This window comes from Gottfriedia sp. NPDC056225 (assembly GCF_042267765.1).
Taxonomy (GTDB): Bacteria; Bacillota; Bacilli; order Bacillales; family Bacillaceae_G; genus Gottfriedia.
On sequence record NZ_JBHJTJ010000013.1, the window covers coordinates 1 to 57671 of the forward strand.

Sequence of the window (57671 nt, forward strand, 5' to 3'; positions counted from 1 at the left end):
ATTGAATATTTATATTTCATATTAAAAGACACATTTAGTCAGTGTGATTTAAGCAAAATTTTTGTCTACGATTATGTTTTTGCAAAATTAATATTACAAAAAGAGTTTAAAGAAGCAGTTACATTTTCTGAGTTAATAAATAGTTTAGACCAATATACTACTGAACTAGATTATTCTATTTTTAAGATTAAGAAAATAAATACAAAAGTATTGTTTACTTTTTCTTATGATAATGAACTAGTAGAAGTTGATATATCAGACTGGTTGGAAAAAGCCCATTTTGAAAATCAGATTATTGATATTGAAAAATTGGAGAATAAGCTGGTAATTAGAGGAAATGCTTTTTTTCAAGGTATTAATTTAATAAATGATGAAGATATTGATCATCAATTAATCATTAAGGATTCAAATAATAAGACAAAAACTATTCAGATAAAAAGGGCACGCACAAATCATTTCAATAGTTCTAGATATAATTATTGCGCAGGTGGTTATGAATTCCATATTAATTTGGATGATTTTTCTAAAGTAGGCAATTACGATGTAACACTTGAAACGGTTTGCTATGGAAGAACTATTAAAAGTAAATTAAAATATGCAATCAATGTGAGAAAAAATTATCAATTTAACAATAATTTAACGATTGTTAATAAAAAATTAAAACTTAATCTATTACATAAATCATATTTTTCTTTTAAAATAGAACCTGTGACTTTTGTTAATAGCGTTATAAAAAATGTAATTACACGTAGTAAAGAAAAAAAGATATTGATTTCAAGATTTTTTCATAATCCAAACAACTCCACAAGGGAAAAGATAAATTTTGCTATCATTATCATATTTATTGAGTTATTTGGTTATACAATAGGTAACCGAAAGTTTACAATTATCAGTGAAAAATTAGCTGATAGTACAAATGATAACGGCTTTGCATTTTTTCAATATTGTCGTGAACGTTCTGATGCTAGTAATATTTATTATCTAATAAGAAAAGATGCAAAAAATTATAATGAGATAAAGAAATTAGGTAATGTAATCCCATATAATGGCTTTAAACATTTTCTCCTTTCTATTTTCGCTAAGACAATTATTAGCACAGATAATGTAAAAATATTAATTCCAAAAGAACTTAGGGACATTAGTCATGCTAATCTTGTATTTATTGGTCATGGTGTAACCTTATTTAAAAAGGTTGACCATGTTTATCATGCAAGTAGGGGAGTAGCTAATCAAATAATTGTTTCTACGGAACAAGAGAAGGAAATCTTTATTAGACACTTTGGTTATGAACCGAATAATGTTTTTGTTACAGGTTTGCCACGTACATCATATTTAATGAATCATGTGACGGAAAAAGTTATACTAGTTATGTTTACTTGGCGAACAGAAATAAAAAGTAAAGAAGATTTTTTACAAAGTGAATTCTTCTATAGATTAAAAGGTTTGTTACTTAACAAAGAGTTATTAAAAAAATTAGAATCCTACAATGTCTCGTTAAAAGTCTTAGTTCATCCAAGAATGATCGAGTATGTTGATTTAATGCCTAAACTACATAACCGAATCATATTGGAAAAGCTGACAGAAACAGATGTGAAACAAGCTATTGAGAATAGTAGTATGTTGATAACAGATTATTCGAGTATTTTATTTGATTTTATTTATTTAAAAAAACCGATTATAATGTATGGTTTTGATTATTTTAATGCTAATTATTCAGTTAGTAGAGATTATATGAATAGTACATTAACTGATGTTTTCTTTGAAACTGAAAAAGAAGTTCTCCAAAGGATGAACAAATATATAGAAGAAGATTTTATACTTGATCAACGTACTAACAGTCGCTATTCACATTTAGTGAATAGTCATCAAAATAGTGTTAATCTATTATACGATGTACTAGAAAATAAGATGTGAAATAGATCAAAGTCGATTCAGTATTCAAACTGATTACAACGACTTTGTTTTGATTGAGTGATTTCAATTGAAAGAGGTAGAATTTATGAAAATATGTACAATTGGATTAGGATATATAGGATTACCAACTTCTGCCATGTTCGCTAAATATGGTAATGAAGTCGTAGGTGTGGATATTAATAAAAGTGTTATTGATAAATTAAATGCAGGGGAAATTCATATAGAAGAGCCTGGATTAGGTGAAGTTGTAAAAGATGTAGTTAATAAGGGGAACTTTAGAGCTTCATTACAACCTGAACACGCTGATGCATTCATTATTGCAGTACCGACTCCAAATATTGAAGATGAACATAAATCTTGTGATTTAGGCTTTGTATTATCAGCAGTTAAATCGACAATACCATTTTTACAAAAAGGTAATGTCTTAATTGTTGAATCAACAATTGCGCCAAGAAGTATGGATGATTTCGTTAAGCCACTTGTAGAGGAAGCTGGCTTTAAAGTGGGCGAAGATATTTTCCTAGTACATTGCCCAGAACGAGTTTTACCTGGACAAATTATGGATGAATTAATCAATAATAATCGAATTGTTGGTGGAATTACACCAGCATGTTCAGAAGCTGGAGCGAATGTATATCGCACTTTCGTAAAAGGCGAAATTATTAAAACAGATGCAAAAACAGCAGAAATGTCCAAATTAATGGAGAATACATTTAGAGATGTAAATATTGCCCTTGCTAACGAATTAACAAAGGTTTGTAATTCATTAGACATTAACGTATTAGACGTGATTCAAATGGCTAATAAGCATCCTCGAGTAAATATTCATTCACCAGGTCCTGGTGTTGGTGGACATTGCTTAGCTGTTGACCCATATTTTATCGTTGCAAAATCACCAGATTTAGCAAATATTATCAAACTATCTCGTGACACAAATGTATCTATGCCACAATATGTAGTAGACAGTGTTAAAAAACTATTAGTAGGCATAGAAAATCCAAAAGTTGCAGTATTTGGAATTACTTATAAAGGTAACGTAGATGATATTCGTGAAAGTCCGGCAATGGATATCATTGATTTATTAAATAATGAAGAGATGAACATTTCAATTCATGATCCACATGTACACTCAAACAAGATTCAATTGAGTTCGATGGAGGAAGCAGTAGAAGGTGCTCACTTAATCTTAGTCTTAACGGATCATAATGAATTTAAGAATATGGACTTTGAATCAATCTCGAAACAAATGGAAAATAGAATGTTATTTGATACTAAAAACTGTGTTCCGCCAGTTAACGGTGGGGAGTTAGCGTATGTAAATTTTGGGAATTTATATCAGTATACAAATGAGAACGTGGTTGAGGTATGAAGAATTTAACTACAATCTTTAAAGAGCATTTTAGCAATTTCTATATGATTGGACGTTTATCCAATTATGAGATGAAAAAGGAGTTCGCTGATAGCCAATTGGGTACGGTCTGGGCTTTTATTAATCCTCTTCTACAAATTGGTGTATACTGGTTAATATTCGGTACTGGTATTAGAAAGGGACTACCTGTTGACGGGATTCCATTCATCTTTTGGATGCTATGTGGATTAATTCCTTGGTTCTTCATTAGTTCGTCAATTTTACAAGGCTCTAGTGCCATCTTTAATCGACTTAATACAGTGTCAAAAATGAATTTCCCATTAAGTATTATCCCGACATATGTTATACTTTCGAGATTTTATACACATTTGTTTATGCTTGCGTTATTATTAATTAGCGTAGTTTTTAGTCAAGGTTTTGGACATATCAATGTACTTTCTTTACTGTACTTTATGTTCGTAAACCTACTATTTGCGATATGTTTAGCTTTAGTTTCATCAACGCTTTCAACATTAATACGTGATATTCACTTATTAATCCAGTCTACAACTAGAATGTTGTTATACTTAACGCCAATCTTATGGGTACCTCGTTCTGGAGGAATGCTTCAGAAAATTATGATGTTAAATCCGTACTACTATATTGTAACTGGCTATCGTAGATCGATACTATATAATGACTATCATATGATTTTTTCATTGTATTCAGTTTACTTTTGGTGTTTTATGTTAGCTTTATTAATTTTTGGAGCTGTAATTCATATTAAATTTAGAAAGTCATTTGTTGATATTTTATAAAATCTTTTCTATGTTTAATGAATAAGTAGAGAGTTAGTCGAGCGGAGTTTTAAATTAAATAGCTCGGATCGTAGGTGAGAAAATTGGTCAAAAAAGTAATTTTTCGTAATGTGTCGAAGAAATTTAAAATGTATAGTAAGCCAACTGATAAATTAAAAGATTTATTCTTTGGTGGTAAAAGTGGAGAATATTTTCATGCACTTCAAGATGTTTCTTTTGAAGTAAATCAAGGCGAAATCGTCGGGATCATTGGATTGAATGGTTCAGGTAAGAGTACAATGTCAAATTTAATTGCAGGTGTTACAATTCCGAACGAAGGTGAAGTTGAAGTAAACGGGATGGCAACATTGATTGCTATTCAGGCTGGATTAGATAACCGACTAACTGGACTTGAGAATATTCGCTTAAAAGGATTAATGATGGGATTAAGCAAAAGTCAAATCGATGAAATTATTCCTAAAGTAATTAAATTTGCAGAAATCGGTAAATTTATTAATCAACCTGTAAAAACATATTCAAGCGGAATGCGTTCCCGTCTAGGATTTGCCATATCAGTAAATATTGACCCAGATATTATGGTTGTCGATGAAGCATTATCTGTTGGTGACCCTACATTTACAAAACGATGCTTAGATAAAATGAATGAATTCAAAGAGCAAGGAAAGACAATATTCTTTATCAGTCATTCTTTAAGCCAAGTGAAAAGTTTTTGTACAAAAGCACTGTGGATGCACTATGGTACAGTTCGTGAATATGGTGAATGTGCTGAAACATGTGAAAACTATCAAAAGTTTCTAACTGAATACAATAAACTTTCAGCTGAAGAGAGAGAATTAGATCGAGAAAAGCATATGAAATTAACTGTTAGTTAATTAATAAAAATTAGGAGACCAATGACTATAATTGGTTTCCTAATTATATTTATAAAAATAAACAAAAAGTTTCGAATGGAACATAGGAGGAAGTATACTCTTGAATAAAGTAAGAAAAGCAATTATACCAGCAGCAGGACTAGGAACACGTTTCTTACCTGCAACAAAAGCAATGCCGAAAGAAATGTTACCAATCGTAGATAAACCAACTATTCAATATATCGTTGAAGAAGCTATTGCAGCTGGAATTGAAGATATCATTATTGTAACAGGAAAAGGAAAGCGCTCTATTGAAGATCATTTTGATATTTCAATCGAATTAGAACAAAACTTATTAGAGAAAAAGAAATTCGAAATACTTGAAAGAGTACAAGCACCGTCTAAAGTTGAAATTCACTATATTAGACAAAAAGAGCCAAGAGGTTTAGGACACGCAGTTTGGTGTGCTCGTAAATTTATTGGTGACGAACCATTCGCAGTACTACTTGGCGATGACATTATTCAATCAGATGTTCCTTGTGTTGAACAATTAATTAAACAATACGAGTTAACACACTCTTCAGTGATCGGTGTACAAGAAGTACCTGAAGACGAAGCTTACCGCTATGGAGTAATTGACCCAGTTGAACAAGATGGCCGCCGCTATCAAGTACGTAACTTCGTTGAAAAGCCAGCTAAAGGTACACAACCATCAAACTTAGCAATCATGGGCCGTTACTTATTAACACCTGAAATCTTTGAATTCCTAGAAGAACAAGAAGTAGGAGCAGGTGGAGAAATCCAACTAACTGACGCAATTCAAAAGCTAAATAAAATCCAAAGAGTATTTGCATACGACTTTGAAGGCAAACGCTACGACGTTGGTGAAAAACTAGGATTCATCACAACTTCAATCGATTTCGCACTACAACGCGATGACTTAAAACACGATTTAATGGCATATATAAAACAAAAAATCGATGAAATCGAAAACTAAACAAAATTAAAAACTGATTCGTATGGAGTTTCATATGCAGAAAAATAGTTCTATTAACACTGTAATCAAATATTGGTTACCAGTTATTCTAATAGCCGGTATTATATTCTATTCTTCGGCTACACCGTACGAAAAGCAAGACATAAGACCAGAAATCAGTCATATGACATTCCTATATGACATGATGGAGCATTTCGACTTTGTTCACTTTAATTATGCTGGAGAAGAGGTAAGTATCAAAAGCTTGGGAGTCCCAGGATTTACAGAATTCTTTATCCGAAAACTCTCCCACTTCACCATTTACCTACTACTAGCATTTTTTACAATAAGACTATCAAGACTTTATTTCAAAAGATATTACCTAGTAGGAATTCTTTTCCCAGCCATCTACGCAATGGGCGACGAATTCCACCAATCATTTACAGCGGGTCGTACGCCGCTAGTTCAAGATGTCGTGATTGATTGCATCGGTGCAATGGTCGGAGCTTGTTTGTATTATCTTATTAATAAAAGGCATAATGCTAGAGTACAGAAAACCATTAGAGTTTAATCTAATGGTTTTTTTTTTTTGTTGTGATTTGCGTTTTACTAAACGGAGGAGCAGGGGGCATTGTGGAGGGGATTTAGTGATTTACGTAGACGTTGAGGGAATGTGGGAATGATCTATTGATTTATGTAGAGGATGTGGGATTGAGGGGGAAATCTGATGAAATAGGCAGATAGATGTGACATTATGCGCGAAATCTGATGAATACGCGAGAGCCTGTGGCTTTATGCACGAAATCTATCCATTTACGCACAAAACCCAATGATTTATGCACAAACCCACTGATTGCAAGACCTGCCAAGTATCATATCAACAAAAAATCCAATATATCAACAAAAATCAGTACTATATCAACAAAAACTAATGCTTTATCAACAAAGTTCACAGCTTTATCAATAAAGTACACAAAGTGTTCGCATATTCAACTAGATTCAGCAATTTTCCACCACTTACAAAAAATGGAAATATGTTTTATAATGGGGGAGGAAAATTTTTCCAATATTTTCTAAATAAGTTGCTTTACTACATACAAGGGGGAACGAATGATGTCATTATTTAGTGCTTCACTATGGGCGGTAGGAATTATATTATCATGTGCATTAACTTTAAAGATTACTGGTAGTGGTTTTAAGGCGAAAAAAACTGAAGAATAAGCAATGTCTACATTATGAAGCCATTAGAGGATTATCTAATGGCTTTTTTGCAGTGCTGGTAAGTGTCATATCAACAAAATAAATCGATATATCAACAAAAACTAGTGTTATATCAACAAGAACCAGTGTTATATCATCAAAAACCAATGCTTTATCAACAAAGTTCACAGCTTTATCAATAAAGTACACAAAGTGTTCGCCATTTCCAGCTCCAACACCCGCTAACCAATTCCCACACATAAAAAAATCTTATCTAACCTCGAGTTAGATAAGATTCCATCTCTTACAGTTTAATGAAATTAGGTTCTGTGCCGGCTTTTTCTACATAGCCGATTTTAACAGGATTCATTTGAATTAGAACATAGTTAGGGTCTTCTGGACCTTCTAGCCATTTAGACAATTCTTCAGTCCAAACTTTTTCTTCGGCACTTGGATTTTCAATTATTTCGGCCTTTGCAAACATTTCTACAAAGTTGTCGTCTAATCGATCTCCGTCGTGGCCTAGTAGTATATGTACATTTGGATTATTTTTTATATCATCTATTTTTTGTGAATTCTTATTAGTAGCGATATAAGGTGTTAGGCCTTTAAAGAAAAATATCATGTAGCAGCTATGTGGAAAGTCTTCGCGAATGGTCGTAAATAGACCTAATTGCTTCGCTTTTAATACCTTCATAATATTTTGTTGAATCATTTTTAAATAACTCCCTTCAAGTTCGAAAGATGACTGGTTGCTGGATTCTACCATGTTCATCTCCAACATTAGTAATTCTAGTTCTCGAGGTTATAATCCTTTTCGTAATTTAGGTAAAACTAAACTTTTATCTGCATTTACTCATCAACAGTTTAAGTGTTTGTTAATTGTTTTACATTTAAACCTATTTTTTTAATCCTTTTGCATATGATATTTAGTAAGGAAAATTATTTAGGAGGTTATTATGGCTCATCGTTTGTTTTTTATTGTTACTTTTATCGGTGTTCCATTATCGGTAATTGGGAGCTTGATGCATTGGAGTGAAATTCTTTTATTTATCATTTACTGTGTAACGATTATTGCATTAGCTGGCATTATGGGAAGAGCGACAGAGAGCTTAGCGATCGCAGCTGGCCCACGAATTGGGGGACTTTTAAATGCGACATTTGGTAATGCGGTAGAGTTAATTATTGCGATATTTGCATTGCAAAACGGGTTATCAGAAGTAGTTTTGGCATCGTTAACGGGTTCTGTTATTGGAAATTTACTTCTTGTAGGTGGTCTATCGTTTTTTGTTGGGGGATTAAAGTATAAGCGTCAAAGCTTTAATGTTTATGATGCGAGGCATAATTCAGGTTTACTAATTTTTGCAGTTGTACTAGCCTTTGTCATTCCAGAAATTTTTTCAGTAAAGATGACACCGAATGAAACGATGACGCTTAGTGTAGGGGTTTCGATTGTTTTAATGATTTTATATTTAGCGGCATTATTATTTAAATTAGTTACGCATCGTGGAGTTTATGTTGCAAAAAATCAAGAGATTGTAGAGGAACATGAAGAAGCTGAGTGGGGAACAACGAAAGCTATGATTGTTTTAGCTTTAGCTACTATAGCAGTGGGCTATGTTTCTGAGAAGCTTGTTCATACATTTACGACCGTCGGCGATAAATTTGGATGGACTGAGTTATTTATCGGTATTATCGTTGTTGCAATCGTTGGTAATGCTGCTGAGCATGCGTCTGCAATTGTGATGGCATTTAAAAATAAAGTAGGGGTTTCAGTGGAAATCGCTGTTGGTTCATCACTACAAATTGCAATGTTTGTAGCGCCAGTGTTAGTTATTTGCTCATTATTTATAGGTGAGAGAATGCCTTTAATTTTCTCTATGCCTGAATTGGTTTCTATGATTACATCTGTATTTTTAACAATTGCTATTATGAACGATGGTGATACGAACTGGTTTGAAGGGCTAACTTTATTAGCTGCCTATTTCATCATGGGGATCGGTTTCTATTTATTATAAAAACTAAAATTGAAGGTGGTAATAGTTGAAAATATTAATACGTATTGTATTTTATTTAATTGGATTACTATTTTTAACTTTAGGAATTAGTTTAGCGATAAAAGCTGAACTTGGTGCAAGTGCATGGGATGCGCTTGCAGTCGGTGAATCGAAAACATTCGGTTTATCTGTAGGGAATTGGATTATCATTAACTCGTCAGTACTTTTATTTATTAATGCCTTTTTACAAAAAAAACGACCTGATTGGCTTGCAGCAATTACGTTTATATTAATTGGTCGGTTTCTAGATTTTTGGTTAACAGTTGAGTCAGAACATTTATTTGATGCAAATATTATTACTAGATACATCCAACTCGTACTAGCTATTTTAAGCATGACAATTGGTATTGCTATTTATTTACAAGCAAAGTTTCCATTAAGTCCAATTGATGATTTAATGATTTCACTCAGTAAACGATTTGGCGTAAGCTTAGGCGTAGCTAAAACGATTGGGGAAGTGTTTGCCCTAGTATTGGCATTTCTTCTAAAAGGTCCAATTGGAATCGGTACTGTAGTAATTACTTTCAGTATCGGGCCAATACTACAAAAAATTAGAGTTCCAATTGAAAAGCTTTATAATAAGCTAAGTTCATAACGAAATAATTCATTTATGGAATACATATATTTAAATAAAATGTTCATGCTAAGAGTAAATAATTTCCTTATTTGTGAAAGGGGCATGAACATGTCTAAATGGTTAAAACCATTCGTTCTACTAAATATAGTCATTTTATTTATTTCTTTAAATAATGGACAAACAACTTTTGCAGCAAATTCAGAAATAAGAGTCCCAGGCTCGGCAGCAAATGTGACAAAGGAAAACACTTATCCAAATCCAACTCAAGACTTGCCAGAATTACAACCAGGTGGACTGGCTAAGCAGTTATTAGATTCATCGAATGTAAAAATAGAGAATCCTAATCTAATTCGTATGTTTAATGAATCCTCAGTAAGTAAAGCACCATTTGCTGTTGGGTATAACGCGAAGATTTTCCTAGGTGTTTGGCCTTTAAATTATGAGTCAAATGAGACAACAATTAATTGGCAATATAAAAAAATCAATACAAACTTTCTCGATAATCGAGGAGAAAAAACGTATAAACGTATTAAGTACTATCAAAACACACAGCAAATTATTCGCGGTGGTTTAACTGCAAAAGTTAGAGATTCAGATGACGTTATTAACCTAATGATGCATGATGCTTCAGAAAAAACAACTTTGCCATTAGCATACCAAACAGTAGTCGGAGCAGGTACGAAAAACGAACGAGTATATAATGTACCACCAAAGCAACTAGGCTATTTATACGCATACGCTCCTGCTGTTAATGAAAAAGGAAAAGTTACATTTGGAGAAGTATATTTAATCTTAAAAGGTAATAAAAGATCACTTCAAGTGAAAAATGTCGTGTCGCAAGGTGTAGGCGCATGGATTCCTGTCCAAGATTATGTATCGTTTGGGTATTTAGCTACGCCGCAACCTAGATAAAATATGTTAAATCCACAAGGGTGATCTTGCTTGTGGATTTTTTGTTTTACTGCGCCGCTATATCAATGAGATTTAGAGATGGGGATTGTAATTTATCAACGGCTTATGAGGATATATCAACGAAGAACAGCGATATATCAACGAGAATTAACCATATATCAACGGAGTTCACAACTTTATCAATATTGTTCAAATTGTGTTCGTATTCTCAATATGTGAAGATAGGTGACAATTAAATATGATTTAATCAACAAAAAAAGCATGCCATAAAAATGACATGCTTAACTTTTAAAGTTTTGAACTTCTACCAGTAAAATCAGTATCACGATAGTAGCTATTCTTCACTAGAATATTAGGCCCTAAACATTTAACTGCTGGACAATGACAGCTTAGTTCTTTTGCAGTTTTTGATAATGACCAAGTATCATATGCTTCCTGAAGTGTATGAGTTTGAATATTACCAAGATGAGGTACATCACCAAAGTCAGTTACGATAATGCTTCCATCAAATACATTTACATTTAAGCGAGAACGTCCGTCAGGATCATTTCGTAGTGTTACATTTTTACTATTATATAGTCTTTGAATAATGTCTAAATCCTTCTGATCATCGCTACATGGATAAAATGGCAGAGTACCAAATAGCATCCAAATGTTTTCATCGCGGACATCTAGTAAAGTAGAGATTGCTTTACGTAATTCATCCTTAGTTAAAACTTCTAATGTACTAGCGAAATCACTCGCATACATAGGGTGTACTTCGTGCCTTTGACATTTCATTTCATCAATAATTTGACGATGAATTTTTTCTAAGTATGGAAGAGTACGTTTATTTAGCATTGTTTCAGCAGATACCATAACGCCAGCTTCAGCAAGACGGCGACTGTTTTCAATCATGTTTTCAAATAATTTTGCACGTTGCTCATATGTTGGCTTGCGATCCATCATGGCAAATCCTGCTTCAACGAATTCGTCAACTGTTCCCCAGTTATGTGAGATATGTAGTACGTCTAAATAAGGAATGATTTTTTCATATCTTTCAAAATCTAATGTTAGATTTGAATTAATTTGAGTTCGGACACCGCGCTCATGGGCATACTTTAATAATGGCACTACGTAACCGTTCAGCATTTTATTAGAAAGCATCGGCTCTCCGCCGGTAATACTAATGCAACGAAGCTTTTCGATCTCTTCTAAGCGATTTAGTACTAGCTCAATCGGTAATGGATTTGGATCCTTAGGTTGTAAAGTATATCCGACAGCACAATGCTCGCATCGCATATTACATATTGTTGTTGTTGTAAATTCTACATTTGTTAATATGTTTTTACCATACTCTTCAACATCCAAATATGCTTCCCAAGGGTCATATGTAGGTGTTATTTGTTGTAATAAATTTTTCATAAAAAAACTCCTTCAGGTACAAAAGTGCACCCATAAGTATAAGATAAATTTAATTTTCCTCAACCATTATAAGAAAGAAAGTTAATCATTGTATAGAAATAAATGCTTAAAAAATAAAAAAATGTCGAAAGTTTTACGATATATAGTCGAAGAAGGGTATAATATAAAATGAATTGTATTAAGAAAGGACGAGTTATTTATGTCAAGCACAGAACAATTATCTTATATTAAAGAGCGTTTTAACTCAGTAATGGAAGCAATCGAATCTTTAGAAGCTGAAGAAGTAAGCTTAGAAGAATTAGATCAATTATTATCTGTTTTAGATGACATAGAAACTAAATGTCGTGAAGTGAATCAACCTGAATGAGTCCATTAAAATGGGCTTTTTTTATTTATTGAAAAAGCGACGTGACAGCTACATCAAGAAACATACTTGTCAGGGCTTTTTTTATTCCGTTTATTAAAAATTGTATTATAATGAGAAGGGGAACATTCTGTCTTTTTTATAAAGGGTTGAGGGGGAGCAACAATGCAAAACATACAGGAAAGTATTTATCAATTAATCGTTGAGACATCAACGAATCTACCAAAGGACGTACGTAAAGCAATCAGACAAGCTAAAGCAAATGAAACTGCTGGAACTAGAAGTGCCATTGCGTTGGAAACGATTACAAATAATATTATGATGGCTGAAAACGATGTTTCACCAATTTGCCAAGATACTGGTATGCCAACGTTTAAAGTAAAAACTCCAGTTGGTGTAAACCAGCTTGTGATAAAAGAAGCAATTTATGCTGCAATTGAACAAGCTACTAAAGATGGTAAGCTTCGTTCGAACTCTGTAGATTCTTTATTTGGTAAAAACAGCGGAAATAACTTAGGACCGGGTACTCCTGTTGTGAAATTTGAGCAACATGAGAGCGATTATATCGATATTCGTCTAATCTTAAAAGGTGGCGGATGTGAAAATAAAAATATCCAATACAGCTTACCATGTGAACTTGAAGGTCTTGGTAAAGCAGGTCGTGATTTAGACGGTATCCGTAAATGTATTTTACACAGCGTATACCAAGCACAAGGACAAGGCTGTAGCGCAGGCTTCATCGGAGTTGGTATCGGTGGAGACCGTACAAGCGGTTATGAGCTTGCAAAAGATCAACTATTCCGTTTAACTGAAGATGAAAATCCAATTCCAGAGCTTAAAGCAATGGAAGATTATATTTTGGAAAATGCAAACAAGCTTGGCGTAGGAACAATGGGCTTTGGCGGAGAGACAACATTACTTGGTTGTAAAATCGGCGTAATGAACCGTCTACCTGCAAGTTTCTTCGTATCAGTAGCGTATAACTGCTGGGCATTCCGTCGTTTAGGTATGAAAATTAATCCTGAGACTGGCGAAGTTTCAGAATGGATCTATCGTGATGGTGAGGAAATTAGCTTTACAAATGAAGCTGCGGATACTGCAGAAGCACCTCGTGAAGTGAAATTAGTAGCGCCAATTACTGAAGAACAAATTCGTGATTTAAAAGTTGGAGATGTAGTTTCGATTAGTGGAATGATGTACACTGGCCGTGACGCAATTCACCATCATTTAAAAGACCATGACTGTCCAGTAGACTTAAATGGTCAAATTATTTACCACTGTGGACCTGTTGTATTAAAAGATGAAGAAGGCAAATATCACATTAAAGCAGCTGGTCCAACAACAAGTATTCGTGAGGAGCCATACCAAGGCGATATCATGAAAAAATTCGGTATTCGCGCTGTAATCGGTAAAGGCGGAATGGGTGCAAAAACATTAAAAGCATTAGAAGAGCACGGCGGTGTTTACTTAAATGCAATTGGTGGAGCAGCACAATACTACTCACAATGTATTAAAGAAGTAAAAGACGTAAACTATTTAGAATTCGGAATTCCAGAAGCAATGTGGCACTTACAAGTTGAAGATTTCAAAGCAGTTGTAACAATGGATTCTCACGGTAACTCATTGCATAAAGATGTAGATAAGAGCTCACTTGAGAAATTAGCTACTATGGCTGAGAAGGTATTTTAATAGTTGAGATTTAGGGGCAATGTCATTTTTATGGCATTGCTTTTTTTTTGGATATTATTTGTGGGTGGTGTGTAAAGGAGTGGGGTACTACAATTAAATTCGAAGGGTAGATAAGAAAAATGAAAACTGCAAATAAAAGATGGGAGGTCGCAAATAAAAACGTGAGGAGTGCAAATAAGGCCCCAGCGACTGCAATTAAATTCCCAAGTGCAAATAAAATCATGAAAACTGCAAATAAGGCGTTAATTCATGAAGAAAAAGTTTGATTTTAGGGTAAATTAAGCAAAATTGAATGGTTTGGATTGAAAAACCCCTATATTCATTAGAAAATTTAAATTCCTGAGCCGACAAAATCCTGAGCTAGAAAAACTTAGTTTTATTTCAAAAATGCACCAATTTTATTCATATTTCTAATTTATTTACAGATACTAATTTTAAGTGAGGTGAGTGAGTTGAAAAAGTTTATCGTATCGATTCTTGCTTTCTTGTTAGTGTTTCCTAGTACTACTTTTGCTTATAGTAATACGCCACATGGCTGGGGGATTGTTCGTGCGAAGAATGAGGTTCCGCCAGATGCTGGTGAGCAGCTTAATAAATTGTTATCTAATACGGGGTCAGTGTATTTAGGTGATACTACGAAAAAGGATGTTTATTTAACTTTTGACAATGGTTATGAAAATGGGTTTACGCCGAAGTTTTTGGATGTTTTAAAGAAGCATGGTGTTCATGCGACTTTTTTCATAACGGGTCATTATATTAAGGAGAATCCTGAGCTAGTAAAACGGATGGTAAATGAAGGGCATATAGTTGGAAATCATTCGTGGAGTCATCCTGATATGACAACGATTGGTGATCAGAAGATTGTTGAGGAATTGGAACAAGTTAAAATGGCTTACCAAGAATTAACTGGCCGAACAGATATGAAATATTTTAGACCTGCACGCGGAGTTTTTAGTGAGCGTACTTTGAAGTTGGTCAATAAAGAGGGGTATGAAAATATTTTTTGGTCATTGGCATATGTTGATTGGAAGGTTGATCAGCAAAGAGGTTGGAAATATGCTTATGATAATGTGATGGATTTGATTCATCCAGGAGCGGTTATTTTAATGCATACTGTATCGAAGGATAATGCAGAGGCGATGGATGCGATTATTACCGGTTTACATAAAAGAGGATATCGTTTTGGAAGTTTAGATGAGTTAATGATGGAGAGAAGTGGATTTGATCCTAATTTCTATCTTCCTAAAAAATAAAAAGCTAATGATTGAGTAGTTTAGTAAAACTGCTTTAATCATTAGCTTTTTTTTATCGGTTTGCGATTGCCTCGTAGTTTAATTTTGCGTGTTGTTTAGACGTTTTAATTACGAAAGGATTTTCGACTGTATTTTCTAAGAATTGTTGGTCCTTATTTGCGAATTTTTTAATTCCGTTAAGAACTTGTTCTTCTTCTGATACAACTTCTCCAAAAAGTAATTCTTGTGTGATTGGGCCTTGGTTATAGTGTTCATAATAGAATCGTTTATAGTCAAATTGATAGAAAATAACTGGTTTTTCCATGTATGAAAAGTCAAACGAAACTGTTGAGTAATCAGTGATTAATAAATCGGATCGTTTTAAAAGTGATTGAACGGTTTCTTCACCTTGACGGATTACTTTGATTCGTTTATGGAAATCTGGAACATCTTTCATATACACCTGAGTTTGGTAATGTGGATAGAAAATAATATTTAAATCGTTATCTTCTAAAATTTGGTGTAAATCAGGATTACTAAGTAAAGATAAGTAACGGTTAAAGTATTCAGAGTTCATTAATTGCTGAGTACTTTTATTCCAGTTTCTCCACGTTGGCATAATTAGAATCGTTTTCCCATTACCTGTATTTTCAAGGGCGTCCCATCTAGCTAATCCAGTTACGGCAACTTCATTTTCGGCATATCCAAATTCGTTCACGATATGATCTTTTTCAAAATCAGATGAAACGATAAATAATGAATAGCCCATTCGATTTTTATTTAGTACATGGTTTACTCGACTAACTCCAATTACGCCATGTTGAATAAGGATTTTTTGATTTTGCTGCCATTCAGGATGGCATTTTAAAACTTGTAGGTATTCATGGGTGTACATGTTAGCACGCTCGGAATATGCATTAATTGTTTTATCACAAGTTAATAAGTAAAGTGTATGCTTTATACTTCCGTATTGTACGATGTTGCCGAATTCCTTTATATGTTCATAATCTTTAGCATTTTTATCGATTAAATAGTAACAGTTTTCTCTTAGATTATTTTTCTGTATATACTTGAATAAATGATACGAATTATCTTGTGCTGTATCTTTTCTTTCTCCAATTAACCAAATATGTTTATTTCGATAGTGCCTGTTTGTTAAGCGGTATAAGAAAAAGATAAGGAAGGATTTCCATTCTCTTCTTAGCACAAGTAAACCAAATTCATAGACTAAATCACGGAAGGATTTTTGTATTTTTGTTTTTAATCTTCCTAATAGGCCTGTTTTTTTAATTCGAATATGCAAATTCTTCTTTGGAAAATATGGGACAATGCTGTGTGTTTTAGTTGTTGCTGGTTTTGAATTTGCTTTTGTTGAAAAATAAAATATATGAAGTGGTTTTTTTATCGTGATATCTTCGACTGTTACCGAGATTGAAACTTCATAATCACCATCTGGTAAAATTTCACTTAATTCAATCGTCGTTGTTTTATAGCCACCATCGTTATAATTGATACTATTTTTTGAGAATAAGTAAGATAAATCTGAACGTTCAAGTGTTTCAAGCGTAACTGTAATGACTTGTCCGTTTGACTTATTCGTAAACTGTATTTCTTTAATAGAATCATCATTATTAATTTCCTCAATAAAGGCAAAGCCACCTACTTGTAAGCGATCTTCACGTAATGAAAGGATTTCAATTTTTTGATATAGGTTAAATGCTTTTATTTCTAGGTATTCTTTATAATTTGGAAAATATTTTGCAAAGTAGTGATAATAGTTTCCTTCAATTTTCACTGCACCTTTTTGTAATGTTCGATCAGATAATAGGCGCATTAGTAAATTAAATTCTTCTGAAACTTTATTAACAAATATCGTATAGAATACTTTACTAATTTTAGAAGTATTATGCTCTATTTGATTTTCTGACATGTTATTAGCAAAGTCAGATGAAATCGTTAATAATTCATCGAACTGCTCAGAAGGGAAGTAGTACGCTTTAGTTAATAAAGATGTTAAATAATAATCCCATAATTTTTTCTCAATATGAGCGTAATGAGAGGTAACATCTTTTAATTTATAATAGTTCAGTAATTCTGTTTGAGTAATAAGAAGGTCATTAAAAAAATCTAAAGTACTAGTTTGTTTAATAACATCGCTATTCGTTAAATCTCTCACATTAATGACGATATCTGAAGTGACATAAACTTTATTCGAACAAATAAAGGATTGTTGAGTAAATAATAAATCTTGTTGTTCAGTTATATTCTCATTAAATTGTATTTGATTGTCGCTCAATATGCTTCTTTTGATAATCATATTTTTAATAGAAGGATTTAAAAGAAGTTCTGGCTGTTGGTCAAATTGGCGTATTTGCGGTAAATCTTTTTTGAAAATGGATTTTAAGTCATGGTGCTCCCATTTTCTTGTACCATTGAATAATTGGATATTTCCTAAAGCGATCTCAGCATTTGCTTTAGTAGCACCGTCATATAGTTTTTCATAAGATGAAGAATTTACAATATCATCTGCATCGATAAAGGCAATAAATTCACCAATAGCCTCTTGTAAGCCTATGTTACGTGCTTTATTTTTTGCCGTAAAATCGATTGATAAGGATTGGAAATTTTTATGTGAATTTGAGTATTCTTCAATTAATTTTTTACTATTATCTGTTGAACCGTTGTCAATCACGATAATTTGAAGATTAGTTAATGATTGACCTAGTAAACTGTTAAGGCAATCTTTTAAGACATCTTCATGATTATGTGCGACAACGACTATACTTATTTTTGCTTTTTCCATAATAGTCTTACCTCACTAGTCTCTACTTTCAATTAAATAGTTTATCATAAATTATAAACTAATGTGTCTTCCATCATATATTAATTTACGCTTGGTAAGTGGTTTTTGTAGTAGTATTTTCTCCAATATTTGATGGAGATATTTATTAAGAGGGGTAGTAGATGCAGAGTTTCTAAATTGGCTTTATTTTATGAGTGGTAGTTTTAGAAAAGATTAAGTAAATTTTTATTAAATCTATTGACTTTGATAATGATAATCGTTATCATTTAAGTATATTAAATATCAAAACCCGCTGTAGCGATATTTGATAAGTTTTAAAACCTGATTGGACTTGAAAGTTTCCCCATTCCCTTAAAATTTAATGTGTCAAAAAAAGCTTGATTAGTCCCCAAGCTTTTTTTGTGCTTTCAGACTGTATGAGAGCTTTCTGAAAATAAAATTGTTAAGCATGTAACTAGAGATCATTTCTCTAGTTTTTTTGCGTTTCACACAAATTTTCTTAACCGGTACTGATTATGCTATAATACACTTCAGAGTAATTAAGGAGGAACGGGAGAATGTGGAAGGAAGAGGTTGCTTTAGAAACTCCATATCAATGGGAAGAGGTTTTAAAGAGATTAGAGCATGAGCCAACATTTACAGTGCATTCTGCTGAAAAGCGGTTAAGCATTCCACTTTATATTGAGGGAGAGCATACAGTTGTAAAGGTTAAGAAAATAGATGATGCTCCGGTTCGATTTGAAGTTATTAGTGAACATGTAGATAAAGCTAAAATTCTCGATGAAATTGCTACGATTTTGCAATGGCAAACTGAATTTGAAGAGTTACATCATCATTTAAGACAAACTACTATATCGCCTCTAATAGACCTTTTTGGACATACACCAATCACTGTTTCTAATGATCCTTTCGCCTGTTTAATTACATGTATTATTCATCAGCAAATTCAGCGTACTTTTGCGATTCAAGTCACAAAGCGCTTTGTTCGAATGTATGGTGAGAGAATTGGTAATGCGTGGTTTTTTCCTTCGCCAGAGAAAATTGCCATGTTAACGATTGATGAGTTAAGAGATTTGCAGCTTAGTACTAGAAAAGCTGAATATATGATCGGCATTGCTAAAGCGTGGAGTGAAGGAGATTTGAGTCACCAAGATTATCGAACATTATCTTCAGAGGAAATTTCAAAGGAGTTAATTAAGCTAAAAGGGGTAGGTCCTTGGACGGTTGAAAACTTCTTATTATTTGGTTTAGGAAGAAAAGATATTTTCCCAGTTGGTGATGTTGGCATTCGAATCGCACTTCAAAAGCTTTTAAATTTAGATGAAAAGCCTTCAAAAGAAATAATGGAGTATGTTAAAGAGCAGGTTTCACCGTTTGGAAGCTACGCTGCTCTGTATCTTTGGAAGAGCATAGAATAATGGAGTTGTATATATGAGCAATCAGTTAGAAAATAAATTAGAAGTAGGGCAATCCTTTCCTATTACAATTAAACGTATCGGAATTAATGGTGAGGGTGTAGGTTACTTCAAACGACAAGTTGTATTTATTAAAGGAGCATTACCTGGTGAGGAAGTAGTTGCTGAAGTAACGAATGTGCGCAACGGCTTTGCTGAAGGGAAGATTCAACGTATTCGTAAGTCATCGCCAGACCGTGTAGATCCAACTTGTAAAATCTATGAAAAATGTGGTGGTTGCCAAATTCAGCATGCTTCATATGAAGGGCAGCTTCGATATAAACGCGATATTGTCATCCAAGCAATGGAAAAGTATGCGAAAGATTTACTAGAAAAAACACCAATTAAAGAAACGGTTGGTATGGAAAATCCTTGGAATTACCGCAACAAAAGTCAACTTCAAACTGGACTTGAAAAAAATAAGATTATCGCTGGATTATATAAACAAAACTCACACGAAGTTGTCGATATTGGCCATTGCCCAATTCAACATGAGGATTTAAATAAAATCACAGGTAAAGTGAAGAAGATTTTAACTCGTTTAAATATTCCTGTTTATAATGAACGAAAAAATAAAGGAGTTATTCGAACAATTGTTGCCCGTGTCGGATTACGAACAGGTCAAATTCAATTAGTTCTAGTAACTGGTACGAAAGATTTTCCACAGAAAAATGAATTAATTAGTGAAATTAAAAAGAGAATGCCTGAAGTAACTAGTTTAATGCAAAACATTAATAATCAAATGACTTCAGTAATTTTTGGTCGTGAAACTGTTTATTTAGCTGGGGAAGAAGTAATCGAAGAAAAGCTTGGTGACTTATCATTTGAGCTTTCGGCTAGAGCATTTTTCCAATTAAACCCTGAGCAAACGGTTAAACTATATGATGAAGTGAAAAAAGCAGCGGCACTTACAGGAACGGAAAAAGTCGTTGATGCTTATTGTGGAGTAGGTACAATCGGATTATGGCTTGCTAAAGATGCAAAAGAAGTTCGAGGTATGGACGTTACGAAAGAGGCGATCATCGATGCGAAAACAAATGCATTAAGTCATGGATTTACAAACACTCATTACGAAGCAGGTAATGCTGAACAAGTATTACCAAAATGGTTAAAAGAAGGCTGGAAACCAGATGTGATTATTACTGATCCACCTAGAACTGGTTGCGATGAGGAGTTCTTAAATACTGTATTAAAAATTAAACCGAAAAAATTAGTATATGTTTCTTGTAATCCTTCTACTTTGGCTAGAGATTTAAAGGTATTAAGTAAGAGTTACGATGTGAAGTATTTGCAGCCAGTAGATATGTTCCCGCATACTGCACATGTAGAAGTTGTAGCGAATTTGGAATTGAAGATGTCTAATTAAAAATGCTCTTGCTAGTTTAAATAAACATTAGCCACCCTTATTTCGTTAGAAAGTACTTTTTTCGAATTCGGGGGCTTTTTTCTGTTAAACTCTTGGCAATTCGGTTTCTTCTTATTGAAGAATGTTGGAGAAAATTTTAGTAAACACCGATTAACATTTTTGATCAGTTTGATAATAAATGAATAAGCATGGTCATCTTACTTTTTAATTTTCGGATAAGTGGTTGGCCTAGTTTCCCATCATGAGAGGATTTGAATTTGAAAATGAAAGATAATTTTTGGCGTGAATTACCGCGACCTTTTTTTATACTGGCTCCAATGGAAGATGTGACGGATGTTGTTTTTCGCCATGTTGTAAGTGAAGCAGCCAGACCTGATGTGTTTTTTACAGAGTTTACAAACAGTGAGAGTTACTGCCACCCAGAAGGGCACCAAAGTGTACGCGGTCGTTTGACTTTTACAGAAGATGAGCAGCCACTAGTAGCACATATTTGGGGGGATAAGCCTGAATTCTTTAAGCAAATGAGTATTGGTATGGCGGAACTTGGTTTTCGAGGTATAGATCTCAATATGGGCTGTCCTGTACCTAATGTGGCAGGACATGGGAAGGGAAGCGGCCTAATCCTTCGCCCAGAAGTTGCGGCAGAACTAATACAAGCAGCAAAAGCAGGAGGACTACCCGTAAGCGTTAAGACAAGGCTTGGTTTCTCTAAAATAGACGAATGGCGTGACTGGCTGACACACATATTGAAACAAGACATTGCCAATTTATCCATTCACTTGCGTACAAGAGATGAAATGAGCAAAGTAGATGCTCATTGGGAACTAATTCCTGAGATTAAGAAACTTCGTGATGAAGTAGCACCAGATACACTGTTGACAATCAATGGTGATATCCCTGATCGTCAAACTGGCTTAAAGCTTGCTGAACAATATGGTATTGATGGGGTTATGATTGGACGTGGAATTTTCCATAATCCATTTGCTTTTGAAGTGGAGCCAAAAGAACACAGTAGTGAGGAATTACTTAATCTGTTAAGACTGCATTTGGATCTTCATGATCAATATGAGCTGCGCTCGTTCAAAGCTCTTCATCGCTTCTTTAAGATCTATGTCCGTGGGTTTAGAGGAGCAGGCGAATTAAGAAATCAATTAATGAACACAGAATCAACAGAAGAAGTGCGTGATATGCTCGATAAATTTATGGCAAAGAATTATATTGGGATAAGCGAAGAATAGAAGTGTCCCTATATTAAATGGCCCCAATATTTTGCTGGGGCTTTTTTGCATTGGTATTTGCATAGGATGCTGATCCAGTCTGTACTCTTCTTTTTCTTTTCTAGACGGAGACGACACGTCGGTGTATAACTAATGACTAATATAAGATTTTTTCCGAGCCTAACAACGAAATCGTGGCTAATGTAATTGCTAGATTTCCAGAAGGAAGCTGTATGATGTTGATTTTCACTAAAGGTTGTTCACTTTCCATTAGGAGAGACCTGAGTCTCCTCGGCGCGCCTGGGGTCTTTAGCCTTTTCGCTTTTCCCATAGGAGTTGCAAATTATTCTCGAATTAAACAACATCGCTTGGCTAGGCGAATTGTCATTTCTTTATATGATAAAGATTTTGAAAAAATGGAAGATTTAATGAGTTTAAAAAAACATATAGATATGGAGTGTGAAATGGGGACATTCTCATACTCTAAGATAAAAAGTGAAATGGTAAGCTAAAAGAAAATACATAATTCAACTTTAAGAAAATTTTCTCATAATTACCCAAAAAATGTCTGCCGCACGACGCAGCAGACATTTTCTAATTCTAATTACTTGGATTCACTAATCGTTTTATTAATAACATCAATCACGTAGTTCTTTGTATTTTTAGCTATCGAACCGCCATCACCTTTAAAAATCGTGGATTTGGTAGTATCAGTTGGTTCAATGTGTACTGGGACTTGCGTTTGACCTTCGCTTAGATTAATAGATTGAGTGAAATTCATTCCATTATAGTCAGTTACTTTTTCCCCATTGATGGTGAGGTTAGCACCTTTAATACTATTTCCTTTGATCGTTAATGTCGAACCTTTCAAGTCAATTTGGCTCACTACAAGTGGGTTATCAATCCAGCGTAAAATCTTGTCTTGGACAACCATTTTGTTGCCACCTTGGTTTGTAACAACTACTTTCATATCAGTTCCAGTCGCACCGTAACCATAGTAACTGATATCATCATCCGATGAATCAGATGGTGTATGGTCTGTTAAACCTTCATGATCCCAAGTGTTGTCTCTCGTGTATTTATAAGTAATTTCAGTTCCTTCCTCAAGCTCAGTTGTATATTCCCAATCAGCTGTAACGGCACCATTTCGGCTCATTGACCAAGCACCTGTATTCCAGCCATTTAAGCTGTTTGGAATATTCATTTGAGAAGATAGTGGAGTATCATCTGGTGCATGCACTTTGAAAGTGACTTGTACCATGACGATATCAGGTGTCACAGTTACCGTGTTAGAGTCCACATAATTCCCAGCTTGATCGAATACACGGATTTTGTATTTATAAGTTGTACCGTTAGCTACCTGATAATCACGGAATGTGGTAGTGTCTCCATTTACTGTTGTAAGTAATTGATCGTCACGATAAATAATCGTTTTATATGGCTGATCTGGTTGCTTAAGGTTCCAGTTTAAGTTAACTTGACCAGACTCTTGAATTGGTGTATCTAATGTGACTTCTTTAGCAGGAGGAGTCGTATCTGATGTGCTCCGTGTATAATTTACTTCTGCTGTTGAAGTAGATACCCATGTTTTACCTAGATCAGGAGTAAAGGACATTCTGTATTCATAAGTACCTGACTCCAATGGTGTAAAGCTACCTTGAAACTCATTTGCCTTATTTTCCTGAGTTTGACCTGTATATAGAGCTTGATATGTTGTCCAAGTTGTTTGGCCTTTAATTCTTATTTGAAGTTCGGCTGTGATTCCCTCGGCCGGGCCAGCTTCAGTAGCACCTGACAAGTAAAAAGATGCTTTAACAGTAGAATCAAGCGCTAAGTTCAGCTCCCCATTAGATAAGGCAGTCAGGTTGCTAGCGCTAGCATTCGCAACATCATAATGTGGCACGAGACCAGCTGAGGCAACTGGTTCAGATTCGTTGCCATTAGAATCTACAGCTACCACTTCAAAATAATAGGTACGCCCATTATTCAAACCTGAAATATCAACGGATTTACTAGTAGTTTCTTTCACTTTTGTCCATAATCCACCAGCAATATTTGATTGGTAGACATTGAATTTTGTTCCATTTCCTGTCCAGTTTAAAGTAATTTGTTTAGAACCTGCAGTACCTACAACACTCTTAACTGACTGTGGTTGTTTCACTTCATTGTTTGATAGTAACATTCTTCCGGATTCAGCTGGTACGGTCAATGTAAGCTTACCATCTTTTGCTGTAGCTAAATACTTAGTATCTAATTGGTCTACATATTGAACACCATTCGCAATAAGTCCTTTTGTATCAATTTCAACAGTTTGTGAAGTTTTCCCTCTGTTGATTATAACAAGTGCAGATTTTGATCCTTTTGTTCGAGTGTAAGCTAATACATCATCTTTTGCGTAAATATGGTGAAGATCACCAAAGCTAAATAAATCGGAATTTTTACTACGAATTTTACCTATCGTTTGATAATGTTTAATTAAATCTTGGTTTTCATTTCCCCATGGATACGTACGGCGATCATCTGGATCCTTTGATCCTGTTTGTCCTGCTTCATCTCCATAATAAATAGTCGGCGCACCAGGGTAGCCCATTTGAAGAATAGAAGCTAACTTTAATCGCTTTACACCTTCATTGTAATTATAGTTCGGATCCTGTTCAGCTCTGTTATAAGTATCTGTTCCATTTCCTAACAGGAATATAGCGCGTGCAGTATCATGAGATCCCATTAAGTTCATGAGTGCATAAAACGCTTCTTTAGGATAGTCTTCTTGAACAGCTTCAAGTGAGTTTTGTGCATTTTCTGCATTACCGTTCTTTAAATAATCCAAAATTGCGCCTCGGAAACGATAGTTCATTACGGAATCATATTGATCTCCTAAGAAGTACTTGGAAGCATCATCCCAAATTTCTCCTAAAATAAGTGGTTTTTCATCTTTTTGAAGCGTACTTCCGGATCCTGTCATAGTCTTGGATTTCATTTGTTTTCGGAATTCCTGCCAAAATGAACTGTCCACTTCATTCGCTACATCTAAACGCCAACCCGAAGAACCTCGATCTATCCACGATTTTCCTACGGAGTCCTTTTCATACATTATATAGTTAGCAAATTCAGTGTTGTTAAGTTCACTAGGGTGATCAACCTTTGATCCTTCAACTGATTCAAATACTGGCAGACTATCATAGCCCCACCATCCCTCATACTTATAATGTTCACCATTTGAAACGCCGTTAACTTTTTCATTAGGAACTTTAACATTTTCAATATGGAACCAGTTTTCAAAACCGTATGGGCTAAAGGATTGACCTTCAGAGATAAGTTGTTTTTTCGCTTTCTCTTTTGCAGCAGCTTCGGTCAATTTTTCGTCATTCATCAAATTATAAACACGAGACCAATATTCATATGCGCCAACCGTTTTATATTTGTTATAGCGGTCAAAATAGATCGAGTCGTCAGAGACGTGGTTAAAAACGCCATCCAAAATCAAATGCATGTTACGTTTCGATAACTCTTTTGTGAAATCCTTAAATTCTTTTTCTGAGCCAAACATCGGATCAAGTTCTTTGTAATCGGTTGCATCATATTTATGGTTAGATGGTGCAAGAGCAATCGGATTTATATAGAGTGTGTTAACTCCAAGTGATTGAAGGTAATCAAGCTTGGCTTTGATTCCAGCAATGTCGCCTCCATAAAAATCATTACTAAACTCTCCGTCTCCAGTATATGAACCAGTTCCTTGTTCATAAGGATTATCTGGTAAGCTTGACCAAGAAGCGGGATGTTCGATTGGCTGGTTACCGCGAGCTCCAACCTTATCCTTAATATGGTCATTTGTCTTGTTGCCGTTAAAAAAGCGATCCGGAAAGATCTGATAGACTACAGCTTCTTTCATCCAATCTGGAGTTTGATATTCAGGGTCATAAACTGTCAATTGGAAAAGACCTGCATTTTTATCTTCTGCTTTTCCAGTATGACCTTCTTGCGTGTCTTCTCCATATTCTGCTGTTGTATTTTGATCTCTTACAATGAATTTATATCCATGAATTCCTTTATCTGCTGGAGTAAAAGTGGCTTCCCAGTACTCAAGATCACCTTTGCCAGTTGTATTTGACCAGCCAACATTTTTCATAGCCAAGACTTTTGTTGTACCTGAATTGTAGTTTTTTACATAAAGGCTTGCGCTTGTCAGATCACCTTTCTTAGCCGATATCCTGAAGGTTACAGGTGTCTTAGCAGGAACTGCCCCAAATGGCTTTCGGTAGATTTGATCCCATGAATCATGATACAGGGCATTCTGATCAATCAAGCCATCAGAGCCTGCTGGTTTATAATCTGTATAAACTTCTTTTGTTTGATTATTATAGAAAAATGTAATAGTAGTTTCAGAGATTACATTTAATTTCAAATTTGAAGTAGGGTAGGACTCGTTCCAATCCTTGCCCAATACAATCTTGTATTCATATGTACCACTTGGCACCTTTGTAGTGAAGGAATAGATATTTTTAAAATTGTCATCCTTTAAAAAGGCTGTTGATTCCGCTGGGCTCCAAGCTGCCCCTGCACTAATTGCAGGCTGTATCGTTCCAACAAGACGAGGTTGTCTTTCATCTGCTAAAGGAGTGTAATGAGTGCTGTCTGAAATTGAATGAGTGTTATCATTGTAGTAGAAGGTGACATCTTTTTGTTCGGAAAGTACTAGTTTAATGTTGTTGCCACCTGGATTTCCGCCTTCACCGTAATTTTCCGACCAGTTTCCACCAATGGCGATTTTATACTCATATTCACCGGCCGGTAAAGTACCAGTAAAAGTATAGAGACCATTACCTTTGTACACCATTTCCGTTTTGGCCGAAGCTGGGTCCCAATCGCTTTGATTGCCTAACAAGCTTTGAACGCTACCAACAAGTACAACTTGTTTAGCTACCGTTTCTGCTGCTTTTGCAGATCCATTTGTAATTAGTCCCGGAAACATCTGAAGAACTAATCCTAATACAGTGACGAGCGATAATATTGATCTTTGTTTTCTCCTCATGAAAAAACCCCTTTCCTCTTTCTAAATTAGGAAAACGTTTATACAAAAGATGCAATAAAAATATGTATGTAGGTAATGCTAATCTATTGCAACCGTTTGCACAAATTGTTTTCAAAATAATTATATCTTTTTATCAACACAAATCAATGGTAAATGGCAAAATAATACAAATTTTCTGAATTAATTACAATTGATGTTCATTAAGATGGAGTTTCAAATTTTAGAAGACGAGCTATTTAATTAAAAGCCAGAGGTAATTAATAATGCTGAATTAACTAACCTTTTGAAAGAAATGATGGAGATCTCAACAAAAAATGCATGAAAAAAAAATAGATTTTAATAATGTGAAAATTAAATTTGATACGTGGTTTTATCAGATTACTTCAGAAGGCATATTAGTCTTTGATTATGATTTAAGAGAATGATGACGACTACTCAAGCGTCAAAAGAGTTAGGTGTATCACGTCAAATGGTCTACAAATATATTGAAAGAGGTTTAGAAGCGGTTGGCGAAAAAGGGCAACAAAAAATACCTAAGCACGCTATTGAAGCTTGGAAAAATCCTGTAATGCTTTTCAAATTCAATGGAACTATCAAATGAAAATATGTTCGTTCGGTTGAAGATTTTTTAGATTTTGTATCAAGCTACATATTAACCGATAAAAAATACCGATCCCCTATTCTTAGTTCAACATCAAGTTCAAATCCGCAACCAATCCTCAGAACACAAATTTATGAATAATAAAGTGCAAAGGTATTATAGTTGGAGTTTCCTTCGTATTATGTAATACAATGACTTCCTTTAAATAGTTTATCAAATAGTCTAAGTTCAATAAATGATATAAACATTGGTTTTATAGCAATCGGTATTAATATTCTTGTAATTGTTAGCGTAAGTTTAATCATTAACACATTCGTTGATAGTTAAAGGGAGGCCCCTGAGATGATTAAAACAAATCCTAATCGGCTTCAAAAGTTAGTTGAAATGTTTAGTGAATATGGAAAAACAGAAAATAATGGTGTGACTAGACTTGCATTATCTGCCGAAGATATTGCTGCAAGAAGGAGACTTCAAGCTTTATGCGAAGAGGTTGAAATGACAGTAAAGTATGATGACATGGGAAATATGTATGCAACATTAACGGGCAAGCAAAACTTGCCACCAATCGTAATAGGTTCACATTTGGACTCCGTTATTAAAGGTGGGCGGTTTGATGGTGTGTTAGGCGTGCTAACAGCTTTAGAAACTATCTATACAATAAAAGAAAAAAATATCGAACTTGACTATCCGATTATGCTTGTCAATTTTACGAATGAAGAAGGCGCACGATTTGAGCCATCACTTATGTCTTCAGGTGTGTTATCTGGAAAATTTGATAAAAAGAAAATGATTGCTTCAACAGATAAAAATGGGACTTCATTTGCTCAAGCATTAGTCGAAAGCGGTTTTGAAGGTTCAGAAACAAATCGCTTAGTAGAAGCCAGTGCCTATATCGAACTACATATTGAACAAGGTCCAGTACTGGAGCGGAAAAACTTAGACATTGGAATAGTAGAAGGTGTACTAGGAATGGTATGCTATGAAATTTCAATTTTTGGAGAATCGAATCATGCAGGTACGACGCCAATCAGTATGCGCAAAGATCCAATGTTTACTGCTGCTAATGTGGTAGTAGATTTACAAAAGCAGCTACAGAGACTAGATTCAGATCTTGTTTACACAATCGGTCGAATAAATGCATATCCAAATATTCATACAGTCATTCCTTCTGAAGTGACTTTTACGTTGGAAGCAAGACATAAGGACCCTGGGGTTATTGCGGCAGTTACACGAATGGTGGAAGAACTGCCAGTAAATTTAAATCGCTGTCCAATCAACTCTACACGTCTATGGGACCGTGATACTGTTAAGTTTGATGAAACCGTAATAAATGCAGTAGATTCTGCTTGCAAAGAGTTAGGGTATAAAGAAAATCGAATGTATAGTGGTGCTGGGCATGATGCCCAATTCATTGCTTCTTATATTCCAACGGCAATGATTTTTGTACCAAGTATAAATGGATATAGTCATCGTGAGGATGAATTAACTTCATATGAGGATTGTGCTAAAGGGGCTAACGTTTTACTTAATGCTGTATTAAAATTATGCGTTGAGAAAGTGAACCACTAAACTGTTTCATCATAAATTTTATTTTATAGACCCAGCAAGATTTTTTCTTTCTATTTGTTGGGGGGATAAAGAAGTTGTAATGATACTTTTGAAGATAAAATACAGTATAGATCATTGAAATAATCCCTTAAATTGAGCTTCTATAAAAGCCTACTTTAGGGGATTTTATTGTATTATTCCATACTTTTCATATTGTATCATTTTATTGTGAGATATTTCACAATTTGTTCAAAGTTAAACACTTATTTTGTAATGATACATGCTAAAGTGAATTTGTAAGTTCATAAAAAAAGAGAGGAGAGTAAAATTATTTAATTTTAAGTCTCGATTAAGCCAAAAAAGGACTTTAAATGAATAAATATTTTTTCCTTTTAAATTTGTTTGTGTGATATTACGGATAAGAAGGAGATAATTAATTTTTTTAATCTATATTGTATACAATTAGTGCTCATAAAGTATAGCATCTTAGGAGGAACACTAAAAATGAAAGAACAATTTAAGTCTGTTCGAAAGGTCTTATCTACAACTGTGTTAGTTGCTATCGTAGCAACTTCAGTGACACCCGCATACGCAGATTCATCTTATACAACCTATGCAAATGCATTAAGAGCAACAAATAATTTTGTTAAAGCTGGACTACCTAAGAAAACAACCGATGAAAAAAGGATTGCATCATTAGAGAGTAAAGCTAAAAAAGAAGTAGCAAAATTAACGAGTAAATATAAAACAAAGAAAAGCCTATTTACTAACCAAATTACGAGTCAGCACAAAAAAGTGGTTTCTTATGAGGCGATAGAAGATAAAGCAGAAAAAAATGCAAATGATGCAATCAAAGAATTTCAATCATTCGGGGGTAAGGTCACAGTAAAAACAACAAGTAGTGAAGTGACTGCTCATTATAATGTTGCATCGAAAGTAGTTAACAACTTAAAATATTCAGATGTTAAATCAACTTTAATCTCAAAGCTAAATAGCATTAAGTCGGACATTACAAAGAAAATTGCTGGATTACAAGTTGCAAGTGTAAGTAGTTTAAATAATATTACTGTAAACGGTGGGCAGAAGGTAACTCTCCCTAAAACGGTAGGTGTAACACTTTTGAATGGCTCTAAAATAACTAAATCAGTTCAATGGAATCAAACCGATTTTAGCAAGGCGGGGACATATACTGTTTATGGTACTGTAGCGGATACAACTAAGAAAGCAAGCATTAAAGTTGTTGTCATGGGGCCTGTCACAATTTCAAATTCTGAAGACTACGTGCAATTTCAAGACTTCAAATTCTCTAATAACTATAATGTCGGATATTTTGCTTATAATGTTGGATTCAAATTAGACGAAAAAGATTTACCTTCTAGTTCGATTAAAGAAATTAAAATTACACTACTTGATCAAAATGGAAAGTCAATTGCAACTAAAACAGCTAAAGGTAATCAGATTGCACATTTAAAAGCAGATGGCAAAACGGTAAGTACTGAATTTGTTCAAAAAGATAATAATGTAACAGATGATTCATGGACAAGCTCGGCTTATGACTTCTCAACGCCATCAAAAGCGGTGATTCAAATCACTGATAATAATCAAAATATTTATACGATTGAAAACAGAAATCCAATCGGAATTCCTAATAGCATTACGTTAGCAAGTCAAAATGGCACAAGATCTTTCACGGATATTCAAGCAGCAGTAGACGCAGCACAGGTTGGAAATCTGATTTATATTCCAAAAGGAACGTATGAACTAAATCATCAAATTAGAATTGAAAAATCACTAACTATAGTTGGTGCAGGTTCTTCAACAATCATTAAAAAAGGTTCTACGCCTTGGACAAATGATACAACGAAAAAAGGAGCTGCATCGTTAATCACGATTCGAGCTGAAGACCAACCAGTTAAATTACAAAACATTAAAGTAACTGGAGCAGAAAACATTAAAATGACCGCTATTTCAGGAACTGACTATGGAAGTGGTATTAACGTAGTAAGTTCATCGAATGTAACTTTAAATAATGTGACATCAACAAATAACGCAGCGGCTGGTTTAATTGTCAACAGCGCAAATGTAACAGCGAACAATTTTAATACGAGCGGAAATAGCTGGTATGGTGTAAATGTTGATCAAAGTGAAAGTGGCCCAGCAAGCTTTACTTTAACAGGCAATGGTGTGATTGGAGAAACTACTCAAATTATCTCAGATAAAACATCAAATGTAACAGTACAAGTAAATGGATACTCGCCTTACACGATTGATGGAACAACAGCTACAATGTGGAACAACAAAGCTCCAGAGAATTTCATTAACGTAACACATTCTAATACAGTTTACTCAAATCTTGAAACAGCGGTAAACGCAGCAAAAGATGGAGATACAGTAAAGGTACCAGCAGGAACTTACAAATTGAATAGCCAGCTTAGAATTGAGAAAGCAATTACGATCATTGGAGCAGGAGAGTCTACGGTAATTACAAAAGGTACAGCACCATGGACAAATAATACAACAAAAAAAGGATATGCCTCATTAATTACCATTAATAGTGTTGTCAAAGATATAACATTAGAAAATCTAAAAATTACTGGTGCAGCAAATATTGCAATGGTAGGTACAGGAACTGATTATGGAAGTGGTATAAACGTAGTAAGTTCATCGAATGTAACTTTAAATAATGTCACGTTAACAAATAATGCTGCGGCCGGTTTAATTGTAAATAGCTCGAATGTAAAAGCGAACAATTTAAACACTAGTGGAAACGGCTGGTACGGTGTAAACGTTGATAAGAAGGCTAGTGAAGAAGCAAGCTTTACTTTAACGGGTAACGGGATTATTAGTGAAAATGTTGAAATCTATTCTGAGTCACCAAGTATTGTTACTGTAAATGCTGAGGGATATACAGCTAATGTATTAACAGGTGGAGCAATGGTTTGGTCAAAATAATCTGAGTTTATTTTCTAAATAGTATTATCAAAACACCCTATCTTCTTTATGGAGATAGGGTGTTATCTTTTTTGATTAAAGTAAAGTAAGTTTTAAAACTAATTTTTAAAATTGAAAATAAAGAAATTATGTACTCTTAAACTAACTTTACGAATTATTTACAATCGTTTAAAACTAGGTTAATTATTCTTTTTTATAGTTAGAGATGTAGAAAATAATAACTTTCCTTAGGAGGACAAACAATAATGAAACGTGGATTAAAATTAACATTTGCAGCAATGGTCGTTACAGGTATGCTAGCAGGATGTAATAATAAAGATGACAAGACTACTGGTAAAGCAAGCACAGATGATAAAAAAATTGAACTAACAGGTACAATTAGTGCTGCAGGATCAACAGCGTTACAACCACTAGCTGACGAAGCTGCTACAGAATTTATGTCTAAGTTCCCACAAGTGTCAGTTACAGTACAAGGTGGCGGTAGTGGAACTGGAGTAAACCAAGTATCTACTGGTGCTATTCAAATTGGTAACTCAGATGTACCAGCTGCTGAAAAATTAGAAGACAAATCAAAAGCAAGTGCTTTAGTAGAAACAAAAGTTGCTGGTGTTGGTTATTCAATGGTAACAAATAAAGATGTTGGTGTAGATTCACTTACACTTCAACAAATTGAAGATATTTTTGCTGGAAAAGTAACGAACTGGAAAGAAGTTGGCGGTAAAGACGAGAAAATCAACGTAATCAACCGTCCAGCATCATCTGGTACACGTGCAGCTTTTGAAAAGAAAGTTATGAAAGAAGTTAAAATTAACGATAGCGTTGGAACAGTTCAAGATTCAAACGGTGCAGTTGAACAAGCTGTAAACTCAACTCCTGGTGCGGTTTCTTACCTTGCTAACTCATATTTAATTGGCGATAAAAAGGATGCTTTAAAAACTGTTCAAATTGATGGGAAAGATTCTTCTACTGAAAACATTACTTCAGGTGCTTACCCATTCTATTCATATGAATACATGATTACAAACGGCGATGCAAAATCTCCAGTTAAAGAATATATCGAATATATTAGTGGAGACGAGTTCTCAAATAAATTAGTTGAAATGGGCTATATCCCTGCTTCAGAAATGTCAGGTCTAGAATAATATTCAAATTAAGCTGACTCGAAAAGGTTGCTATGCAACTTTTTGGGTTAGCTTTTTTATTTTCCAGAAAAATTAAATTTTTTTAATGATTCTATTGAAAACTCTCTTATTTTCTAATAGTGTATGATTAATATGGTGTTCTTAATTGTGTACGAAATTGAAAGGAAGGAGAGGAATAGAGTTGATTGATTCTGTAACTTTAAAAAAGAAAAAACTAATAATAGTAATAGCTTCCATTTTTATAGTGATGGTATTCTCAGCTTGCGACAAAAATGATTCTTTAGAGGCTGTAACGTCAGAACAGGTTTCAAGTGAAAAGATAAGTAATTTGATGAAAAAGGAATCAAAAGAACTGCTGATGAAAAATTCTTCTGAATTCGCTTCAAATAGCAAAAATTTTCAAATTGAAGCTGAAACGTATCAGTCAGCCAAGGGAAGATTAGAGTTAGATATTCGAGTTTCAAAACCAAAAACATACATGAAGAATGTTATCATTTCAGGGATTCTAACAAAGAATGCTTTTGATTTTTTGTACACTCCTGATTTGTTGATTACGAATATTTTAATAAAGGATTCTTTTTCTGATAAAGAAGTTTCAAAACAATACACGATTTCTCCTTCTATTAAATCACCTGGTGGTATTTCTACAGGTAGAAGTTTTAACTTGTTCCCTGAAGCGACTTTTGAAAATGCTAGTAAGAAATTACATGTTGTTTATATGAAAGTAAGCTGGGTTGATCAAAAGGATAGAAACCACACTGAATACATATGGAAAAAGATCGTAATAAAGCATCCAGAGGATTTTTCCTAATTTCTAAATATAGACATATCGAGAAAACTACTTAAATAGATAAAGTAGTTTTCTTTTTTTATTTTGCTATCCCCTAAAATCAACTAAATATACACCCTCTTAAAAAGATTTACAATTTCTTTACGATTGATTAAAACTTGCTTAACCTTAAAACTTTAAAGTAGAGATTGTAAGAGATAACAAACAAAAACAAAAACAAATTTAAAAATAAAAACAAACATTTTAGGGGGATTATTCAAATGAAACGTGGATTAAAATTAACTTTCGCTGCAATGGCTATTACTGGTATGTTAGCAGGATGTTCAAATAAAGATGACAAGACTACTGGTAAGGCAACAGATGATAAAAAAGTAGAATTAACTGGAACAATTGGTGCTGCGGGATCAACAGCGTTACAACCACTAGCTGACGAAGCGGCTACAGAATTTATGACAAAGTTCCCACAAGTATCAGTTACAGTTCAAGGTGGCGGTAGTGGAACTGGTGTAAACCAAGTATCTACGGGTGCTATTCAAATTGGTAACTCAGATGTACCAGCTGCTGAAAAATTAGAAGATAAAACATTAGCAAGTTCATTAGTAGAGGCTAAAGTTGCTGGTGTTGGTTATTCAATGGTAACGAATAAAGATGTTGGTGTAGATTCACTTACACTTCAACAAATTGAAGATATTTTCGCTGGTAAAGTAACGAACTGGAAAGAAGTTGGCGGTAAAGATGAGAAAATTAACGTAATTAACCGTCCAGCATCATCTGGTACTCGTGCAGCTTTTGAAAAGAAAATTATGAAAGACGTTAAAATTAACGATAGCGTAGGAACAGTTCAAGATTCAAATGGTGCGGTAGAACAAGCTGTTAACTCTACTCCTGGTGCGATTTCTTATCTTGCTAACTCATATTTAATTGGCGATAAAAAAGATGCATTAAAAACAGTTAAAATTGACGGAAAAGAATCTTCTACAGACAATATCGTTGCAGGTGATTACCCATTCTATTCTTATGAGTACATGATTACAAAAGGCGATGCAAAATCTCCTGTAAAAGAATATATCGAATTTATTAGTGGAGACGAGTTTGCTAATAAATTAGTTGAGATGGGCTATATCCCAGCTTCAAAAATGGCAGGTCTAGAATAAAAAATAAAAAAAAGAGAGTTGGTTTTTATACCAACTCTTTAAACTAATTTATTAATGGATGATAGGGGTTTATCATGAATTTCAAAAAAAGAAACTTTTTTCTAATTGAATACCTTGGAAGAACTCTTGTAACTTTATGTGGTTTCTTAATGGTTGCGATTACAATATCAATAATAGGTTTTATTGTTAGTAAGGGAATTCAATCGTTTACAGTAAATCATTTATCGTTAAGTGATATATTATTTTCAAAAAATTGGAGCCCAAATAATGCAGAACATCCGACATATGGTGCACTAATTTTTATTGTTGGATCGATTCTAGTATCTATTGGTGCTGTCATTATTGCTGCACCAGTTGCAATTGCATTAGCGGTTTTTATGAACTTTATCTCACCTAAATTTGGTCAAAAAGTATTAATCCCAGTTTTGGAGATTCTAGTAGGTATTCCTTCAGTAGTTTATGGATTTCTTGGCGTAACAATCTTAGTTCCACTTCTTAGAAATTTGGTAGGTGGAGTAGGTTTTAGTTTAATTGCCGGGATTATTGTTCTAAGTGTTATGATTTTACCTACAATAGCAAGTATAGCTTCTGATGCTGTGAGAGCTGTTCCTGGAACGTATTTAGAAGCATCATATGGACTTGGCTCTACAAGATGGCAAGCAATTAAATTAGCAATCATCCCTGCTGCAAAAACAAATATTTTAACAGCAATCGTTTTAGGTCTAGCACGAGCTTTTGGTGAAGCATTAGCAGTACAGATGGTAATTGGAAATACGGTGAAATTCCCGAATGGTATTTTTGATCCGACAGCAACATTAACAGGAATTTTAACAATGGATATGGCGAATACATTAAATGGTACAGCATGGAATAATACGTTATGGACTTTGGCAATGATTTTACTACTAATTTCATTCCTCTTTATTCTATTCATTCGTTTAATTGGGAGAAAAGGAGGATATGAGTCATGATCGCAAGAAAAATGGATAAAATTTGGACTGGAGTTCTTTACGGAATAGCTGGTTTAGTTGTAGTTTTATTATTATTTTTGTTAAGTGAAATTATCTATAAAGGCTGGGGATTCTGGGATTTCAATTTCTTGTTTGGAAAACCTAGTAATACACAAGCAGGTGGAGGAATCGGACCACAACTTTTTAACTCTTTTTATATTCTAGTTTTAACATTAATTATTTCAGTTCCAATTGGTGTAGGTGCTGGAATTTATATGGCAGAATACGCAAAACCAGGTCGTTTTTTAGGATTTTTAAGATTATGTATTGAAACATTAGCTTCTTTACCATCAATCGTAGTAGGGTTATTCGGATTATTAGTATTTGTAACGCTAACTGGCTGGGGATATACATTAATTGGCGGAGCATTAGCAATCTCAATTTTAAATCTACCAGGTTTAACAAGGGTAAGTGAAACAGCATTATTAAATGTTCCGAAAAGTAGTAAAGAAGGTAGTCTTGGTTTAGGTGCTACAAAATGGCAAACAATTGTTAAAATCAGTATTCCATCAGCATTTCCACAATTAATTACAGGTATCATTTTAGCGGCAGGAAGAATATTTGGTGAAGCAGCGGCATTAATTTATACAGCTGGATTAACAACACCAATTTTAAATAATGCTGCTCCATTAGATACACCGATGAATCCGTTTAATATTTTTAGACCAGCAGAAACATTAACAGTTCACATTTGGAAGTTAAATTCAGAAGGTATTGTTCCAGATGCACAATCAATCGCAACAAAATCTGCTGCTGTTCTTATTGTCATGATTCTTCTATTTAATTTATTTGCTCGAGTGTTTGCAAAGTTTTTAAATAGACGTTTTACAGGGGCAAAAAGATAATGAAAAGTTTTAAGATCTCTATGGAAGATTCCGTAGAGGTCTTTTTGCATATTTCTATTTTTAGGTAAAAGTGCAAGCCACACCTCTGTCTTTACTAATAGGTAAATGAACTAATGAATTTTACATAAAAAATTATCATACATGGACATGCATACAAACATTTAAAGCTTGTCTCTATATAATATAGAAGTTTATAAGAGAGTGAAGTGAACATTATGCCTCCAAAGCCCAAAAAACCAATTGATTCGAATGAAGAGAATATTAATATTGCCTCAGCCTTTAGAGCTGTAAGTAGTACAAGTCTAAGGGTGCCTGAAGATACTTTTGTGAAAGTAAACTATCAAAAAAAACAATTTGATTTAGCAGTTGAATATAATGCGTTAACCTCAACGTTTAGACCAAGAAATAATGGGGTTTATTTAGTTTCCGCAACAATTAGCTTTTTCCCTAATAATAACGATGTTAATTATAGAGTAAGGATCGAACTTCGTGTGAACGGAAAACCTGCAATCGCTCTTGATAATGATTTCTTCGGTCCAATACTATTCGGAAATATTGTAAATGTCTCATCAATCCTGAAACTAACCGCGAGGGATAAGGTGGAAGTTTTTGCACAAAGTAGCACATCTGGAAGTATCGAAAGAAATGTCGATGGTGAAGTTAGCACTCATTTTGAAGCTGCGAGATTTCCATCTCCAACATCATAAGTATCTTTTTAATTAGAGTCGATGATGCATTTAGTTTAGCTTATACCCCGACTAATCTAACTGATTGGTCAGACATTACACCAATTACTGTTCAAGTAGCATTAGATTGAATAGCTGTTAAAATTAGTCCAATTCCTTAGTTGTTAAATAGGATTGGTTATTTCGTAGGTTCGCAGAGATTGCGGGCCTTTTTGTTTTGGACAAATCGTTTTTACACAAAAATATCATAAAATTATTCATTTATGGAAAAAAATTCATGTTATTGTAGGTGTGTAAAGTTATTTTTAAATAGTATACAAGGAGGAGTTCTTATGAAAAAGGTATTAGTAGTAATGTTATCTTTTGTATTACTTTTTTGTTCGTTAGGAACAATTACTTCAAAAGCCGAAGTAATTGCAAGTCAGAATGAAGAAGTGGTTATTACACCTGAAGAAGCTGAACTCACATCAGAAGCGCAGTTAAAAGAATTAAAAAGTCAACCAATTTTAGTTAAAGATAATAGAGGAATTAAATCCAAAGCCGTTATAAAAGTTGCTCAATTAATGCGTGCCGTTGGAGATGAGGTAATTGATATGGCACGTGCTTTTAATATTATCGATTCTAAAGTAGCAAAAACTATGAAATCTCATAGTGGAAAAATTGCTCAATTTTTAGATAAGCATTAGTAATGCAGGCGATGATGCCGCCAATATGGCAAGAACTCGATTACCAATTTATTTAACTACGAATACAAATATGAGCAAAGGGACGGCTGAAACAATTGCTATTACTATTAAATGGGCAATAAAAGGGGCGGACTGGTTATTTTTATAAAAATAATAATTAATTGAAGGGGAGTAAGTTTGTGGAGGAATTAACATTAATGGAATGGTGTTCGGAACAAGGATTTAAGGAAGAAGATATTGAATTTATCACTGATTTTATGACCTTTATGTCAATGAGTAAATATGGTAAGAGGGTTAGTTATGAAAAAGTAATAAAAAAATTAGACGGCGAATTCCCACAATATAAATTAGATGCCACGAAAGATTATTTGAATTTTAGTCAATTTAATGAGTTGATTAAAAATAATATAAATGAAAATATTGATACGAGTGAACTTTTACATAGGTTTTGTAATCAAAATTTATGTGAACCACTTGCAACTTACATTCTTCTAACTTCTAATTGACCATACATTAATTTTACATGTGATGTGATCTAAAGGCAGCGGTTATTGCTGTCTTTTTTTGATATCAAATATTGATAAACCACGAACGATTTGTGATCATCGAGTAAAAAGCAGTGAAGTTGTCGGAAATAATGATGAAGTTGGCTTATTTAGCAGTGAAAGTCGCTCATGAAGGAGTGTAATTATTGATAAATTAGATTAACCATCAAGAATCAAACAAAGAAGCCACCCTAAAAGGTGGCTTCAAACAGTTTATGAGCAAAGTTCGGTGCTTTATGAACAAAAAAGGATGATTTATGAACAAAACCCACAGCTTTATGCACGTAGTTCACAACTTTATGCTCAAATAACACATTGTGTTCGCATTTTCGTCACCCGCCCCGCCCCGACTCATCAAAAATCAAATAGGCAACCGAACAATAAAAGTACTACCTTCACTCAACACACTTTCCACAATTATATTCCCGCCATGAGCCTCTACAATTGACTGAGTAATCGATAAGCCTAACCCAGCGCCGCCATATTTTCTAGCACGGGAGCTGTCGCTTCGGTAAAATCGTTCAAATAAATGTGGTAGATGTGATTCATCAATACCAGGGCCGTTATCACTGATTATAATTTCGGCGCATGGGGTCGTAGTGCTATTAATAACGAGTGATAATTTAATGTTGCCATTTGTTGCGTCTGTATGTTGGACGGCATTTTGAAATAAGTTTAGGATAATTTGTTTTATTTTATCTGGATCGTACATTCCTTTTATGTTCGCTGTTAAATCGAAGTGGACATTTCGTCCACCTGCTAAAATTCGTAGCTGTGGTTCCATTTCTGTCATTAGTTCATCAAGTCTAGTGTCAGTTAGATTCATTTCTGGTGCACGGTCTAGTTTTGCTAGTAGTAGTAAATCCTCGACTAGTTTTTTAATTCTTGTTGATTCGCCGAGCATACTGTTGAGTGCTGCATTTAGTTGTTCAGGTTTATTAGCGGCACCGCGTAAAAGTACTTCTAAAAATCCATGGATTGATGTTAGTGGTGTACGGAGCTCATGAGATGCATCTGCAATGAAGCGACGCATTTGTTCTTTTGCTTCTCGTTCTGATTTGAATGAAGTTTCTAATCGTTTTAGCATGTTGTTAAATGATTCGGCTAATCGATCAATCTCTTCTTGTCCCTGATTAACAGGGAAGTGCTCGGTTAAATTTCCAGCGTTTGTTCGTTCTACTGCAGTGACCATATTATTTAATGGTACAAGTGTCCGGCGAAGTGAAGGAATATAAAGAGCGAGACCACCTGCTAAGGCTAATAAGGATAAGCTTCCGAAGATGAGAAGCTGCTGTAATAAAACGTCTTTTATTGGAGTAGTTTCAATTCCCATTTGAACGATGCCTTCAAAGTGGTCAGGTCCTCCAAATGGTTGAAAAACTACTAGCTGTTGTACACCTTTTTCATTCTTTATTATTTGGTATCCTACAGGCGTTCGATTATTAAAATTAGTTTCTATTTTCTTATATTCATTCTTTGTGAGACAAGGAGTGTTTAAATTACTTTCCTTTGCTAAGTTAATGCATTTACCATTTACATCGATAAACGTTAAAGATAAATAGGGCAAAAATAAAACTCGATTATTTGGATTTTGGTCTTTTACGATTGGCTTATTCGTATTATCGGTAAATCCATTTGGTAAGGGATATTGCTTTGAGAGTACATCCCAAGGAATTGAGCGCAATTGTGCATTTAATGATTCAGCTTGATTTCGGTACATAAATTGCTTCATTAATATAAATTGGAGCCCGCCTATTAATAAAAGTAGAACGGCTAATATGAATAATGACTTCGAAAATAGCTGATATTTAAGTGAGTTTGGTGAAAAAATTCTTTTAAATTGTTTTATCATACTAAGTCGATTCGATAACCGGCACCTCTAAGTGTTCGGATTAATCGGTGTTCCTTATCATTTAATTTATCTCTTAATGAGCGGATATAAACTTCTACTATATTTTCTTCTCCTCCGAAATTATAGCCCCACACTTTATCTAAAATCATTGCTTTACTTAAAACAATTCCGTGGTTTAAAACTAAGTATTTGAGGAGTTCATATTCAGTTGGCGAGAGCCCAAGTGCTTGTTCACGAAAGTTAATTTCTTTCCTTTTATCGTCAATTCGAAACGGTCCTAGAACAACTTCACTAAAAAGGCTAGGGAATTGATTTCTCACTCTAGCTTCAATTCGTGCTAGTAGCTCATCGAAACTAAATGGTTTGGCGACATAATCGTCTGCTCCAATTTTTAAGCCTTTTACTCGGTCATCTACTTCGTCTTTAGCTGTCAGCATGATGATGGCTAGATCGAGTCCTAATTTTCTCAACATTTTACATGTCTCAAATCCATCCATTCCAGGCATCATTACATCGAGAATCGCAACATGTGGTTTAAATTGTTGAGCAATATTGATTGCACTCATACCATCTGGTGCGGTTTCTATAATAAATCCTTCATTTTCAAGCCCCAATTGTAAAAATTGCAATATATGTGGTTCATCATCTACAAGCAGTATTTTTATGCCCTTTATTGATGTCATATTAATACCTTCCCATACTAATTTTTAATCATATAGTAGCACAAATAAATTTGAATTTCGTATAAGCAAGTAAGCTTTCAGTAAACTTTCAGTTAGCACTCATGGGGAATTCAGTTAGACAAGGCAAAATGGTTACAGGTAAACAAAGACACAGGCAGATGCAACAACAGTGTTGCAACTTGAAATTTAAATTATAGGAGTGATTTAACAATGTTTTCAAAATGGAAATCACGATTAGACATCCCGTTTGTTTTAATCGTACTACTTTCAGCAATTCTTAACGGGTATAACATTTGGACGGATAAATACGTAAATTCGTATTATACGTCGGCAGTTGCGAGTATGCTTCAAAGTTTTCACAACTTCTTTTTTGCATCCTTTGATCCAGGAGGATATGTAACAGTCGATAAGCCGCCAGTTACATTTTGGATTCAAACGATTAGTGCTTATATTTTTGGCTTGCATGGTTGGAGTGTCATTCTTCCTCAAGCTTTATCGGGAATAGGATCGGTTTGTTTAATATATGTAATGGTAAAGCCTACATTTGGTAAAACTGCAGCTCGATTAAGTGCATTGGCAATTGCTATTACGCCGGTTTTAGTAGCAGTTAGTCGTACGAATAATATTGATAGTATGCTTGTCTTTACTCTGTTACTTGCATCGTGGTTCCTATTTAAAGGACTTAAGAAAAATAAATTATGGTATGTGTTTGTTGCTTTTGCAATGATCGGTGTTGGCTTCAATGAAAAAATGCTTCAAGCGTATATGGTTTTACCAGCGTTTTATCTACTGTATTGGGTAGCTGCAAAAGTTAATTGGAAAAAGAAGCTTGGGATAATGGCGATAGCCACATCGATTCTTCTTGCAGTTTCTCTATCATGGGCAGTAATTGTCGATTCGATACCAGCAAGTAAACGGCCTTATGTTGGTAGTAGCCAAACGAACTCAGTGCTTGAACTTGCATTTGGTTATAATGGCGTTTCACGTTTACTTGGTATGGATGGAGGCGGAGGAAATCCACCTAGTCAAAGTACAAGTAAATCGCAAAGTAGCACGGAAAATAGTGCTTCTCAAAATGATGGTACTGCTAATAATTCAAACAATGTAGCTTCAAGTAATTCAAACAATACAGTTCCAACTAATGAATTGACTCAAGGGCAAAATGGAATGCCAGAAGGATTCCCAAATTTTGATGGTGGAACGAAAGGTAAAAATAGTAGCGGTATGTTTAATACAGGAACAGCTGGACCTTTCCGATTATTCCAATCAGAGCTTTCTGGACAAGCGAGCTGGTTGATTCCATTTGTATTATTTGGTTTAGTAGGAATCTTTATCGATTTACGTAAGAAGAATTTTACACAGAAACATAAGGAAGCATTATTTTGGACGGCATGGTTAGTACCAGTAATGGGATTCTTTAGTGTTGCAGGATTTTTCCATCAATATTATTTAATCATGCTTGCTCCACCAGTGGCAGCACTTGCTGGGGCGGGTTGGTCAAAGCTTTTTGAGTTATATCAAAGTAAATTAAATTGGAAATCTTTCTTACTGCCAGCGGCTATCTTTATTACTGCGGTTTTCGAATGGTTCATCGTTCATCCTTATGATTCAGTTATTGGCATTGGTTGGTCAATTGCGATTTTAATTTTAGGTATTGGCGTAACAATTTGGCTGTCGATCATCAAGGTAAGTGAAAGTCGTATGCAATTTATGGCAGCGATTATTGGATTTTTCGTTTTACTAATTGGACCTATGTACTGGGCTTTTACGCCAATTACTTATGGACAAAGTAGCATGTTGCCTGCAGCAGGGCCAACTTCATCAATGGGTGGCTTTGGTGGACCAGGCGGAATGAATGGTAATATGCCATCAGGAGATATGTCAGATGGAATGCCAGGACAAGGTCAGCAAGATGGAAACGCGCAAGACGGCATCCCAGGACAAGGCGGGCAAGATGGAAATACCCAAAACGGTACGCCAGGTCAAGGTCAGCAGGATGGTAATATGCCAAGTGGAATGCCGGGTCAAGGTGGACAGGATGGAACTAGTCAAGGAAATATGCCAAGTATGCCAGGGCAAGGTAGTAACAAGAACGATAATGGTATGGGCAATGAACAAATCGATAAGAAAACGTACGCATATTTGACGAAAAATAATACTGGTGAGAAATTCTTATTTGCTACTGCAGATTATAGTACAGCGGCTTCTTACATTATTGAAACTGGAAAAGCAGTTATGGCAATGGGTGGTTTCTCTGGTTCGGATCCAATTCTGACAGTTGATAAGCTTGAAAAATTAGTGAAAGAAGGAAAAGTTAAATACTTTATGATATCTGATGGCATAGGCGGCCGTGGAGGCAGCTCTGAAATTACGGATTGGATCAAAAAACACGGTAAAGAAATTTCTTCTGATAAATGGCAAACTAATTCTAGTAACGGTAATGGTATGGGCTTCCCTGGAGGAAGTAAGAAGCTTTACAAAGTTTCACTATAAAAAGGAGGGATCGTAAAGTGGCAGCAGTTAAATATTCAGTCATTATTCCAATGTATAACGAAGAGGCAGTTATACAGGAAACATATAGACAATTAAAAAAGGTTATGAACAGTGCAGGTGATCCTTACGAGTTGATCTTTATTAATGATGGAAGTAAGGATGGTTCTGTTGACATCATTAAGGATTATTACAGTTGGGATCAAACGGTGAAATTGATTGACTTCTCTAGGAATTTCGGTCATCAAATTGCGATTTCAGCTGGGATGGATTATGCATCGGGTGAGGCAGTGATTATCATTGACGCGGATCTTCAAGATCCGCCTAGCCTTATCCTAGACATGATTGGTAGATGGAAGGAAGGCTATGAAGTTGTTTATGCGAAACGGATAAAGCGTAATGGCGAGACTATATTTAAGAAATGGTCAGCTGCAATGTTTTACAGAATTTTAAGGGCATCTACTGATATATTAATTCCTGTTGATACTGGTGACTTTAGACTGATGGATCGAAAAGTTTGTGATGAAATGAAACAGCTATCTGAGAATAATCGATTCGTACGTGGACTAGTAAGCTGGGTGGGCTTCCGACAAACGGCAATTGAATATGAACGTGATGAGAGATTAGCAGGAGAAACGAAATATCCACTAAAAAAAATGATTAAGCTTTGTTTGGATGGTATTACTTCATTCTCCTATAAACCTTTAAAACTTGCAGGATATTTAGGAGCAATTCTATCAAGCTTAGGATTTGTGTATATGATTTACGTCATTTATTTAGCTTTATTTACTGATTCAGTTATAAAAGGCTGGTCTTCCTTAATAAGTATTATGCTTTTATTTAATGGGTTTGTCCTAATTATTCTTGGAATACTTGGCGAATATGTTGGTCGAATCTACGATGAAACAAAAGGTCGACCACTATATATTGTGCGGGAGTTACAAGGGTTAGAAAAAGAGAAGTCAAAAGATAAGCTTGATTTTCAACTATGATAAATCAATTTAAAGGTTTTGTTAAGTTTGGAATTGTAGGGTTAATAAACACAGGAGTAGATTTTATCGTATTTACTTTACTAATTTATGCACTTACGAATATGCCCTATATAGTAGCACAGGTTATCTCGTACTCTTGTGGAATTGTGAATAGTTATCTACTAAATAAGAGGTGGACATTTAAAGCTAAAAATCAAAATGGCGTACAAGAAAAAATGCGCTTTGTGATCGTTAACGCCATTACATTGCTATTAACATTATTAATTTTAAAAGTTTGTAGTGAATGGTTTGGATTGTCAGTGTTAGTCAGTAAATTAGTAGCAACTTGCGTTAGTGTATTAATGAATTACGTAGGAAGTCGTTACTGGGTATTTACTTCGTCTAAGGTGGGAGGAGTTTAAAAATGAAAATAAAAAAAGCTGTTATTCCGGCGGCAGGTTTAGGAACTAGATTTCTACCTGCAACAAAGGCACAAGCAAAAGAAATGCTGCCGATCGTTGATAAGCCAGCTATTCAATATATCGTCGAAGAAGCGGTTCAATCAGGGATTGAAAGTATCATTATTGTAACGGGGAGAAACAAAAAATCAATTGAAGATCATTTTGATAAATCAGTAGAATTAGAGCATTCTCTTTTTACGAGTGGAAAACTAGATACGCTAAAGCTTGTCCAAAGTATTAGCGAAATGGCGAATATCCATTATATACGTCAAAGAGAACCTTTAGGTTTAGGGCATGCCATATTGTGTGCAGAACAATTTATTGGTGATGAACCTTTCGCAGTATTACTAGGAGACGATATTATGATTTCTGATCCACCAGCACTCCAGCAAATGATTCATTTATACGAGGAAACTGGAAAGCAAGTTATTGGAGTCAAGCCAGTTCCAACATCTGACGTGAACAAATACGGGATTATATCTTCATCCAAAATTAATCCAAATGTGCATGACGTATTTGGACTCGTAGAAAAACCAAATCCAATAGATGCACCATCAAATATGGCGATTATGGGAAGATATGTTTTAAATCCGTCTATTTTCCCTATTCTTAGATCGCTTGAAAAAGGTGCAGGAGGTGAGTATCAATTAACGGATGCTCTCCATAAAAGCTGTGGTCTAGAAGGATTGCTTGCATTAGAACTATCAGGTAATCGATATGACATTGGCGATAAATTAGGTTATTTAAAAGCAACGATGGAAATCGGTCTACAGAGAGAAGATTTATATCCGCAATTATTACCATATATAAAAGGATTGATCGAAGAAGAGAGTGCAAAATTCGTTTAAATATAGTAAGTCATTGATACAAAATAGGATTGGAGAAACATTTGATGAGAATCTTAGTTGTAGGTGGTGCTGGCTATATTGGCTCACATGCAGTTTATCAGTTAATTGAAAAGGGTATGGAGGTTGTGGTGATCGACAATCTTTATACTGGCCATGAAAAAGCCGTTCATCCAAATGCAATTTTTTATAAAGGAGATATTAGGAATAAATCTTTCTTAAGAGAAATATTTCAACAGAAAAAGATTGAAGGCGTTATTCATTTTGCAGCCAAATCATTAGTTGGTGAATCAATGGAAAACCCAATTCATTATTTTGATCATAATGTTTATGGTACGCAAAATCTATTGGATGTAATGAATGAATTTAAAGTTAAATACATTGTATTTTCTTCCTCGGCCGCAACATACGGAGAGCAAAAACAAATGCCAATTACCGAAGATTTAGAAATGAAACCCACAAATACTTACGGTGAAACAAAGTTAATGATGGAAAAAATGTTGAATTGGTGTGACCAAGCATATGGCATAAAATACGTTGCACTTCGTTATTTCAATGTTGCTGGTGCTAAAGAAACAGGTGAGATTGGAGAAGACCATGCTCCTGAAACACATTTAATCCCTTCTATTTTACAGGTTGCTTTAGGACAGAGAGAGCATATTACCGTATTTGGAAATGATTATGACACACGAGATGGTACATGTATTCGTGATTATATTCATGTGGAAGATTTAATTAGTGCTCATACTTTAGCACTTAGTTACTTAATAAGTGGTGGACAGAGTAATGTTTTCAATTTAGGGAGTGAGAAAGGATTTTCAGTAAAGGAAATCATTAATGCAGTTAGCGAAGTCACAAATCAATCAATCTCTATGAAAATAGGAGAAAGACGTCAAGGTGACCCGGCTATTTTAATTGCATCATCCGAAAAGGCTAAAAAAATTTTAGGCTGGTATCCGAAGCGAAACGATATCCGCCAAATTATTACTGATTCATGGAACTGGCATAAAAGTCATCCAAGGGGATACGGGGATTAACTAGCTATCATATGAAAATGAAAGACTTTAACCGAATAAGCAAATGTAAATAAAAGCCCGATTTCTCAATTATACTTTGAAGAAATTGGGCTTTTATGATTGTGGAAACGAAAACCCAGCTAGGCCTGGGTTCCAAAAAGCTTACAGCGTGGTATTAAAAAAATTACCCGAGGTGCTAAACTATTTTTGGTTCGCCTACCAAACATATTCCTTATGTTTTTCATTGGATTGCCATCATAATTCAGCGCGGAAAAGCCTTTATGAACAAAAGTTTGTAGTTAATGAACAAAAATCACCTATTTATGCACAAATAGATGATTTAGTGGCCGTTCAGTATCCCTTTAGGGTTCGGTCAGTAACAAAGGACTACAGCTGCAGAGCAAACCTCCCGTTTTCACGTGTGGTTATGTGATTAAAAATGTGAAAATTTAAAATTATTATCCTTTGACATTTTGTATACATATGTATACATTATAGTTAATGAACTAGTGTATACATATGTATACAAATGAGGGGGTTAATAAATGAGAAATGAAGAATTTAACGATCATCACAAGGAAGAAAAACACCGCGGGGATGGCTCTAGACGAAAAGAGCATCACCGAAATGGGGCAAAAACTTTTCGCCGTAGAAGAGCAATTGGCTTTTTAGAAATGATGAATATTAAGCGTTCGACATTGATGCAACAGTTAAATGCACCAGAGTTTCAATCAATTCACCAAATTATCGTTGGAGAGTTAAAGGCTATAGATATGGTAATTAATGAATTTGTTAAAGTGTTCGAAATCCACGAAAGTGAACTGGTGGAAAAAAGTGAAAGTACAAATGAAACTGATGAAACGACGGCATTGGATTCTAGTGAGTCAATCGGAAATGATGAAAAGTGACCCTTTGATGTAGGGAGATGAAAGCTATAGGAGGATTTGTTGATGGATGGTGAGTTAACATGTGGGGGCTGAGAAGTTATATAAAGCCATATTGGAAATCTGCTTTAATTGCTCCGTTATTTATGATTTTTGAAGTGTTTTTTGATTTGCTTCAGCCAAAATATGCGGCTGATATTGTTAATCTTGGTTTAGTAAAACATGATATCCATACGATTGAACAGACTGGTGCTTTAATGGTTTTGGTAGCTGTATTAGGGTTACTAGCGGGCGTAGGGTGTAATTACTTTGCAATTCGAGCATCTCAAAATTTTGGTGCAGATTTAAGAGATGGGCTATTTACAAAAGTTCAAACATTCTCTTTTGAAAATCTTGATTCGTATAAGACGGGATCATTAATTACTCGAATGACAAATGATGTAGTGCAAGTTCAAAACCTATTAAGAATTGCATTGCAATCGCTTGTGCGTACACCGGGCTTATTAATCGGTAGCGTTATTATGGCGATTTGGATCAGCTCTCGTTTAGGATTAATCCTAATGGGAACTTTATTTGTGTTAGTTGTACTATTAGTTATTTTAATTCGGTTTTCTTACCCATTATTTTCGAATGTACAAGCAAAGCTTGATGCTGTTAATAGTCGCTTACAAGAAAATTTAGCCGGAATTCGAGTTGTAAAAGCTTTTGTGCGTTCTGATTACGAAACGAAACAATTTAAAATTGCAAATAAAGATTATTCGCAAAGTGCTATAAAAGCTGCGCGTGTGATTGCGATGAATACACCGATTGTTACATTTATTATGAATATGTGTCTTGTAGGAATTCTTTTGTATGGTGGAAATCTAGTTCGAATGAATTCAGTTCAAGTTGGAGATTTAATAGCATTTATAAATTATGTAACGCAAGTTCTTTCATCTTTACTGATGGTCAGCACAATTCTTGTAAATATTTCGCAATCTAGCGTGTCTGCAAAACGTATTCAAGAAGTACTTACAACAAAACCTACAATTGAAAATGCTCTAGAGCAAGATCATATTTCTGTCTCAGGTAATATGATTGAATTTCATCAAGTAGGATTTTCTTATGGAAGTACATCAAATGAGGATGAAGCAATTTTGAAAGACGTGAGCTTTGAGGCAAAGCAAGGAGAAACAATTGCAATAATTGGCTCAACTGGTTCTGGAAAAACTTCATTAGTTCAGCTAATCCCAAGGTTATATGATGTTACTGCGGGATCGATTTTAATGGATGGAGTAAATATTCAAAGACTGCCTCTTTTAGAACTTAGAAAGAAAATTGGAATGGTACTACAGGAGTCATTTTTATTTACTGGTTCAATAAGAGATAATATTGCATTTGGAAAATCGGATGCGACTCAAGAGGAAATTGAAGCAGCTGGAACAGTCGCACAGGCTCATGATTTTATTTCCAAATTACCAGATGGTTATGAAACGAAAATCGGGCAAAGAGGCGTCAACTTGTCTGGAGGACAAAAACAGCGAATTTCAATCGCCCGTGCATTACTAATTAAACCACCTGTTTTAATTTTAGATGACAGCACGAGTGCTTTAGACCTTAATACGGAAAAGAGACTGCGTGATTCTTTAAGTCAATTAATGAATGATAGCATTACTTTCTTAATCGCTCAAAAAATTTCTTCTGTCGTAAATGCAGAGAAAATACTTGTGATGGAGGATGGGGCCATTGTAGGAGGCGGAACTCACCAAGAATTAATGAAGACATGCGTGGTTTACCAAGAAATTTATAAATCCCAATATGGTGAGAGGGAGGTTTACAATGTCCAATAACAACAATACGAATACGAAAAATTCACCAAACCTCTTTCAAAATAGTTTTCGCCCAGGGCAACACCATCAGGGAATCCCTAAAGTTAGGTCGAAGAATGCAAAGACAACAGTATTTAGAATATGGAGTTATTTAAAGAAGCAGCGCCAAGGATTATGGATTGTCATCATTGCTACTGCTTTAACTTCTTGTTTCATGCTCTTAGCACCTTATTTAATAGGAAAAATCATTGATCTCTATATTGTTCCTCAAAAGTATAAAGGAGCAATTTTATTGAGCTTTGTATTACTTGTTGTCTATTTATTAGGCTCAGCTTCTACATGGCTTCAGCAGTATGTCGCTTCAAGTGTTTCGCAAAATACAGTGCGAGATATGAGGCAGGATTTATTTGAAAAATATCAAAGTTTACCAATTCCGTTTTTTGATCAAAAGACACATGGTGAATTAATGAGCCGAACGACGAATGACCTTGAAAATGTATCGAATACATTAAATCAAATAGTAGTCCAGTTAATTTCAAGTATATTTATACTAGTAGGCAGTGTTGCGATGATGCTCAGTTTGAGTGTTTGGATGACGTTAATTACACTTTTGACAGTGCCATTAATCACGTTTATTACGAAAAAAATTACGAAATATACTCGCCATTATTTTTCAGAGCAGCAAAAGAGTTTAGGAGAAGTAAATGGATTTGTCCAAGAAAGCATTTCAGGTTTAAGAGTAACAAAAGTTTTTGGTCGTGAATCAAAATCAATTGAAGAATTTAAAGAGATGAATGAAAGACTACGAGTGGTAGGTTTAAAAGCTTTAAGCATTTCGGGCTCAATGGGACCAATCATGAACGCAATGCGAAATTTAAGTTTTGTTATTATTGCTGTAGTCGGTGGCGTGTTTGCATATCATCATGCGATTACAATTGGAGTGATTGTTAGTTTTCTGAATTATTCAAGCCAATTTAGTCAGCCACTTAATCAGCTTGCTAATCAGTATAATTTACTTCAATCAGCCATTGCTGGAGCCGAACGTGTATTTGAAATATTAGACTTGAAGTCTGAAACATTTGAAGAAACGAATCAAATCGTTGATAAAAAATTAACCGGTGAAGTTATATTTGATCACGTTCAATTTGGTTATACAAAAAATGTATCTGTTTTAAAAGACCTTTCCTTCCAAGCTTCACCAGGCCAGATGATCGCTTTAGTCGGACCAACCGGAGCGGGAAAAACAACAATTATTAATTTGTTGACGCGTTTTTACGATATCCAATCAGGTAGGATTTTAATTGACGGTGAAGAAATTAACAAATATGACAAACACTTTTTAAGAAAGCAAATCGGTTTAGTGCTACAGGATGCATATGTTTTTTCAGGAACAATCCGAGATAATATACGATACGGTCGATTAGATGCGTCAGATAAAGAAGTAGAAAATGCAGCTCGTTTAGCTAACGCGGACACGTTTATTAGAAAACTTCCTAAAGGATACGATACGCATTTAAATGCGGAAGGAAGTAACTTAAGCCAAGGTCAAAAACAGCTTTTGACAATAGCCAGGGCAGTACTTGCTAATCCATCAATTCTTATTTTAGATGAAGCAACAAGTAGCGTTGATACAAGAACGGAATTCCACATTCAAGAGGCAATGAAAACATTGATGAATGGTAGAACTTCATTTGTGATTGCTCATCGACTTAGCACCATTCGAGAGGCTGACGCAATCCTAGTCATTAACGATGGTCAAATTATTGAAAAAGGATCGCACGAAGAGCTCTTGAAGAAAAATGGCTTTTATGCAAATCTATATAATACTCAATTTGCAGAAGGACATGTGAGCTGAGGGTAGATGAATTTAAAAAGATGATCTCCGATATAAATAGGGGATCATCTTTTTTGCACCATAAATAAGAATAGCGGCAAAAAATCGACGTATTTCTTCCTCGGCTGCAACGTATGTGATACACCAGATGGTACTTGAATTCGTGGCGATATTCATGTAGCCAAATTTCCTAGTTTACTAAAGACTTAATTCATTCAACCCAGAAGTTTCTATTATCTTGCTAACTGATTTATTAAAATAATATAATTATTATTTTCTGAATAATCTAAATAGTGTATAATTCGGGATGTATTTGCAGCTTGTAAAATGAATATTTGAATCAAGGGGGAAATGAATGTGAATGTAGAAAAACGGACTTTAGATTTTATACCAGAGAATGAAAGACACGGAAATGCTCGTAGTTTGTTTTCAATTTGGTTTAGTGCAAATATGCAAATTACAACACTTGTAACTGGCGCTTTAGCAGTAGTATTTGGACTGGATTTTTTCTGGGGAGTAACAGCCATTGTAATCGGTAATCTATTAGGAGCAATTTTTATGGCTTCACATTCAGTTCAAGGACCAAAACTAGGGATTCCACAAATGATTCAAAGCCGTGCACAATTTGGTGTAATTGGAGCAGTTGTACCTCTTGTTATTGTGATCCTTATGTATATGGGATTCTTTGCGAGTAGTGGGGTTTTAGGAGCTCAAGCGATTAGCAGTGCGTTTTCTTTACCAGTTAATGCTGGAATTGTTTTACTTGGTATCGTTACACTACTAATTACATTATTTGGCTATGACTTAATTCATAAAATGGAAAAGTATTTTGCAATTATTTTTACGATTGTTTTTTTAATAGTAACGTATAAGGCTCTAAGTCTACCAATGCCTTCAAAAATGTTCTCAATTGGACATGTTGAAATTGGTCCTTTTTTATTAATGGTTAGTATTGCAGCAACGTGGCAGTTAACGTATGCACCTTATGTGGCAGATTATTCAAGATATTTACCAACGAATACTTCATCAGCAAAAACCTTTTTTTATACATATGCTGGTACAGTAATCGGAACTGTTTGGATGATGTCATTAGGTGTTTTGTTAAGTCTAGCGATTCCTAAGTTTTTAAATAACTCAAGTACAGGGCTTGCTAATTTAGTTGGAAACCGATTCTCATTAATCATTTATATCGTTATTGTTTTAGGAGTTTTAGCTGTAAATGTACTGAATTTATATGGAGCGTTTATGTCCATTACAACAACTCTTGAAGCATTTACAAGTTTAAAAGGTACAGAAAAAACACGTTTTTGGTTGGTGTTTATAACAGTAATTATAGGCACATCACTTTCTATTTGGGGTCAAGGGAACTTCTTACATAATTTTGAAAGCTTTATTTTATTGTTATCCTATTTTATGGTGCCATGGACTGCAATTAATTTAATTGATTATTATTTATTGAGCATGGGTGAATTTAACATACAGGACGTTTTTAATGTAAATGGTCAATATGGGAAATTTAATTGGACAGCCATTATTTCTTATTTCATTGCGGTGATTCTCGAAATTCCTTTCGTAAATGCTGAAATGTATGAGGGACCTATCGCTAAAGCATTAAACGGTACAGATATTGCTTGGGTGGTCGGCTTATTAATTCCTTTATTATTTTATTATTTACCTTCAAAACGAAAAAGAAAATCTTCAATTAATAGTAAGAAAATAAATGAAACGATATAAATAGTAAAGAAGGCTCCTCAAAAAAATGAGGAGTTTTTTGTTATATATTAAGAAAGTATAAAATTGACAACGATGAAAAAATGTCGGCGTATATGCCAATTTTAGGTATAAGTATAAGTGCAACTACGCCTCTGTATTCGCTTGACGGCTTGCCAATCAGTGAGTTTTCTTTATGTGGAAATAACAAAATAAGAATGATCTCTTCTAATGGGAATTTTATTGCTATATTTTTCAACGTCAATAGGTCACTAAATTAATTTAATTTTGGCGAGGGAAAAAATTGTAAATCTAATAGTCTTGTAAACTGTATAATCAAAATGTACTATTTTAATATAGGACTGGGGGACGTCATGGAAGAGAAGAAATGGTCGATTATTTTAAGCGTACTTTTTTTATTGTTTGTTTATGTACTTATTCATTTTGAAATAAATGCTCGAAATATAGAAAACTCAGTTCAAAAATTACGGGATCAAGAAATAGAGCCGAAGAAGAAACTTCATTTTGTCCTTATTTCACAAGAGTTCGATAATCCGTACTGGAGGAAAGTACAAGAGGGAGCAGATGTTGCCGCAGAAAAATACGGCGTAAATGTTGAATACATCGGTCCTTTACGTACAAGTCCGGAAGAGCAAATTAAATTATTAGAAAAGGCAATTGCTTCTCAGGTAGATGGAATTATCGTACAAAGTCTTGATGAGAGTACGTTTTCGCCCGTAATTAATAAAGCGGTTACACAACATATTCCGGTTATTACAATCGATACAGATGCGCCAAAAAGTAAGCGTATCGCTTATGTCGGTACGAATAATTTTAATGCTGGGGAGCAATTAGGAAGAGTTGTTGTAGAGGAAACAGGTGGAGTTGGGAAAATTGGCGTGATAATTGGGAGTGAAAAATCAGAAAGTCAACAGGCAAGACTAAATGGCTTTTTAAATGTTGTTAAAAAAAATCCGAATTTAGTAGTAAAGGAAATTGAGTCCTCTAATATATCAATCATTCAAGCAAAACTCCAAGCTGAAAATATGATGCGAAATAATAAAGATATTTCAATTATGGTTGGTACAAGTGCACTAGATGCAATCGGAATTTTAAATGCGTCAAAAAATTTAAAGTTAAATCAAGTTGAGATATTTGGATTTGATAATATTGAAGGTACACTTCAAGCAGTTCAAGATGATTCAATTAAAGCAACTGTCATTCAAAAGCCATATGAAATGGGCTATCAATCTGTTGGATTATTGATTGATTCATTACATGGAAAAGCTATTAATAAAGAAAATTTTACACCAACCGAGGTGGTGACGAAAGAAACGTTGATCAGGAGGAGAAACGTTGAAAATTAGAACGAAATTATTTATTTTTATCCCCATTCTCGTTATTTTATTGAATTTAGTTTCGTTTTTTGTTTTTGAAAATGGAAAGAAGGTTCAAGAGAGTTATAATTTAATGATTAATAAAATATTTTTATATAAGCAAATCTCTTTAGAAACCCAAGAGAATTTAAGCTTAGTTAGTAGTTATATTATAAACCCACAACCTAAGAACTATCGTTCAATTATCCAGCATAGAAGCAATCTGCAAAAATTAAAAAAGGAATTGCTAACGCATAATGCTACAAAAAATAATCAGCTCGTACTAGAGAATTTTACTCATATGATTGATTCATTTTTAGCGTTAGAATCTTCAATTACAGACAATCTTGTCTCTCAAAATTTTTCAAGCTATACAGACGAGTACCGCGATATAGAGAAAATAGCAGGATTTATTAGAGAGGATAGTCAAAATTTAGTTGATTTAGAGCTTAGTAATTATCAGCCTATTTTTCGAAAGATTATTTCAAATACTCAGTCTATGAATCAATTAGGTGTACAGCTGTTTGTTATTACGACAGTCATTAGCATTGTTTTTGCGATTTGGCTCTCAAGAAGTATTGTAATTCCGATTAATCGTCTAGTTTATATGGCCAAGCAAATAGGAAAAGGGAATTTTAATGTAGCTCCTCCTACTTTGTATCAAAATAATGAAATTGGTATCCTTGGGAAAATCCTCAATGAAATGTCAAAGAATTTAAGTAATTTAATGATAAAAAATATTGAAATCGTAGAGAAGGATCGACTTGTGAAGGAGCTTGAATTAAAGGCCTTACAAAGTCAGATTAACCCGCACTTTCTGTTCAATACATTAAACGTTATCTCTAAGCTAGCTTATATCGAAGGGGCTGAACAAACGAGTGATCTCACTGTATCGACCTCGAATTTGTTACGCTATAATTTACGAAAATTAGACGAGCCTGTAACTCTTTTGGATGAAGTAAGAAATGCTGAAGAATATTTTTCAATTCAAAAAGCAAGATTTAGAGATCGTGTACGTTTCGAATTGAATATTGAGGAATCTTGCTTAGGGCATAAAGTTCCTTGTTTAACATTGCAACCCCTTCTTGAAAACGCATTTATACATGGTATTGAGGGGATGGAACAAGGTGCTGTAATAGGAATAACGATCAAGAATCTTGATAAGTATATTTTCATTGAGATTTACGACAATGGTGCTGGTATGAAAGAAGAAACTAGAGAAGCGCTGTTAAGTTCATCTATGCCGATTATCTCTCAAAAAAGCTCAACAGGATTAGGTACAACAAATGTTTTTAAACGCTGGCGCTTATTTTATGAAGAAGAAGATATTGTTGATATTAAAAGTGAAGTAAATAAAGGGACAACCATTATTTTAAAACTACCTGTTACATCATAATTTTATAATTGAAGGAGGTAACCTATGTATCGGTTATTAATTGTGGATGATGAACCATTAGAGCGTGAGGGACTTGAATTGATGATTAATCGATCAATGCCTAATCAGTTTCAATTTGAACAAGCTGGGAATGGAAGAATAGCGATCGAAAAATCAATTGAATATCAGCCCCATATTATCTTTATGGATATAAAAATGCCAGGTATTCAAGGACTTGAAGCCGTTTCAGTAATCAAACAAAAACTGCCGGACACGAAAATATTCATTGTCACTGCATATGACTATTTTACATATGCACAAGAAGCAATCTCATTAGGTGTGAAGGATTATATTTTAAAGCCTGCTAAAAAGGACCATATCATCTCTTTACTGCAAAAGATGATCGATGAAATTGAAGATGATTATAAAAAGAGATTACAAGAATTAGAGGCTATTGAAAATTTATCACTTATACGACCTTTAACGGAAAATGAATATACATTAATGTTAATGTTTAATACTGTTCAAGAACTAAATGTAAATCAATTGTCCGGGATTCTAGGTTTTGAGATGGAGTACGGTTATGCGAGTGTCATTAAATTTCCAAAAGAAATCATTCAAAATGATAAAGAACAAAGACGTGTTTATGAATGTGTTAGGCATTTTATGAAATCTGCGAGAGATTGTTTAATTAGTCCAGTTGTAAATGGTCAATTAGCTATATTTATTCCAGTCCAACCGAAGCGTGAAGACAATCTGCAAAAGCTAGTATTCTATCAAGATGCTTTAAAAACGATTGAGTATATTGAAAATCAAACCGGTCATAAAACGGTAATTGGTATAGGGTCCTTAAATCAAGGAATTGAAGGATTTAAGAAATCATATAATGAGGCAATGCAAGCAAGCTTAGATTGCAATGAACTAGCTCGGGTTAGTCAGTATTCAGAGAGAGTGTCTTTAAGTATATCAGATGACGAAAAGCAAATTCTTATCGATTCTTTTAGAAAAGCTGATTTAGAAGATGTGATGAACCAATTCAATCATTTATATGAAAGATTCGTTAATTATCATGTTTTAAAGGTGAGAACAGAATTAAATTCTCTATTCAATCAAATTTTTCAATCTCTCCGTAACTCATCGATTGATGTTGAGAAATTCCATATCCCAGATATAGACGATCTCAATCAGTTGAAGAT

47 protein-coding genes and 1 pseudogene (1 of these 48 running past the window's edge) are annotated in these 57671 nt (G+C 34.4%); 41 read left to right on the plus strand and 7 right to left on the minus strand.

Features of this window, described 5'->3' with window-relative positions; genetic code table 11:
- The 6 genes and pseudogenes from ACFCYN_RS10790 to ACFCYN_RS10815 all read left to right on the plus strand — a co-directional run.
- The coding region (locus ACFCYN_RS10790) for a CDP-glycerol glycerophosphotransferase family protein (protein WP_375949241.1) at positions 1–1914 on the plus strand (1914 nt) is incomplete at its 5' end.
- 85 nt (positions 1915–1999) lie between these two features.
- On the plus strand, positions 2000–3283 hold the full coding sequence (locus ACFCYN_RS10795; RefSeq protein WP_172446955.1) for a nucleotide sugar dehydrogenase: 1284 nt from the start codon (positions 2000–2002) through the stop codon (positions 3281–3283).
- Positions 3280–4080: an ABC transporter permease gene (locus tag ACFCYN_RS10800; RefSeq protein ID WP_375949244.1), complete on the plus strand. Its 801-nt coding sequence runs from the start codon at positions 3280–3282 to the stop codon at positions 4078–4080. The genes ACFCYN_RS10795 and ACFCYN_RS10800 overlap by 4 nt, the downstream gene beginning before the upstream one ends.
- 128 nt (positions 4081–4208) lie before the next feature.
- Positions 4209–4913: pseudogene (locus ACFCYN_RS10805) on the plus strand (ATP-binding cassette domain-containing protein); the annotation flags it as partial.
- A 139-nt stretch (positions 4914–5052) separates the two neighbouring features.
- The gene (gene galU / locus ACFCYN_RS10810) at positions 5053–5928 is read left to right on the plus strand and encodes a UTP--glucose-1-phosphate uridylyltransferase GalU (RefSeq protein WP_375949246.1); all 876 of its coding nucleotides are present in this window, start codon (positions 5053–5055) and stop codon (positions 5926–5928) included.
- A 34-nt stretch (positions 5929–5962) separates the two neighbouring features.
- Positions 5963–6478, plus strand: a complete 516-nt coding sequence (locus ACFCYN_RS10815; protein WP_375949248.1) for a VanZ family protein — start codon at positions 5963–5965, stop codon at positions 6476–6478.
- A gap of 662 nt (positions 6479–7140) precedes the next feature.
- Here the strand turns inward: ACFCYN_RS10815 and ACFCYN_RS10820 are convergent.
- Together ACFCYN_RS10820 and ACFCYN_RS10825 are read right to left on the minus strand one after the other, a co-directional pair.
- On the minus strand, positions 7141–7368 hold the full coding sequence (locus ACFCYN_RS10820; RefSeq protein ID WP_375949250.1) for a hypothetical protein: 228 nt from the start codon (positions 7366–7368) through the stop codon (positions 7141–7143).
- 43 nt (positions 7369–7411) lie between these two features.
- Positions 7412–7822, minus strand: a complete 411-nt coding sequence (locus tag ACFCYN_RS10825) for a pyridoxamine 5'-phosphate oxidase family protein (RefSeq protein WP_098170108.1) — start codon at positions 7820–7822, stop codon at positions 7412–7414.
- 244 nt (positions 7823–8066) lie between these two features.
- Between ACFCYN_RS10825 and cax the strand changes: the two genes are divergently transcribed.
- The 3 genes from cax to ACFCYN_RS10840 all read left to right on the plus strand — a co-directional run bounded on the left by cax (position 8067) and on the right by ACFCYN_RS10840 (position 10653).
- Positions 8067–9125, plus strand: a complete 1059-nt coding sequence (gene cax, locus ACFCYN_RS10830) for a calcium/proton exchanger (protein ID WP_375949252.1) — start codon at positions 8067–8069, stop codon at positions 9123–9125.
- 25 nt (positions 9126–9150) lie between these two features.
- Positions 9151–9759 (plus strand): YczE/YyaS/YitT family protein, encoded by a 609-nt coding sequence (locus tag ACFCYN_RS10835; RefSeq protein ID WP_216853984.1) that lies wholly within the window; start codon positions 9151–9153, stop codon positions 9757–9759.
- Positions 9760–9849: 90 nt separating this feature from the next.
- Positions 9850–10653 (plus strand): YfkD famly protein, encoded by an 804-nt coding sequence (locus tag ACFCYN_RS10840; protein ID WP_172446961.1) that lies wholly within the window; start codon positions 9850–9852, stop codon positions 10651–10653.
- A 288-nt stretch (positions 10654–10941) separates the two neighbouring features.
- Here ACFCYN_RS10840 and yfkAB read toward each other — a convergent pair whose 3' ends face one another.
- Positions 10942–12057 (minus strand): radical SAM/CxCxxxxC motif protein YfkAB, encoded by a 1116-nt coding sequence (gene yfkAB, locus ACFCYN_RS10845; RefSeq protein ID WP_172446962.1) that lies wholly within the window; start codon positions 12055–12057, stop codon positions 10942–10944.
- A 199-nt stretch (positions 12058–12256) separates the two neighbouring features.
- Between yfkAB and ACFCYN_RS10850 the strand changes: the two genes are divergently transcribed.
- The 4 genes from ACFCYN_RS10850 to pdaA all read left to right on the plus strand — a co-directional run bounded on the left by ACFCYN_RS10850 (position 12257) and on the right by pdaA (position 15363).
- Positions 12257–12424 carry an SE1561 family protein gene (locus tag ACFCYN_RS10850; protein WP_172446963.1) on the plus strand — a complete coding sequence of 56 codons (168 nt, stop codon included), beginning with the start codon at positions 12257–12259 and terminating at the stop codon, positions 12422–12424.
- A 162-nt stretch (positions 12425–12586) separates the two neighbouring features.
- Positions 12587–14110: a fumarate hydratase gene (locus ACFCYN_RS10855; protein WP_375949256.1), complete on the plus strand. Its 1524-nt coding sequence runs from the start codon at positions 12587–12589 to the stop codon at positions 14108–14110.
- A 119-nt stretch (positions 14111–14229) separates the two neighbouring features.
- Positions 14230–14376 carry a hypothetical protein gene (locus ACFCYN_RS10860; protein WP_375949258.1) on the plus strand — a complete coding sequence of 49 codons (147 nt, stop codon included), beginning with the start codon at positions 14230–14232 and terminating at the stop codon, positions 14374–14376.
- 186 nt (positions 14377–14562) lie between these two features.
- The gene (pdaA, locus tag ACFCYN_RS10865) at positions 14563–15363 is read left to right on the plus strand and encodes a delta-lactam-biosynthetic de-N-acetylase (RefSeq protein WP_216853985.1); all 801 of its coding nucleotides are present in this window, start codon (positions 14563–14565) and stop codon (positions 15361–15363) included.
- A 52-nt stretch (positions 15364–15415) separates the two neighbouring features.
- Here the strand turns inward: pdaA and ACFCYN_RS10870 are convergent, their stop codons facing one another.
- Entirely contained in the window at positions 15416–18145 is a 2730-nt protein-coding gene (locus ACFCYN_RS10870; RefSeq protein WP_375949260.1) for a CDP-glycerol:glycerophosphate glycerophosphotransferase, read from the minus strand.
- A 557-nt stretch (positions 18146–18702) separates the two neighbouring features.
- Here ACFCYN_RS10870 and ACFCYN_RS10875 point away from each other — a divergent pair.
- From ACFCYN_RS10875 to ACFCYN_RS10890, 4 genes are all read left to right on the plus strand, one after another.
- Complete coding sequence (locus tag ACFCYN_RS10875; RefSeq protein ID WP_375949262.1) at positions 18703–19563, plus strand: DNA-3-methyladenine glycosylase family protein; 861 nt, start codon at positions 18703–18705, stop codon at positions 19561–19563.
- Positions 19564–19576: 13 nt separating this feature from the next.
- Complete coding sequence (gene rlmD, locus ACFCYN_RS10880; RefSeq protein ID WP_375949264.1) at positions 19577–20965, plus strand: 23S rRNA (uracil(1939)-C(5))-methyltransferase RlmD; 1389 nt, start codon at positions 19577–19579, stop codon at positions 20963–20965.
- 263 nt (positions 20966–21228) lie between these two features.
- Complete coding sequence (locus ACFCYN_RS10885) at positions 21229–22203, plus strand: tRNA dihydrouridine synthase (RefSeq protein ID WP_172447786.1); 975 nt, start codon at positions 21229–21231, stop codon at positions 22201–22203.
- A 212-nt stretch (positions 22204–22415) separates the two neighbouring features.
- Positions 22416–22694 carry a hypothetical protein gene (locus ACFCYN_RS10890; protein WP_375949266.1) on the plus strand — a complete coding sequence of 93 codons (279 nt, stop codon included), beginning with the start codon at positions 22416–22418 and terminating at the stop codon, positions 22692–22694.
- Positions 22695–22786: 92 nt separating this feature from the next.
- Here the strand turns inward: ACFCYN_RS10890 and ACFCYN_RS10895 are convergent, their stop codons facing one another.
- Positions 22787–27211, minus strand: a complete 4425-nt coding sequence (locus ACFCYN_RS10895; protein ID WP_375949268.1) for a pullulanase X25 domain-containing protein — start codon at positions 27209–27211, stop codon at positions 22787–22789.
- Positions 27212–27632: 421 nt separating this feature from the next.
- Here ACFCYN_RS10895 and ACFCYN_RS10900 point away from each other — a divergent pair, with 421 nt between their 5' ends.
- The 12 genes from ACFCYN_RS10900 to ACFCYN_RS10955 all read left to right on the plus strand — a co-directional run bounded on the left by ACFCYN_RS10900 (position 27633) and on the right by ACFCYN_RS10955 (position 39131).
- A complete protein-coding gene (locus tag ACFCYN_RS10900) occupies positions 27633–27812 on the plus strand; it encodes a helix-turn-helix domain-containing protein (protein ID WP_172446970.1) in 180 nt (59 codons plus the stop codon).
- A gap of 342 nt (positions 27813–28154) precedes the next feature.
- On the plus strand, positions 28155–29381 hold the full coding sequence (locus tag ACFCYN_RS10905) for a Zn-dependent hydrolase (protein WP_375949270.1): 1227 nt from the start codon (positions 28155–28157) through the stop codon (positions 29379–29381).
- 483 nt (positions 29382–29864) lie between these two features.
- Positions 29865–32312, plus strand: coding sequence for an Ig-like domain-containing protein (locus ACFCYN_RS10910; RefSeq protein ID WP_375949272.1), 2448 nt, complete (start codon positions 29865–29867; stop codon positions 32310–32312).
- 245 nt (positions 32313–32557) lie between these two features.
- Positions 32558–33454: a phosphate ABC transporter substrate-binding protein PstS family protein gene (locus ACFCYN_RS10915; RefSeq protein ID WP_172446973.1), complete on the plus strand. Its 897-nt coding sequence runs from the start codon at positions 32558–32560 to the stop codon at positions 33452–33454.
- A gap of 181 nt (positions 33455–33635) precedes the next feature.
- Positions 33636–34265, plus strand: a complete 630-nt coding sequence (locus ACFCYN_RS10920; RefSeq protein ID WP_375949274.1) for a hypothetical protein — start codon at positions 33636–33638, stop codon at positions 34263–34265.
- Between the two features lie 239 nt (positions 34266–34504).
- A complete protein-coding gene (locus ACFCYN_RS10925) occupies positions 34505–35398 on the plus strand; it encodes a phosphate ABC transporter substrate-binding protein PstS family protein (protein WP_375949276.1) in 894 nt (297 codons plus the stop codon).
- A 74-nt stretch (positions 35399–35472) separates the two neighbouring features.
- Positions 35473–36369: a phosphate ABC transporter permease subunit PstC gene (gene pstC, locus ACFCYN_RS10930; RefSeq protein ID WP_098119397.1), complete on the plus strand. Its 897-nt coding sequence runs from the start codon at positions 35473–35475 to the stop codon at positions 36367–36369.
- Positions 36366–37253, plus strand: a complete 888-nt coding sequence (pstA, locus tag ACFCYN_RS10935; RefSeq protein WP_098170896.1) for a phosphate ABC transporter permease PstA — start codon at positions 36366–36368, stop codon at positions 37251–37253. The genes pstC and pstA overlap by 4 nt, the downstream gene beginning before the upstream one ends.
- A gap of 215 nt (positions 37254–37468) precedes the next feature.
- Positions 37469–37960, plus strand: coding sequence for an ABC transporter permease (locus tag ACFCYN_RS10940; protein ID WP_375949363.1), 492 nt, complete (start codon positions 37469–37471; stop codon positions 37958–37960).
- 311 nt (positions 37961–38271) lie between these two features.
- Positions 38272–38625 (plus strand): hypothetical protein, encoded by a 354-nt coding sequence (locus ACFCYN_RS10945; RefSeq protein WP_375949279.1) that lies wholly within the window; start codon positions 38272–38274, stop codon positions 38623–38625.
- A gap of 25 nt (positions 38626–38650) precedes the next feature.
- A complete protein-coding gene (locus tag ACFCYN_RS10950; protein ID WP_375949281.1) occupies positions 38651–38773 on the plus strand; it encodes a hypothetical protein in 123 nt (40 codons plus the stop codon).
- Positions 38774–38804: 31 nt separating this feature from the next.
- Entirely contained in the window at positions 38805–39131 is a 327-nt protein-coding gene (locus tag ACFCYN_RS10955; RefSeq protein ID WP_172446977.1) for a hypothetical protein, read from the plus strand.
- Positions 39132–39531: 400 nt separating this feature from the next.
- Here ACFCYN_RS10955 and ACFCYN_RS10960 read toward each other — a convergent pair whose 3' ends face one another.
- Both ACFCYN_RS10960 and ACFCYN_RS10965 read right to left on the minus strand, forming a co-directional pair.
- The gene (locus ACFCYN_RS10960) at positions 39532–41022 is read right to left on the minus strand and encodes a sensor histidine kinase (protein WP_375949283.1); all 1491 of its coding nucleotides are present in this window, start codon (positions 41020–41022) and stop codon (positions 39532–39534) included.
- Positions 41019–41705: a response regulator transcription factor gene (locus ACFCYN_RS10965; RefSeq protein ID WP_172446979.1), complete on the minus strand. Its 687-nt coding sequence runs from the start codon at positions 41703–41705 to the stop codon at positions 41019–41021. Before ACFCYN_RS10965 ends, ACFCYN_RS10960 begins: the two co-directional genes overlap by 4 nt.
- Before the next feature lie 210 nt (positions 41706–41915).
- Here ACFCYN_RS10965 and ACFCYN_RS10970 point away from each other — a divergent pair, with 210 nt between their 5' ends.
- From ACFCYN_RS10970 to ACFCYN_RS11025, 12 genes are all read left to right on the plus strand, one after another.
- Complete coding sequence (locus tag ACFCYN_RS10970; RefSeq protein WP_375949286.1) at positions 41916–44198, plus strand: glycosyltransferase family 39 protein; 2283 nt, start codon at positions 41916–41918, stop codon at positions 44196–44198.
- Positions 44199–44215: 17 nt separating this feature from the next.
- Positions 44216–45187, plus strand: coding sequence for a glycosyltransferase family 2 protein (locus ACFCYN_RS10975; protein WP_375949288.1), 972 nt, complete (start codon positions 44216–44218; stop codon positions 45185–45187).
- Positions 45184–45588: a GtrA family protein gene (locus ACFCYN_RS10980; protein WP_172446981.1), complete on the plus strand. Its 405-nt coding sequence runs from the start codon at positions 45184–45186 to the stop codon at positions 45586–45588. The genes ACFCYN_RS10975 and ACFCYN_RS10980 overlap by 4 nt, the downstream gene beginning before the upstream one ends.
- Positions 45589–45590: 2 nt before the next feature.
- Positions 45591–46475 (plus strand): UTP--glucose-1-phosphate uridylyltransferase GalU, encoded by an 885-nt coding sequence (gene galU / locus ACFCYN_RS10985; protein ID WP_375949290.1) that lies wholly within the window; start codon positions 45591–45593, stop codon positions 46473–46475.
- A gap of 44 nt (positions 46476–46519) precedes the next feature.
- Positions 46520–47509 carry a UDP-glucose 4-epimerase GalE gene (gene galE / locus ACFCYN_RS10990; protein ID WP_172446983.1) on the plus strand — a complete coding sequence of 330 codons (990 nt, stop codon included), beginning with the start codon at positions 46520–46522 and terminating at the stop codon, positions 47507–47509.
- 524 nt (positions 47510–48033) lie between these two features.
- Positions 48034–48396, plus strand: coding sequence for a hypothetical protein (locus tag ACFCYN_RS10995; RefSeq protein WP_375949292.1), 363 nt, complete (start codon positions 48034–48036; stop codon positions 48394–48396).
- Between the two features lie 59 nt (positions 48397–48455).
- Complete coding sequence (locus ACFCYN_RS11000; protein WP_375949294.1) at positions 48456–50201, plus strand: ABC transporter ATP-binding protein; 1746 nt, start codon at positions 48456–48458, stop codon at positions 50199–50201.
- Positions 50191–52035, plus strand: coding sequence for an ABC transporter ATP-binding protein (locus tag ACFCYN_RS11005; RefSeq protein WP_375949297.1), 1845 nt, complete (start codon positions 50191–50193; stop codon positions 52033–52035). Before ACFCYN_RS11000 ends, ACFCYN_RS11005 begins: the two co-directional genes overlap by 11 nt.
- A gap of 336 nt (positions 52036–52371) precedes the next feature.
- Positions 52372–53748 (plus strand): purine-cytosine permease family protein, encoded by a 1377-nt coding sequence (locus ACFCYN_RS11010; RefSeq protein ID WP_375949299.1) that lies wholly within the window; start codon positions 52372–52374, stop codon positions 53746–53748.
- Between the two features lie 350 nt (positions 53749–54098).
- Positions 54099–55091: a sugar-binding protein gene (locus tag ACFCYN_RS11015; RefSeq protein WP_172446988.1), complete on the plus strand. Its 993-nt coding sequence runs from the start codon at positions 54099–54101 to the stop codon at positions 55089–55091.
- On the plus strand, positions 55081–56496 hold the full coding sequence (locus tag ACFCYN_RS11020; RefSeq protein ID WP_375949302.1) for a sensor histidine kinase: 1416 nt from the start codon (positions 55081–55083) through the stop codon (positions 56494–56496). Before ACFCYN_RS11015 ends, ACFCYN_RS11020 begins: the two co-directional genes overlap by 11 nt.
- 24 nt (positions 56497–56520) lie before the next feature.
- Positions 56521–57671: the 5' portion of a response regulator gene (locus ACFCYN_RS11025; RefSeq protein WP_375949304.1), read on the plus strand. The gene runs 391 nt beyond the window's last position; 1151 of the gene's 1542 nt are visible here — the first part of the coding sequence; it begins with the start codon at positions 56521–56523; its stop codon lies off the right edge, out of view.

Excerpts from the sequence above, each read along its gene's own strand:
- ACFCYN_RS10795 (WP_172446955.1), top strand. The coding sequence starts at position 2,000 with ATGAAAATATGTACAATTGGATTAGGATATATAGGATTACCAACTTCT.
- ACFCYN_RS10800 (WP_375949244.1), top strand. The coding sequence starts at position 3,280 with ATGAAGAATTTAACTACAATCTTTAAAGAGCATTTTAGCAATTTCTAT.
- ACFCYN_RS10815 (WP_375949248.1), top strand. The coding sequence starts at position 5,963 with ATGCAGAAAAATAGTTCTATTAACACTGTAATCAAATATTGGTTACCA.
- ACFCYN_RS10820 (WP_375949250.1), bottom strand. The coding sequence starts at position 7,368 with ATGTGTGGGAATTGGTTAGCGGGTGTTGGAGCTGGAAATGGCGAACAC.
- ACFCYN_RS10825 (WP_098170108.1), bottom strand. The coding sequence starts at position 7,822 with ATGATTCAACAAAATATTATGAAGGTATTAAAAGCGAAGCAATTAGGT.
- cax (WP_375949252.1), top strand. The coding sequence starts at position 8,067 with ATGGCTCATCGTTTGTTTTTTATTGTTACTTTTATCGGTGTTCCATTA.
- ACFCYN_RS10840 (WP_172446961.1), top strand. The coding sequence starts at position 9,850 with ATGTCTAAATGGTTAAAACCATTCGTTCTACTAAATATAGTCATTTTA.
- yfkAB (WP_172446962.1), bottom strand. The coding sequence starts at position 12,057 with ATGAAAAATTTATTACAACAAATAACACCTACATATGACCCTTGGGAA.
- ACFCYN_RS10850 (WP_172446963.1), top strand. The coding sequence starts at position 12,257 with ATGTCAAGCACAGAACAATTATCTTATATTAAAGAGCGTTTTAACTCA.
- ACFCYN_RS10855 (WP_375949256.1), top strand. The coding sequence starts at position 12,587 with ATGCAAAACATACAGGAAAGTATTTATCAATTAATCGTTGAGACATCA.
- ACFCYN_RS10860 (WP_375949258.1), top strand. The coding sequence starts at position 14,230 with ATGAAAACTGCAAATAAAAGATGGGAGGTCGCAAATAAAAACGTGAGG.
- ACFCYN_RS10870 (WP_375949260.1), bottom strand. The coding sequence starts at position 18,145 with ATGGAAAAAGCAAAAATAAGTATAGTCGTTGTCGCACATAATCATGAA.
- ACFCYN_RS10875 (WP_375949262.1), top strand. The coding sequence starts at position 18,703 with ATGTGGAAGGAAGAGGTTGCTTTAGAAACTCCATATCAATGGGAAGAG.
- rlmD (WP_375949264.1), top strand. The coding sequence starts at position 19,577 with ATGAGCAATCAGTTAGAAAATAAATTAGAAGTAGGGCAATCCTTTCCT.
- ACFCYN_RS10885 (WP_172447786.1), top strand. The coding sequence starts at position 21,229 with ATGAAAGATAATTTTTGGCGTGAATTACCGCGACCTTTTTTTATACTG.
- ACFCYN_RS10890 (WP_375949266.1), top strand. The coding sequence starts at position 22,416 with ATGATGTTGATTTTCACTAAAGGTTGTTCACTTTCCATTAGGAGAGAC.
- ACFCYN_RS10895 (WP_375949268.1), bottom strand. The coding sequence starts at position 27,211 with ATGAGGAGAAAACAAAGATCAATATTATCGCTCGTCACTGTATTAGGA.
- ACFCYN_RS10900 (WP_172446970.1), top strand. The coding sequence starts at position 27,633 with ATGATGACGACTACTCAAGCGTCAAAAGAGTTAGGTGTATCACGTCAA.
- ACFCYN_RS10905 (WP_375949270.1), top strand. The coding sequence starts at position 28,155 with ATGATTAAAACAAATCCTAATCGGCTTCAAAAGTTAGTTGAAATGTTT.
- ACFCYN_RS10910 (WP_375949272.1), top strand. The coding sequence starts at position 29,865 with ATGAAAGAACAATTTAAGTCTGTTCGAAAGGTCTTATCTACAACTGTG.
- ACFCYN_RS10915 (WP_172446973.1), top strand. The coding sequence starts at position 32,558 with ATGAAACGTGGATTAAAATTAACATTTGCAGCAATGGTCGTTACAGGT.
- ACFCYN_RS10925 (WP_375949276.1), top strand. The coding sequence starts at position 34,505 with ATGAAACGTGGATTAAAATTAACTTTCGCTGCAATGGCTATTACTGGT.
- pstC (WP_098119397.1), top strand. The coding sequence starts at position 35,473 with ATGAATTTCAAAAAAAGAAACTTTTTTCTAATTGAATACCTTGGAAGA.
- pstA (WP_098170896.1), top strand. The coding sequence starts at position 36,366 with ATGATCGCAAGAAAAATGGATAAAATTTGGACTGGAGTTCTTTACGGA.
- ACFCYN_RS10940 (WP_375949363.1), top strand. The coding sequence starts at position 37,469 with ATGCCTCCAAAGCCCAAAAAACCAATTGATTCGAATGAAGAGAATATT.
- ACFCYN_RS10945 (WP_375949279.1), top strand. The coding sequence starts at position 38,272 with ATGAAAAAGGTATTAGTAGTAATGTTATCTTTTGTATTACTTTTTTGT.
- ACFCYN_RS10950 (WP_375949281.1), top strand. The coding sequence starts at position 38,651 with ATGGCAAGAACTCGATTACCAATTTATTTAACTACGAATACAAATATG.
- ACFCYN_RS10960 (WP_375949283.1), bottom strand. The coding sequence starts at position 41,022 with ATGATAAAACAATTTAAAAGAATTTTTTCACCAAACTCACTTAAATAT.
- ACFCYN_RS10965 (WP_172446979.1), bottom strand. The coding sequence starts at position 41,705 with ATGACATCAATAAAGGGCATAAAAATACTGCTTGTAGATGATGAACCA.
- ACFCYN_RS10970 (WP_375949286.1), top strand. The coding sequence starts at position 41,916 with ATGTTTTCAAAATGGAAATCACGATTAGACATCCCGTTTGTTTTAATC.
- ACFCYN_RS10980 (WP_172446981.1), top strand. The coding sequence starts at position 45,184 with ATGATAAATCAATTTAAAGGTTTTGTTAAGTTTGGAATTGTAGGGTTA.
- galU (WP_375949290.1), top strand. The coding sequence starts at position 45,591 with ATGAAAATAAAAAAAGCTGTTATTCCGGCGGCAGGTTTAGGAACTAGA.
- galE (WP_172446983.1), top strand. The coding sequence starts at position 46,520 with ATGAGAATCTTAGTTGTAGGTGGTGCTGGCTATATTGGCTCACATGCA.
- ACFCYN_RS10995 (WP_375949292.1), top strand. The coding sequence starts at position 48,034 with ATGAGAAATGAAGAATTTAACGATCATCACAAGGAAGAAAAACACCGC.
- ACFCYN_RS11000 (WP_375949294.1), top strand. The coding sequence starts at position 48,456 with ATGTGGGGGCTGAGAAGTTATATAAAGCCATATTGGAAATCTGCTTTA.
- ACFCYN_RS11005 (WP_375949297.1), top strand. The coding sequence starts at position 50,191 with ATGTCCAATAACAACAATACGAATACGAAAAATTCACCAAACCTCTTT.
- ACFCYN_RS11015 (WP_172446988.1), top strand. The coding sequence starts at position 54,099 with ATGGAAGAGAAGAAATGGTCGATTATTTTAAGCGTACTTTTTTTATTG.